Source organism: Orlajensenia leifsoniae (assembly GCF_004570845.1).
GTDB classification, from domain to species: Bacteria; Actinomycetota; Actinomycetes; order Actinomycetales; family Microbacteriaceae; genus Orlajensenia; species Orlajensenia leifsoniae.
Genome location: NZ_SPQZ01000004.1, coordinates 399357 through 456772 on the forward strand (window position 1 = coordinate 399357; position 57416 = coordinate 456772).

Genomic DNA, 57416 nt, shown 5'->3' on the forward strand with positions numbered 1-57416 from the left:
GAAGCTCGGACTCTAGCCCGACCGCCACGGTGGCGCGAGCCGTCGGAGGCCCGCCCACCCGTTAGTGTCGAGACCATGTCCGGTACCGAGCTCCCTGCGGCTCCCGATCGCTCGCTCGATCGCGCCGTCACGCTCAGCCAGCTGCTCTTCGGGGTGGTCATCCTGTTCGTCGTGGTGGTGCAGCAGGTCGCTTCGGACGACACCGACAGGCCGGGCGCGTTCTTCCTCGGGGTCTTCCTGGCGTTCCTCGGATGCGGCCTCGCCGTCGCCGTGCCATGGCACCTGTTCCCGCGGGGCTGGGCCGCGACGCTGCCCGCCCTTGACATCATCGCCATCGTCTGTCTGCGCTTCGCCGACCCGTCTCTCGGCGCCGGCCTGCTCTGGATCTTCCCCGTCATCTGGCTGAGCAGCTATTTCGGCATCATCGGCGCGATCGGCAGTGTGCTCTCGGTCTGCGCGATGATCATCACCGGGGCATTCCTCACCGGTGACCCCGTCGGCACCCTCACGGTTCCGTCCGTCGTCATCCTGCCGCTCGTCCTCGCAGCCGTTGCGGCATCGACCGTCACCGCCGCCCGCCGCTCCGCCGCTCGTCGGCAGCTGCTGCGCAGCCAGTCGCGGGTGCTCGAGTCGGCGATGATCCGCGCCCGGCGCCAGGAGAACCTGCTGGCCGACGTGCTCGACGCCGTGGAGTTCGGGGTGGCCCGTGTCGGCACCGACGGCGAGGTCGCCGTCATGAACGAGAGCCACGGTCGCATCATGGCGGCGGCCGGGGGCGACATCCTCGCTCCGGATGCCGCCGGCGGTGCGCCGCTCTTCGCCGCGAACGGGCTCACCCCCATCGACGCGCACGACGCCCCTCTGGCCCGCCTGCAGCGCGGCGAGGAGTTCGCCGGAATGATCGTGTGGGTCGGCACCCCCGGCCGTGGCATCGCACTCAGCATCACCGCCCGCCGGCTGCGCAGCGGGCCCGGAGCCATGAACGAGGGCCTCGTGGTCGTGACGCGCGACGTGACGACCGAGCTCGCCGCCGTGCGCGCGCGCGACGACCTGGTGGCATCCGTCTCCCACGAACTGCGCACGCCCCTGACCAGCATCGTCGGATACCTCGACCTCGCCCGCGACGAGGAGCTCTCGGAGGGAGCCGAGCGCTACCTGCAGGTGGCCGATCGCAATGCCGATCGCATGCTCGGTCTCATCACCGACATCCTGGCCGCATCGACGGCGGGCGACGGGCCCGTCGAGCTCACCATCGACCGTCGTTCCACCGACCTCGCCTCGGTCGTCGCCGCCTCGGTCGAGAGCCTCGCGCCGCGGGCGCGGGAGAACCTCGTGACGATCGATGCCTCGGGCATCCGGGAGCTGCACGCCGTCGTCGATGCCTTCAGGATCCGGCAGGTGGTCGACAACCTGGTCACCAACGCCATCAAGTACAACCGCGAGGGCGGCACGGTGACCGTCGAGGCTGGTCCGGATGAATCCGGCGCCGCCGTCATCACGGTGCGCGACACCGGAACCGGCATCGCGCCCGAGGAGGTGCCGCGGCTGTTCGAGCGGTTCTTCCGCAGCGAGTCCGTGCGCGGGTCGAGCGTGCACGGCAGCGGGCTCGGTCTCGGCATCAGTCGCGACATCGTGCGTCGGCACGGCGGGGAGCTCACCATCGAGAGCGCTCTCGGCGTGGGCACCGTCGCTACCGTGCGAATCCCCTGGGAGAAGACATGAACATCGAGTTCGACCTGCAATCAGTGGTCTTCGTCACGGCGTTGGTCGTGGTCGTCGCCGGAGTCACGTTCATCGCCGACACCCTCGTGCGCCGCGACGAGGTCGCGGGGCGCATCTGGGCCCTGGCCTACCTGAGCGGCATGCTCACCGTCGTGAGTTACCTGTTCTGGGCCGCCAACGGCGACGCCTGGTGGGCTGTCGCCGTGGGCAACGCCGGCTACGTCGCCACGGCGGGATGCATGTGGGTCGGCGCCCGCGCCTACAACAACCGGCCGGGCTTCGTCTGGGTCTTCGTGGTGCTGATCACAGTGGCGAGCGCCATCGCCGTCATCATCGAGGGGCCATCGGGTGGCGACTGGGCTGGCGCCGGGCTCATGTTCATCGCCATCGCCGCCTTCGCCGGGGGCGCCGGGGTGGAATCGCTGACCGGCAGCATGGGCGCGAACCCCAACGCCCGCGCGCTCGCCATCGTGCTCCTCCTGCAGAGCGCCTACTACTCCGTGCGCACGGTGCTGTTCTTCACCGGCGGCCCGGATACCCAGCTGTTCCAGACCGGCTTCGGAACCATCACCACGAGCTTCATCGTCGTCACCGTCACTATCGTCGGCGCCATCTCCATGTCGGTGCTGCGCGCCGACCGCGCGCGTCTCCGCGGCGTCCGTCGGCAGCGGCGCCCCGAGGAGATCAGCGGCCTCGCCATCGGCGGGCTGGAGGCGCTGGCCGACGGGTGGATGAAGCGCGGGTCCGGCTACGGTCGCGGCATCGCCGTGCTGGCGGTTCGATTCGACACGCTCAGCGCCGTCGCCACGGCGTTCGGCCGCCACGCCGCCGACGAGATGTGCACGGCCTGGACCGAATCCGTCCGCGCTCACTGTCCGCCGTTCTCAGCCGTGTTCGAAGACGTTCCCGGATCCCTGATCGTCGTCACGTCGATCGACCAGGGAACTGATGCGCGTACCATCGCCGATCGGATCGTCGACGGCCTGCTCGATCCCGGCATGGCCGATCTGGGTGGCATCCGCCCGACGGCAACCATCGGCGTGGCGCTGAGCGATCCCGCGAACCCGGCTGAAGGCGCACGCACCCTGATCGACCGGGCCGAATCGACGGTTCAGTACGCGATCGTCCTGGGGGAGTCCGTCGTGATCGCGCGGGACGAGCGGGCCGATACGTCCGCCGGCTGAGGGCGGCGCACGGCCGATCGATCAACCGAAGAGCGGATGCCGCGGGCCTGCCTTACCGGCGCCGATCAGGCCGTGAGCCTGTAGCCCACTCCGCGCACCGTCTCGATCCAGCGCGGAGCCGACGGGTCGTCGCCGAGCTTCTTGCGCAGGTTCGCCATGTGCACCTCGACGGCGCGCTTGTCGCCCTCGGTCACGAAATGGGTGACGGAGTCGTCGTGCAGGGCCGCGGCGAGGTCGGCCTTGCTCAGCACCCGTCTCCGGGCGTCGAGCAGGGCGCCCAAGAGGTCGAACTCGCTGCGGGTGAGCTCGAGGTCGACGTCGCCCTGCTGCACGCGGCGCTCTGCGCTGCTCAGCCGGAGGCCGCGATGCTCGATCCAGCCGGGCGCAGCATCGGCGACAGCGGCTGGAGCGGCGGGAGCAGCGTGAGCTGCATCCGGAGTGTGCATCGCCCCAGATGGCGCGGCGGCCGTCGCGGCGGTGTCGCTCGAGCCTGCGTGCGTCACGCGAGGGCGACGCAGCATCGCCTCGACGCGGGCTCGCAGCTCGCGCGGGCGGAACGGCTTGGTGACGTAGTCGTCTGCGCCGGCCTCGAGCCCCTGGAGGGTGTCGATCTCGTCGCTGCGGGCCGTGAGCATGACCAGGTAGGTGTCGCTGACCGCCCTGATGCGCCTGGCGGTCTCGAAGCCGTCGATACCCGGCAGGCCGATGTCGAGCGTCGTCACGACGGGTTCGTGGGCGCGCACGGCCTCGATGCCGTCGAGCCCGGTCGCGGCGGTGATGGTCTCGAAACCAGCCTGCGCGAACACGGACTCGAGGAGACTGCGGATGTCGGCGTCGTCCTCGATGATGACGGCCACGCGTCTCTCCGAACCCAAGCGCAGATCACCCCTCGATCGACCGATGCACGTCTCGAACCACGACGACGCATTCGTGCTGAATGCTAGCCGACGCCCGTGGAGGTCGTGTGCAGCCGGACGGCGAGAGGGTCAGGCGATGACGAACGGCAGCGCTGCGGCGGTCGTCATCACGGGCGCTCGCCCGACACCGATACGGCGACGGATGCCGCTGCCTCATCACGGGCCCGGCGACGTTGAGCCGCACTGAGCACCATCCCGGCGCTCAGCGCCACGGCGGCGATGGCGCCCCACCACAGCAGCGGGAAGCCGGGCGAAGCCGGGCCCTGCGGTGCGGGGGAGCTCTCGGAGCCGGCGAAGCCGAGGCCGGCGACGGCGGCGCTCGACGTCGCAGCGCTCCCCGCTGGCGTCGTGACCCGCACCCGCACGGTGTGCTCGCCGGAGGCGAGGGTCGTGCCGGTCAGGGAGTCGTCGAACGGGCGGCATCCGTCGCCGTTCGCATCGCACAGCTCGCCGGTCCAGACGGCGTCGGACGTGCTCTGCGCGTTGCTCGGAGCGATGGGGGCGACGGCGGCGATCGTGGCGACCGTCGCCGTCGTGAACGGCTCGAGGGCGGACTTCTCGACGCCGGGGGTGAGGCCGGTGAATTCGAAGCTCGCCTGCACCGTGCGCGGCGTCGCCGGCGTCGCGCGCGCCGCACTGGCTGCTCCGCCGACTCCGGCCACACCGGCGACCACGAGCATCACGGCGATGATCGGGAGGACGCTGATACGGCTCGGCACGGCGGTGCTCCGTTCGGGGTGCGGCGGCGGACAGGGTGGCGGCTGGAAGGCGGCGGACAGGTGGGCGATGGCGGCTCGGCTCGCGTAGGGGCGATGCGTGTCGTCTCCCACCACGGACGACGCTAGTGAGACAGCCTCAAGCCACCCTCAAGATCTCCTCAGGACTGTCGGCCACCCACGGGCACGGGACACCGACCCGCCTGATCACCGGCCTGCCGGCGTATCCTGACCCGTGGATTGGGGGAGTCGGCATGCGCAATCCGCACGGCCAGCCGCAGCGAACACCAGGCATGACCCAGCGCCGTTTCCTGCCCGCGCGGATCGCGGCCGTTCTCGCGGCGACGGCGATCGCACTGACGGGCTGCGGCGCCGCGGAGCCCGGCGGCGGACCCGCGGCATCCGTCGACATCGATCCCGATGCCCCCGTCGTCGCCTTCTACGGCGACTCCTACACGCGCGGCACGGGCGCGTCGTCGACCGAGAAGCGCTGGTCGAGCATCATCAGCGCCGATCGAGGCTGGACCGAGGTCAACCCGTCGACAGACGGCCTCGGATTCGTGAACAACCGCGAGTACCAGAGCGTCGACGAGCTCGACGCCGTGATCGACGCCGACCCCGACATCGTGATCGTGACGATGGGGCTGAACGACAACTTCTCGATGCCCGATCGGGCCGATGACATCGAGGCCGCCATCGAGAGCGACTTCACCAGGCTGTCGACGGACCTGCCCGACGCGCGCATCGTGGTGGTCGAGCCGTTCTGGTACACCGACGATCGACCGGACTCGGTGGAGCAGATCATCGACTGGGTCGAGGCCGGCGCCGAGCGCATCGGAGCCGACTACCTCCCCGACGCCTCGCACTGGATCGAGGGGCATCCCGAGTGGATGGCCTCGGACGGCCTGCATCCGAATGACGACGGCTACGCGGCCATCGCCGAGAGGATGGACTCCGCGCTCGCGTCGATCGGGCTCTGATCTGGCTCGTCGCGCGGGCTCGAGTCAGTCGTGGCCGCCCTCGAGGATCCCCGCCGCCACGTCCTGATGGGCGAGGCGGCGCATGGCCAGGATGACGGGCTCGTAGAGCGCGGTGCCGAGCACCGCGTACTCGATGGCGGCCGACCCCGCCGCGGCATCCGAAGCCGCGGCCGCGCTCGGCATCTGACCGAGGTCGAACTCGGCGATGGCGTGCAGGTGGCGGCCGTAGGCCTCGATGCGCTCGTCGCTGATCGGCAGTCCGGCATCCTCGGCCGCCTTCAGAGCGTGCTCGAGCTGGGCGACAGCGGCGTACTGGGGATCGAAGAGCTGGCCCAGACGCTCGATCACCGCGCGAGCGCGGGGGTAGTCGCCGTCGGGATCGACTCCCGCGTAGGGAGGAAGCGCTGCGACGGCTCGGCCCAGCGATTCGAAGAGGTCGCCGTCTGGAGCATCGATCAGTGCGAGCACCGCGCGCGCTCGCTGGACCGGCAGGCCCGCGGCACCGGTCAGAGCACGGATCACCCGGAGCCGATGCAGGTGCTGCTCGCTGTAGTCGGCCTGCGTCGCCGTCGTCGCTGTCCCGGGCGGCAGGAGTCCTTCGCGCAGGTAGTACTTGACGGTGGCGAGAGGGACGCCGGATTCCTCGACCAGTTGGGAGATGCGCATCCGACTCCTTGACATCAGATAGTGGAACTATCTACTCTTTGGATAGTTTAACTATCCAATCACGACGGATGCCACTCCGCCAGTGCCGAGAGGAACCCGATGCTCAGTCCATCCAGCCTCACCGTCTTCGGAATCCTGCTCCTCGCTCTCGTGACGGTGGAGTCCGGCGGCTACTTCCTGACGAAGGTCGTGCGCGGTCACGTTCCCGCGAACGCCCTGCAGACCAGCTTCTTCCGGGCGGGCCACGCTCACGCCGCCGTGCTCCTGGTACTGAGCATGGCGATTCTCGCGGTCATCGACCAGGCCTCGTTGACCGGCTTCTGGTTCTGGCTCGCCAGCACCGGCGTGCCCATCGCGGCGATCCTCATGCCTGCCGGGTTCTTCCTGTCCGTGCTCGGTCGCGACCCGGAGAAGCCCAGTCGCCTGATCTGGCTGCTCTGGCTGGGCGTGCTCTCGCTCACGGCCGGACTCATCACGGCCGGGGTCGGGCTGCTCGCCGCCGGACTCGCCGGCTGACAGCCCCCGCCGAGTCGCCCGGATTCGTCGCCATCGCATCCGTCTCAGCCCGCGGATGCGACGGATGCGGGCGACTCGACGAACGAGAAGCGGGGCGGATGCCGCAGCATCCGCCCCGCTCGTGAGTGACTCAGGCGATCAGTGGCCGCCCTTGCCGCCCTTCGAGTTCCACCAGTTCTTCGAGCCGTGCCCGTGCTTCACGGGCCACTCGACGGCCAGGGAGCCGTTGAGACGCAGAGCGTTCGAGATGGTGAAGAAGGTGTCGGTCTGGTCGGTCAGGCCCACCACGTTGGCCGCACCGGGACCGTAGGCCGCGATGCGCAGCTGCGATCCGGTGTGCTGCTGCGAGCCGCCGGCCGCCGCGGTGCCGTAGGAGATGCGGAGCGGCGAACCCTCGACGGTGGTGAGCGCGGAGCCGAGCCCGGGGGTCGCGCCGTCGACGATCTGGCTGGAGTGCGCGTGGTCGGCGGTGACGATCACCAGCGTGTTGCGGTCGGTCTTGGCGAAGGCCAGGGCGGCCTGCACGGCCTCGTCGAGGTCCTGGGTCTCACCGATCTGGCCGCAGGCGTCTGCAGCGTGGTCGCGCTTGTCGATCGAGGCTCCCTCGACCTGCAGGAAGAAGCCCTTCTTCGCCTTCTTGTCGTTGAGCAGCGAGATCGACTTCTTGGTCAGGTCGCTCAGCGTGAGTCCGGACCCGAGGTATGCGGGGTTCGGCGTGCAGGTCGTGGCAGGGCCACCCGAACCGCCGACGGTCGCGGTCGACGCGGCGAACCGGGTCGGGAAGTTGCCGTCGGCGAACAGGCCGAGCACGGGCGATTCCTGGCTGGCCTTCTTCACAGCCGCGAGCGACGCCGCGTCCTTCACGACCTGGTAGCCACGGTCTGCAGCCTGGGCGAACAGCGTCTGGCCGTTCCACTCGCCGGCCTTCGCGGTCTGGGTGAACGTGGCCGCGCCACCGCCGAGGGTGAGGTCGGGACGGGTGTCGAGCAGCTGCTCCGAGATGGAGCCGGCGCCCCCGGCCACCAGTGCGTCTGCGCCGCAGGTGGGGCTGTCGGGTCCGTAGCAGCTGCGGGCCGCCACGTGGGCGACCTGCACGGCCGGGGTCGCATCCTGGATCTCGGCGGTCGAGACGTTGCCGGTGCGCAGGCCCTGCGTCTTGGCGAGCTCGAGCAGGGTCTTCTGGGCCTTGTTGTGGATGTCGACGCTGATGGCGTTGTCGTAGGTCTTGGTGCCCGTGGCCCAGGCCGTGCCCGTCGCGGCCGAGTCGGGCGTGTAGTCGGGCTTGCCGGCCAGCGGGTCGCCGTCCTTGTAGAGCGAGTACGTCGTGTACTGGCCGGTGAGCGGCAGGGCATCGATGCCGGGGAGGCGTCCGCCGGCACCGTAGAGGTAGTCGCGGGCGATCGTGATCTCGCTGTCGCCCATCCCGTCCCCGATGAGCAGGATGACGTTACGCGCCTTGGTGCCGCTGGCGAGGGCGCCGGCGATGGTGAGGGTCTGGTCCAGGCCGTGGTTGCGGGCGGCGCCGCCGGTCTGGTCGGGAGTCGGCTGCGAGGTCGCCGTGGCGGCGAGGCTCCCGCCCACGACGAGGGCTGCGGCGAGGCCGAGGACGCCGACGGCGGCGCCGGCGCGGCCGATGGCTCGAGAGGTGGGGCGGAAGGGCATGGTGTCTCCTGATGATGGTCTGCGTGTCTGGCCTGCGAGGGGTGTCCGCCGGGGCGGGCATGATGCCTGCTTCAGGCGATACACAGGTCAGCAGTCGCATCCGACATCCGCGTGAACGCAGTGGGCCATTCTGGTGAACACCCTCGAATGGGGGACACGCCGTCTGTGCATGCGAGTGGCATCCGAGGTGGCATCGGGGGTAGGCAGAACGGATGCGGCCCCGCTAGCGTCGAAGGATGGCCATTCCGCAGCGCTACTCACTCGTCACGCTCGGCGTCGCCGACGTCATCGCCGCCACGGCGTTCTACCGCTCCCTCGGCTGGGAGCCGGCGCCGTCCTCAGTCGAGGGTGAGATCACCTTCTTCGCGACGCCCGGGGGAGTGATCGCACTCTGGTCGACGGCCGAGCTGGCGAAGGATGCCGGAACCTCGACGATGCACGCCAACGCGCCGGCGTTCCGCGCGGTCACCCTCGCCATCAACGTGGCCACCCGCGACGAGGTCGATGACGCCGTCGGCGAGTGGATGGCGCTCGGCGGCTCGGTGTCGAAGGTTCCCACCGAGACCGAGTGGGGCGGCTACAGCGGCTACGTCGCCGATCCCGACGGCAACCTCTGGGAGATCGCGCACAACCCGTTCTGGCCGCTCGACGAGCGAGGCCTGCCCGTGCTCGGCAGCGAGTAGCCCGCAGGCGAGAGTGCCCGCTCGCGCGCGGATAGACTGGTATTCGTGAATTCTCCGGCCCCCATCGACGTCGTCCTCATCGGCGGCGGCATCATGAGCGCGACGCTCGGTACCCTCATCAAGCAGCTCCAGCCCGACTGGACGATCCGCGCCTACGAGCGCCTGGGCGACGTGGCCCAGGAGAGCTCGAACCCGTGGAACAACGCGGGAACGGGCCACGCCGCCCTCTGCGAGCTGAACTACATGCCCGAGGGCAAGGACGGCGCCGTCGACCCCGCGAAGGCCATCAGCATCAACGAGCAGTTCCAGGTGAGCCGCCAGCTCTGGTCGCACCTCGTGTCGACGGGCGCGCTGCCCGAGCCGTCGTCGTTCATCAACACGACGCCGCACATGACCTTCGTGCACGGCAAGAAGAACATCGAGTACCTGCGCCGTCGTCACGACGCGCTCAAGGACCAGCCATTGTTCGAGGGCATGGAGTTCAGCGACGACCCCGCGAAGATCGCGGAGTGGACGCCCCTCATCACCCGCAGGCGCAACAAGCGCCAGCGCATCGCCGCCACCCGCATCGAGTCGGGAACGGATGTCGACTTCGGCTCGCTCACGCACTCGATGTTCGCCGACCTCACCAAGAACGGCGGCGAGCTCTACCTCAACCACCAGGTCACCGGGCTGAAGCGCACGAAGGACGGCACCTGGCGAGTCAAGGTGCTGAACGGCGTCGGCCGCACCCGCAGCGAGGTGCACGCCAGGTTCGTCTTCGTCGGCGCCGGCGGTGGCGCTCTCGCGTTGCTGCAGCACTCCGGCATCCCCGAGGTGCAGGGCTTCGGCGGCTTCCCGATCAGCGGGCAGTTCCTCAAGACCTCGAACCCGGCCGTCGTCGCCCAGCACAAGGCCAAGGTCTACGGCAAGGCCGGCGTCGGCGCCCCGCCCATGTCCGTGCCTCACCTCGACACCCGCGTGGTCGACGGTGAGACCTCGCTGCTGTTCGGGCCGTACGCAGGCTTCACGCCCAAGTTCCTGAAGACCTCGACGTGGTTCGACCTGCCGTTCAGCATCCGCTGGCACAACATCTGGCCGATGCTCGCGGTGGCCTTCCACAACTTCGACCTCATGAAGTACCTGATCGGCGAGCTCGCTGCCGACCGTCGCAAGAAGATGAACGCGCTGCGCGAGTTCATGCCCACGGCGAAGGACGAGGATTGGGAGCTCATCACGGCCGGCCAGCGCGTGCAGGTCATGAAGAAGGACGAGAAGGTCGGCGGCGTGCTGCAGTTCGGCACGGAGGTCATCACCGGGGCCGACGGGACCATCGCCGGACTCCTCGGCGCGTCGCCCGGAGCCTCGACCGCAGCGCCCATCATGCTCGACGTGCTGAAGCGCTGCTTCCCGACGGAGTTCCCGTCGTGGGAGCCCAAGCTGCGCGAGATGATCCCGAGCTTCGGCACCACGCTCAACGACAAGCCCGAGCTCGCAGCGGCGTCGCTGGCGTCGACGGCCGCCACGCTGGGGCTGCCGACGCCGCAGAAGGCGCTCGTCTAGCGGGTGCTCCAATGACCGTTCGCTGAGGCCCGGACGAAATCCGCGGCCGAAGCGCATTCGCTGCATCGGGTCTGGACACCTCCCAGCACCGCCTGCTATCGTCGACCCCGCTATGAAGTAGAACTGCCGATCCGTCCCGCGCCTGAGGCGCCGTTGACGTTCGGCATTCTTCCCGGCGGATGCAGCCGGTCCGGTCCTCGATTCGTCGAACCCGGGCATCGACATCCGCAGCACGGTTCCGGCGCACTGCGATGAACCGTCAGGGAGGGCTTCCGGCAGTCGGCGGCAGATGCCCGGCGGGATCCCCCTCGCCCGCCGCGTGCCGCTCAGCGAAGCGCATCCGTGCCCCGATCGAACGGCACGCGGCGGGCCACCCCGACAGGCGGTTCCCTCTTGCGATCTCCCCTCATCCACTCCGATCACCTCCGTCTCGACGGGGTCTCCCGCAGCTACGGCGAGCGTCGCGTGCTCAGCGACGTCGGCTTCAGCGTCGGGCGCGGGCAACGTGTCGGCCTCATCGGCGAGAACGGTGCCGGCAAGTCGACGCTGCTCCGCATCATCGCCGGAGTCGAAGCCCCCGACCATGGCGTCATCACGCGGCCACTGCGCACGGGAATCCTGTGGCAGGAGGTTCCGTTCCGTCCGAGCGACACCGTCGAGGACGTGTTCGAGGATGCCCTCGCCGAGGTCCGCGCGATCGAGCGCGAACTCGACGATGCGGCATCCGCCCTCGCCCACGACCCTGAGTCGCCGGCTGCGCCCGAGCGTTACGCCGCCGCCCTCGCCGCCGCCGAACGGGCCGACATCTGGGGAGCGGATGCCCGTCGTGACGTCCTGCGCGATGGCCTCGGCGTCTCCGCCCTTCAGCTCGACCGCCGCCTCGACGAGGTCTCCGGAGGCCAGCGCAGTCGCGTGGCCCTCGCCGCCCTCCTGCTGAGGCGGCCCGACGCCCTGCTCCTCGATGAGCCGACCAACCACCTCGACGACTCCGCCGCCGAGTTCCTCGAGCGACAGCTGCGCGACTGGGCCGGGCCGGTGCTGTTCGCCAGCCACGACCGCGCCTTCCTCGACGCCGTCGCCACAGGGCTGGTGGATCTCGACGCCGCGCGCGCCCCCCACGCCGACTCGCACGCATCAACGGCATCCGTCACAGTGTTCGGAGGCCGCTTCAGCGAGTACCTCGAGCACAAAGCGTCGGAACGCGACCGCTGGGAGCGTCAGTACGCCGACGAACAGGAGGAGCTCGGCCGCCTGCGGCACGCCGTGGCGGTCACGACGCGTTCTGTCGCTCATGGTCGTGGACCGCGCGACAACGACAAGTTCATCCACGGCTTCAAGGGCGCTCGCAACGACCAGGCCATCGCGCGGCGCGTGCACAACGCCGAGGGGCGGCTGAGTGTTCTCGAGCGCGAGCAGGTGCGCAAGCCTCCGGCGCCGCTCGCCTTCGCAGGCATCCCGCGCGGATCGCAGGCGCTCGGCGACGAGTCCGGGTTGCTCGTGCAGGCGGCCGGCCTCGCGGTTGCGGGCCGCCTCGCTCCGCTCGACCTGCGGGTCGAGCCGCAGACGCGACTGCTGGTGACCGGCGCGAACGGAGCCGGCAAGTCGACGCTGCTGGCGCTGCTCGCCGGCCGCATCGGTGCGGGCGACGGTGTGCTTCAGCGGCGCCGGGGCCTGCGCGTCGGCCTGCTCGAGCAGGACGTCAGGTTCCCGGATGCAGCCCTCCCCGCGCGCGCCGTCTACGAGTCGGTGCTGGGGGAGCGGCGCGCGGAGCAGGTGCCGCTCTCGGGCCTCGGCCTCATCGCGCCGCGCGACGAGAACCGACCCGTCGGCGCCCTCTCGGTCGGGCAGCAGCGTCGGCTCGCGCTGGCCCTCGTGATCGCGAAGCCGCCGCACCTGTTCCTGCTCGACGAGCCGACCAACCACCTGTCGTTGGGCCTCGCGACCGACCTCGAAGAGGCCCTGGGCACCTACCCCGGTGCCGTCGTGATCGCGAGCCACGATCGCTGGCTGCGGCTGCGCTGGACTGCCGCCGAGCTGCACCTGCATCCGGTGACGGATGCCGCCCTGGCTCCGGTCGCTGGCTGAGCGAGCGGAGCTCCTCCCCACCCGTCATTCCGACTCTCGGCATCCGACATTCCGACGTCTCGCCTTGCCATCCATTCGAAGACGTGTTCGAATGAATCCGTGCGGTGGAGCAATCAGGAGTTGGGTGTCGAGAATGTCGATGCCCTGCCCGGGCTGGCCAAGCTCAACAACCTCGTGCGCTCGGTGAAGACGCCCGAATTCGCCGGGATGACCTTCCACGAGGTGCTGGCGAAGTCGGCGCTGAACAAGCTTCCGGTGCAGAGTCAGGTTCCCATGGAGTGGACGATCAACCCGTATAGGGGCTGCAGCCATGCGTGTGCCTATTGCCTGCACCCCGACACGTTGGTTCTCATGGCCGATGGCCGTCAGCGCGCGCTTCGAGACATCGAGGTCGGCGACGCCATCGTCGGCACCGAGGCCCGAGGACGATACCGACGCTACGTGGAGACGCGCGTCGCTGCGAAGTGGGCAACGCGGAAGCCGGCATTCCGCGTGGTTCTCGCAGACGGCACTGAGATCATCGCCAGCGGTGATCACCGCTTCCTTACCGAGCGCGGGTGGAAGCATGTGACTGGGTCGATGGCCGGCCCCGGGCAGCGGTCCTATCTGACGCCGAACAACAAGCTCATGGGATTCGGTAGGGGTGCCGCCACCGAGACAACCGACATCGACAGCGCTGACTATCGCCATGGGTATCTCACGGGAATGATCCGGGGTGACGGCATGATGCTGCGCCGGGAGTATCCGAGACGCGTTGGCAATCCGTATGTCGCGAGCCGCTTCCGCCTGGCTCTGGCGGACGACGAAGCCCTCACCCGTACGCGCGGGTTCATGGCGACGGAGGGCGTGCCGACAATCATGAAGGAGTTCTCACCGGCGACGGACACGCGGCGCCGGATGAACGCCATCTTCACCAGCAAGAGCGTGCACTACGACCAGATCGGAGATCTCATCAGATGGCGGGCTGATCCGTCGGCCGAATGGCAGGCCGGGTATCTCGGTGGGATCTTCGATGCAGAAGGCAGTTGCTCCGGGGGCGTCCTGCGTATCAGCAATTCCGACGAGCGGATCCTGAGTGAAGTCGAGCGGGCCTGCTCGACGCACGGGCTGACCGTCGTGAGGGAAGGACCGAATGCGATCGGTGTATCGAACGTTCGAGTGACGGGCGGGCTTCCCGCCCGAGACCGGTTCTTCAGGACCGCACAGCCCGCCATTACACGCAAGCTCGCACTCGTCGGCGCGGCCGTGAAGTCCGGCGCGAAGCTCGAGGTGGTGTCGATCGAGCCGCTCGGTGAGACCATCGACATGCTGGACATCACTACGGGCACCGGCGACTTCGTCGCGAATGGCGTGATCAGCCACAATTGCTTCGCCCGCCCCACCCACACCTACCTCGACCTCGACGGCGGCGACGACTTCGATCGGCAGATCATCGTGAAGGTGAACGTGGCCGAGGTGCTGCGCAAGGAGCTCAGCCGCCCGAGCTGGAAGCGCGACGCCGTCGCCCTCGGCACGAACACCGACCCCTACCAGCGCGCCGAGGGGCGCTATGCCCTCATGCCGGGCATCATCGGGGCGCTCGCCGACACCGGAACCCCGTTCAGCATCCTGACCAAGGGAACGCTCCTGCGTCGCGATCTTCCCCTGCTGGCGGATGCCGCCCGGCGCGTGCCCGTCGACATCGCCATGTCGATCGCGGTCTACGACGACGAGCTGCAGCAGTCCGTCGAACCGGGGACACCGACCACCAAGGCGCGGCTGGCCACGGTCACCGCCGTGCGGGAGGCCGGGCTCGACTGCGGCGTCTTCATGATGCCGATCCTCCCGTTCCTCACCGACACCGTCGACCACCTCGACGAGGCGATGCGGCAGGCGAAGGAGGCCGGGGCCACGGGGGTCGTGCACTCGGCGCTGCACCTGAAGCCCGGCGTGAAGGAGTGGTACTTCCTGTGGCTCGGGCGGGAGTATCCGGCGCTCCTGCCCAGATATCGGGCGATGTACCGGGGAACGTACGCCCCGAAGGAGTACCGCACCTGGCTCGCCGAGAGGGTCGCGCCGCTGGTGCGCAAGCACGGGCTGAATCGCACCAGACTGTCGCCGAACACCGGGGGAGTGCTCTCGCGATCCGACCCGGAGCCGACGCTGTTCTGAGGGCTCCGAGCCGGCGAGAACCGGGGCCACGAGTGTCTCGAGCACCATTCGGAGCCTGAATCTGTCCCCCGAATGCTCGCGCACCGTCCCAGAGCGGGGTACATTTCCAGAGAATGCGGGGTACGACCGCTTCTCATGCGCTGGAATGAACCTCGAGGGGGTGCTCACTGTGACGCTCGGACTGCCGAACCACCTCATCGCACCGACGATGAGTCGCGTCATCGCGCGCGCCGCGCACTGGTTCGGCCTCGTCTGCCTCGCCGGCGCCCTGACGGCGATCGTCTCGCTCAGCCTTGCGCATCCGCATGACGGACTCTGGCCCACGATCGTCGCCCTCGTTCCGATGGCGATCCTGCTCATCACGCTCACGAGGCACCACACGGTTCTCGCCACCGTCGGATACCTGGTGGTCGGGTCTGCCAGCACATTCATCTACGCCGTCACGATCCTGAGCGACAACCTGCTCTTCCCCACGACCGACCTGTTCATCGTCGCCCTGCCGGTCATGGCTCTGGTGATGGTGGGCGGTGCAGGCGACACCCCCCTGATCGGACTGGTCTGGAGCACGCTCGGCCTCGTGCTCGGCGAGACCGCAGTGCTGTTGGCCGCCATGGCGACAGGCGTCGAGTTCCGCATCGATCCCTTCGCCCCCGCGACGTATCTGCTGATCGCCATCGTGCTACTCGCCACGACGTTCGACACGGGACGGGCGAAGTCGGCGCAGCAGTTCATCCACCAGGCATCCCGCCGTGACAGCGCGCTGACGGCCCGCCGAGAACTCGGCGCGCGCGCCACGGCACTGCTGCACGACACCGCGCTCAGCCATCTCATGGCCGTCGCGGCAGCCGAGCCCGGCCCCATCGATCCACGCCTGCGCTCGATGATCGCCAGCGACCTCGAGCGCATCATCGGGCAGGACTGGCTGCTCTCCCGCGACGCCATCAGCACGGGCTCCGCCGACTGGCTCGCCACCCCGCTCGCCCAGGCGATCTCGGCGGCCCGCGCCCAAGGACTCTCCATCGATGTCTCCGGAGACCGTTCCGTCGTCTTCAGGCTCGACGCGGAGAGGGCCGAGGCCCTCGGACTCGCGGTCACCCAGTGCCTCATCAACGTGCTGCGGCACTCCGAGGTGACGGATGCCGACCTCTCGGTCAGCGCCGACGAAGACGAGGTGGTGGTGGCCGTGACGGATGCCGGGATCGGCTTCGTGCCGTCGGAGACCGAGGCGCCCCGCCTCGGACTGCGCCACTCCGTGCTCGCGCGGGTCGAGGCCGTCGGCGGCTCGGTGCGGTTGTGGTCGACTCCGGGCTCGGGAACCAGCGTCGTGATCGCGCTCCCGGCCCAGACCGGATCCGGTCGGGCCGAGTCGGTGCCCGCGGCATCTCACTCCACCGCGGACCTGCCCGCCGCTGACGGAACAGCCTCATGAGCGCGGCGGTCACGACCGGCCGGAGTTGGGGCGGCATCCGTTCGCGCATCGAAGCGACGCGCACGGCGTCGTGGAGGAAGAGCCCGCAGGTCGTCGATCCGCTCGGAACGCTGAGCGCTCATCCGCTCTCCTGGATCGGGTCGATCATGGCCGTCAGCTATGCGGGCTTCCAGACCGCGCGCCAGTGGGAGGCCGTGCAGCAGCCGGCCGTCGGCATCGCCGCGGTGGTCGTGCTCGTCGTGGCCTGCGCCGTCTTCCTGGTGGCAGCCCACCCCACGTCGTCGCCGTTCGGGCCGCAGGCGGCGTTCGTCGTCGTGACGCTGGCGGTCGTCGCGGCGGCACTCGAGACGATCTCGCGATTTGGGGCCAACCGACTGCTGCAGGACGACTTCGGGCAGGTCACCGTGGCCATCCTGCTGGCCATGATGGCGCCGTACAGGCCGGCGCTCTCGCTCGTCATCGGCGCCGTCGCATCGTCGATCGCGCTCGCGCTGTTCCCCGTCGCCCAGGCGCCCTACTTCGCCGTGAACGCCCCGCTGGCCGAGTACATCGTGGTGCTCGTTGTGCCTCCGCTCGCCCTCGGGCTCGCGGCCGCGGCGTTCTCGAACGGTTTCGTGCGCGCCGTGCGCAACTGGCAGCGACTGGTGTCGCGAGCGGCTCTCGAGATCGAGGAGGAGGCGCGCATCGGTCTCGCGCGCTCCGTTCAGCAGCAGCAGGTGAGCGTGCTGGCGCGCGAGGTGCTGCCGTTCCTCACCCGCGGCATCAACGCCACGACCGTCGAGCTGGAAGACGTGGAGCGCGCCCGCGCCCTGGCCGACGCCCTGCGCGGCACCCTCGTCGCCGAGATCGGTCGCACTTGGCTGGACGACGTGGCCGACGGCATCGCGGTGCCCGGCGGCGGCTCTCCTGCCGTCGACGACCCCGACATGCTCGCGATCCGGATGAGCGGCGAGCAGCGCGTCGCCTGTGCGGCTCTGGTGGCGGCCATCAGCGCCGACGACGAGATCTCGGCGCGGTCGGTCACCGTGGTGCTGCGGCAGAGGGCGGGCACGCACCCCGGGCCGCGTGTCGCCGGCGGGCCGGCTGCGGCATCCGTCTCCGTGCAGATCTCCGCGACGACGGATGCCGCCCCCCGGCCGCTCAGCGCGCGCCGGGCCGAGGCGCTCCTCGTGCAGTATCTCGCCGTCGTGCGTGTCCTGTTCGAGGGGGTCGTCGTGCGCGTGGCACCGGGGGCCGTGACAGTAGGATTCGACTATGCCCAGCACTGAGAACGCCGTCGCGGCACGGCCCGTTCGAGTCGGGCTGCTCGACGACCACGAGGTCATCCTCGACTCCGTCGCCAGCTGGATCGGCAGCAACGCTCCCGACTTCACTCTGGCCGTGGCCGCCAACCGCTGGCTCGACTTCGTGCGCAGCGAGGACTTCCCGGTCGACGTCGTGCTCATGGACTTCCAGCTCGTCGAGCCCGTCTCCATCGAGGCCCGCATACGCACCTGCCGGGCCGCCGGAGCCAAGGTCATCGTCATCAGCGCCCTCGACAGCGCCGACGCCCGGGCGCGGGCGAGTTCGGCCGGGGCCCTCGCCTTCCTGTCCAAGGCACTCCCGATGGCCGAGGTCATGGCAGCCGTCCGATCAGCCCTGCGGATGCCGGAGCCGACGTCGGGCGTCGCCGATCGCGTGGCCAGCACCCCGGGCGTCACCCTGGTCAAGCCGCAGTTGAGCCCCGGCGAGCGCCAGGCCCTCCTGCTCTACGTCACCGGTCGAAGCACCATCGAGGTCGGCGAGGCGATGGACGTCAAGTACGAGACCGCCAAGACCTACCTCCGCCGCGTGCGCGAGAAGTACCAGAAGGTGGGCCGGCCGGCCAGCCGCAAGACCGACCTCATCCGTCGCGCGGCCGAAGACGGTTTCCTCGAGTAATGGCCAAGCTGTACTTCCGCTACGGAGCGATGAACTCCGGTAAGAGCACTGCCCTGCTGCAGGCGGCACACAACTACGAGGAGCGCGGTCACGGCGTGCTGCTCGCCAAGCCGTCGATCGACACGAAGGGCGACCTCGGCATCCTGTCGCGCCTGGGCGTGGTGCGCGAGGTCGACTTCATCCTCGCTCCGGACACAGACGCCTACGCCGAGTTCCAGCGCCACCGTGCCGCCCAGGTCGCGGTGACCGGCCGCGACGTGAGCTGCCTCCTCGTCGACGAGGCGCAGTTCCTCACCGCCGAGCAGGCCGACGACCTGCTGCGCATCGCGATCCTCGAGAACGTCCCGGTGCTGGCCTACGGCATCCGGACCGATTTCCTCACCGTGGCCTTCCCCGGCAGCCGACGTCTGCTCGAGATCGCGCACAGCCTCGAGGAGCTGAAGACGATCTGTCGGTGCGGTCGCAAGGCGGTCTTCAACGCCCGCCTCGTCGACGGCGCCTTCGTCTTCGACGGCGACCAGGTGGCGATCGACGGGGTTCACGTCGGCTACGAGTCGCTGTGCGGATCGTGCTATCTGCAGGAGTCCGGCGGGCGGCTCGCCAACCGTTAGTCGGCACGCCACCCCAATAGAAGGGCTAGGTTTGCCGGTGAGGGGCGAAATCCGCCCGAAACTTGGCGACCGACGGTCGAGCCCTTTCGAGCCGTGTGCCAAAATGTACGACGCAGTACTACGTCTGCGACAACCACAAACCGGGGGACAGCAGAACCTATGGAGATACGCGACTACGTCCGGATCCTGCACAAGAGCTGGATCCTCATCGTGGTCTTCGCGCTCCTCGGAATCGGGCTGGCCGCCGCGTATTCCATCCTCGTGGCCCCCAAGTACGAGGCGACGACGAAGCTCTACGTCTCGGTTCGCGCCGGTGAGGCCGCGGCCACCGGCGACCTCGTTCAGGGTACAAGCTTCGCTCGCCAGGCCGTCACCTCCTATGTCGACGTCGTCGCCAGCGCAGTAGTGCTCGACCGGGTCGTCAAGGAACTCGACCTGTCCGAGTCGAGCGCTCAGCTCGCGGCGCAGGTGACTGCATCGTCGCCCCTCAACACCGTTCTCATCGCCATCACCGTCACCGATGGTGATCCGGAGCAGGCGGCTCTCATCGCCAACTCCATCGGATCGAACTTCTCCGACGTCGTCGTCAACAACCTCGAGAAGCCGTCGGGCGAGGCTCCGAGCCTGGTGAAGATCGAGACGATCCAGCCCGCCACGGCGCCGTCCCGACCGTCGAGCCCGAACGTTCCGCTGAACCTCATCCTCGGCGCGCTCATCGGACTCGCCGCCGGCATCGGCCTGGCGATCCTGCGCAGCGTGCTCGACACCCGCATCCACTCGCTGCACGACATCGAGCAGATCACCGACAAGCCCCTCCTCGGCGGCATCGCCCTCGACCCCGACGCGAAGAAGCGTCCGCTCATCGTGCACGCCGATCCGCGCAACCCGCGCGCCGAGTCCTTCCGCAGCCTCCGCACGAACCTCCAGTTCGTGAACGTCGAGGGTGGCCCGCGCAGCTTCGTCATCTCCAGCGCCGGTCCCGGTGAAGGCAAGTCGACCACGACAGCCAACCTGGCCATCTCGCTGGCGGAGACCGGTGCTCGCGTCGCGCTGATCGACGGCGACCTCCGTCTCCCCAAGATCGCCGAGTACATGGGCATCGAGGGTGGAGTCGGCCTGACCGACCTCCTCATCGGGCGAGCAACCCTCGCCGACGTGCTGCAGAAGTGGGGTCGGGGCAAGCTCTTCGTGCTCCCGGCGGGGCGCATCCCGCCGAACCCGAGCGAGCTGCTTGGGTCGCGGCCCATGGTCGAGCTCCTCGAGACTCTCTCCGAGCAGTTCGACTACATCCTCATCGACGCGCCGCCCCTCCTGCTGGTGACCGACGCCGCCGTCGTCTCGAAGTTCACCGGCGGCACCATCCTCGTCGCCGCATCCGGAAGCACGAAGAAGCAGGAGCTCGCCGGTGCGGTACGTGCGCTGACGGCATCCGGCGGCCACCTCGCCGGTGTCGTCGTGACCATGCTTCCGACCAAGGGTCCCGACAGCTACGGCTACGGCGCCTACACCTACGGCGTCATCCACGAGGAGGACGACGCCTCGGAGTCGGCCGCACCGGCCAAGACCCGCAGTCGACGGAAGCGCTGACATGGCGATCTCCATCCTCACGGTCTGCTCGGGGAACATCTGCCGGTCGCCCCTCGCCGAGCAGCTCCTGCGTCAGGGGCTGAGCGGGGTCGCGGATGCGACGGTCACGAGCGCCGGCACCATCGCGATGGTGGGGTCGTCGATGGCACCCCCGTCGCAGGTCCTCTCCGCTCGCTACGGGGCCACGGATGCGGCTGCGCACGTCGCGCGTCAGTTGACCGCGGATCAGATCGTCGAAGCCGACCTCGTGCTGGCCATGTCGCGTGACCACCGGCGAGCGATCGTCGAGATGGTGCCGAGTGCCGTCAGGAAGACCTTCACCCTCCGGGAGTTCGCGCGCCTCGTCGCCGAAGTGACCGACGAGGACCTGGCTGACGGGTTCATCCCCGGCTCGAAGCCGTTCTCATCGGCGGTCGCGGTCGCCTCGTCGTTCCGGGGGATCGTGGCGCCCGCCGACTCTCCCGACGACGACGACGTCGTCGACCCCTACCGTCAGTCCAAGGCGGTCTACCAGACCTCGGCCGATCAGCTCGTTCCCGCAGTCCGCACCACAGTGTCGTTCATCGAGCGCGCCGCATCCGTCGGTTAGTCGGTCCTTCCATGGCGAGACGAATCCCCGGCAGAACCGATCGCTCCTCAGGAGAGCGCTTCCGCACCCTGTGGATCGTCGGCATCGCCGCCCTCGCGCTCGTCGTGCTGGTGCTGGTCTACGTCGCGCTCACGCAGAATCGCAATGCCCCTGACGGCGCCGCGGTGTCCACACCGGCGAGTTCGGCCCCGGTCGACCGTGCGACGCCGACGGTCGAACCGTCCGCCGAGCCGGTGGCGGTCGTCGGCCCGCCTTCGCGCACCCTCGCTGCCGTCGACGGCGAGCGCGCCTACCGAGCCGGCGTGGGCTCGTGCCCGGGCGACGAGCCCGTCGTCCAGTCGACGGACGACGGCGGATCATCCTGGTCCGACTTCACCGTGGCGGTCGAGCCTGCGGCGGCATCCGTCAGGTCGATCCTTCCCGGGAGCGGAGACTACGTCGCACTCGTGACGGCGGACGCCGCGAGCTGTGCCCCGCTGTTCGCCCGCTCCTACGTGGCCGGCGAGGAATGGGAGGCTGCCGACGAGGTCGACACGACCTGGCATCTCAGCCAGGATTCCGCGTCGGTCATCGCTCCCGGCGGCGGTGCATCGCAGCCGTGCGACCAGCCCGTGCAGGTCGCCGCGTCCAGCGAGACCGCGGCCGCCGTGCTCTGCGCCAGCTCGTCGATCATGACGACGACGGATGCCGGAGGCTCGTGGAGCGAGCCGCTGTCGGTCACCGGCGCCGCGGCCGTCGCGCCCGGCGGTGACGGCTACCTGGTCGTGATCTCCGGTCAGAACGACTGCAACGGTGCCCAGGTCGCCACCATCCCGGTGGACGCCGGCGCCGCGACGGATCCATCCACGTGCGTGGAGTCGGGCGCGGCTCCGCAGGACAACGCCGTGGCCCAGGGCGGCGACGCGATCTGGTTGTGGTCGGGCGATGCGTTCGCGCGCTCGACCGACGGGGGGCTGACATGGTGAGGCGCAGCCGCGTCCACGACATCGTGGAGGCGGGCTACAAGAGGCGGCCCATCCGGTTCGGCTCCCAGTACATACTCGACGCGCTGGCCTGGTTCCTCGCGATCGCCCTCGCCGAACTGTTCCGCTACGAGTTCAACGCGATGCAGATCGCCGTCGTGCCCCTGCTCCTTCTGTCGCTCGCTGCCGCTGCTCTCCAGTACGGCATCGGGTTCATGTTCCACCTCTATCAGGGCCGGTTCCCCTACGGCACCTTCGAGGAGGTGCGCGCGCTGAGCCTGGCCGCACTCGTCGTGGCGTTCCTTCTCGGCATCCCCGTGGCGATCTTCGGCAGCCTGCTCCACACGCCGCGCAGCACGATGTTCATCGCCCTCCCCATCGCGCTGCTGTTCATGTTCTCGGTGCGCTACCTCAAGCGTCTCTACGTAGAGCGTCATGCCCGCCCGGGCGAGGATGCGGAACGCACACTGATCTACGGCGCCGGTTACATCGGCACGTCGCTCATCCGTCGTATGACGACCGACCCGCATTCGACGTATCTTCCTGTCGGGATCATCGACGATGATCCCGCCAAGCGCAATCGTCACATCGCCGGCGTTCCGGTACGCGGATCGATCGACCAGATCGAGCGCATCGTGGGCGACACGAATGCGCGGGTGCTCGTGATCGCCGTAGCCCGTGCCGATTCCGACTTCCTGCGTCGCATCTCCGACATCGGCGCGCGCTACAACCTGGCGGTCAAGGTCATGCCGCTGCTCGAGGACATCCTCGCGGGCAAGTCACGCGTGTCCGATCTGCGCGACATCGCCATCGAGGACATCATCGGGCGGCATCCTGTCGACACGGAGATGGAGAGCATCGCCGGCTACCTCGCCGGCAAGCGCGTGCTGGTCACGGGCGCCGGCGGATCGATCGGCTCGGAGCTGTGCCGTCAGATCTCCAAGTTCAAGCCGTCCGAGCTCATCATGCTCGATCGAGACGAGACAGGCCTGCAGACCGCTCAACTCGGCACCAAGGGCCACGGCCTTCTCGACTCCGACGAGGTCGTGCTGGCCGACATCCGCGAGGCCGACGTCATCCACCGCATCTTCGAGGCGCGTCGCCCTGAAGTGGTGTTCCACGCGGCGGCCCTCAAGCACCTCCCGATGCTCGAGCAGTACCCAGACGAGGCGTGGAAGACGAACGTTCTCGGGACCCTCAACGTGCTGAACGCCGCGCGCGATGCCGGGGTGCTCACCTTCATCAACATCTCCACCGACAAGGCGGCGAACCCGACGAGCGTTCTCGGACACTCCAAGCGCGTGGCCGAGAAGCTCACCGCCTGGATGGCCGACGAGACCGGTCTGCGCTACCTCTCCGTGCGCTTCGGCAACGTGATCGGCAGCCGTGGCTCGATGCTCCCGACCTTCGCGTCGATGATCGAGGCCGGCGGCCCGCTCACAGTCACGCACCCCGACGTCACGCGCTACTTCATGACCATTCCCGAGGCCTGCCAGCTCGTGGTGCAGGCCGGCGGCATCGGCAAGCCCGGCGAGGTTCTCATCCTCGACATGGGCGAGCCCGTGCGCATCCTCGACATCGCCGAGCGCATGATCGATATGTCGGGCAAGGACATCACCATCGTCTTCACTGGTCTGCGCGAGGGGGAGAAGCTGCACGAGATCCTGGTCGGAACCGGCGAGACCGACGCCCGGCCGCTGCATCCGAAGATCTCCCATGCCAAGGTCGGGGGAATTTCACCCGAGCGTCTGGACAAGACAGGCTGGGAGGAGCGGATGCGCTCGCAGCCGCGCAACAACGACACGTCGCACATGCCTCGGATCTCGACCGGGGGACACGCATCATGACGGCCGAGCGCATCTACATGTCCTCTCCCGACATGAGCGATCTCGAGGAGCAGTACCTCGTCTCAGCGCTCCGGTCCGGATGGGTGGCACCCCTCGGGCCCGATGTCGATGCCTTCGAACGCGAGCTCGCCGAGCGGGTGGGCGTAGTTCACGCCGTCGCGCTGAGCTCGGGTACCGCTGCCCTGCACCTCGGCCTGTTGGGCCTCGGTGTCAAACGCGACGACATCGTGCTCACCTCGACCATGACGTTCGCGGCCACGGCGAATGCCATTGTCTACACGGGGGCGAAGCCGTACTTCATCGACTGCCTGCCCGAGACGGGCAACATGGATCCGGCCCTCCTCGAAGAAGCTCTCCAGAAGCTGACAGCCGCGGGCGAGAAGGTCGCGGCCATCGTTCCCGTCGACCTCCTCGGCAAGGCCGTCGACTACACGGCCATCGAGTCGATCGCAGCACGATACGGCGTTCCTGTGCTGGCGGATGCCGCAGAGTCGCTCGGAGCGACTCACCAGGGTCGTGCCGCCGGAAGCTTCGGGCGCGCATCGATCGTGTCGTTCAACGGCAACAAGATCATGACCACGTCGGGCGGCGGCATGCTGCTGACCGATGACGGCGAGTTCGCCCAGCACGCGCGCTATCTCGCCACCCAGGCTCGGCAGCCCGTCGCGCACTACGAGCACGTCGACATCGGCTACAACTACCGCTTGAGCAACCTCCTGGCTGCCCTCGGCCGTGCCCAGCTCTCTCGTCTTGATGAGATGATTGGCCGCCGGCGGGCTATGCGCGACGTCTATAAGCAGGTCTTCGAAAATGTAGCCGGCGTCGAGGTTTTCGGCGCTGCCGGCGATGAGGCAGACAACGTCTGGCTTACGTCGATACTTTTCGACGAGACCGCTCAGGGAAGCCCGGATGCCTTGCGTGCTCACTTCGCCGCTGACGGTATTGAGAGCCGCCCACTCTGGAAGCCTATGCACCTGCAGCCGGTCTTCGCGGGGAGTCGCGGGTTGATCAATGGATCGTCCGAGCGGCTCTTCCGGCGGGGTTTGACCCTTCCGAGCGGGTCCGCGCTGACCGCGGGCGAGAAGGCACGCGTCATCGACTCTTTGGACAGATTTGTTGGAGGGCACCCTTCAAATGTCTGAAACAGGTGGCGAGGTCGCGATCGGATCGGATTTCGCGTCCGAGAATCCAGCTTCTAGACCTACGGCCGTGCCGTGGGAGACTCAGCCGGGCGGCCCGACGCTTTATCTTGAGACTGGGCGACAGGTCCTTGGTCTGATAGCGGATCGGGAAGGTTCATCAGGGATTCGCACTGTTCTCCTGCCGGCCCATTTCTGCGAAAGTATGGCGCAGCCGTTTGCCGAGCGCGGATGGAGAATCCTCCTTCTCCCATTGAAGCCGGATCTCAGATTCGATCTGGCCGCCTGCCGTGAGGTGCTTGCAGCGCTGAACGGGCCGGCCCTCGCCGTGATCATGAGCTTCTTCGGCAGCCAGCCCGATGTCGCACATCGCCGATTGGCCAAAGAACTCCGCGAGCAGTCCGTCGTCGTCGTGGAGGACGAGACCCATCGGGTATTTCGCCCAGGCGGTGCTGTCGACGCCGACTACTACTTCGGGAGTATGCGCAAATTGCTGCCCGTCGCGGATGGTGCGTACTTGCGAGGTCTTGAGGGCACCATTCGTGACTCAATCGCACGAGGGATAGGCGCGGGTGCACGATGGTCACCGATGGACGAGAAGCTCGGCGATTTAGAAGCCGACAGGCCGTCCACTGCAGGCCTGTTCCGGTCCGCGAACGCGGAACTGGAGTCTTCAATTGAGCCTCGGACTGCATCCGTGCGGACTCTTAACACCATTCAACGGATGGACTTCGAGTGGATGGTCGCCCGACGCATTGAGAACCAGGCCGAGTTGTTGACGGGATTGAGGTCCTGGGGCGATCTTCAGGTGGTGAGCGAGGCCTCCCCTAGCGTTCCGTCTCACTTGGTTGTGAGCGTCCCTAATCCCGGGGAACTTCAGCGAAGACTCTCCGATCATCGAATATACTGCCCCATTCACTGGCCGCGACCCTCCTTCATCGACGATGCCGAGCCGTGGAGGGAAGATCTCATCTCTTTGCCGGTGGACCACCGCTACGGCCCGGCGGACATGAGGCGATTGTCGGATGCCATCCGAGTGGCCATCGCATGACCGCTATCGCGATGAGGCATGCGGCGATCGCGCCGCCAAGCGTGTACTTCACGACGGCCTACGGCCAGGCGGATGCCACCGGTTCGGCGAGCGCGGATTGGATCAGCCTGAGCTCTGCGGACGGCCGTTGGCAAATCCCTCTCGTAGTGACGAAGGCAGCCGAGGGCGTGAAATTCGCTAGCACTCCCAATGGCTACGCAGGCATATGGGCAGATCCGGACTTGAGTCGCTCTGAGATCGACGCGTCTTGGCAGGCATCCCTCGCCGCGCTCGGTTCCGCGGGAATCGTAACCGTCTTTCTCAGATTCGCGCCCTTCGCTCCGGACGCGCGTTTCGATGGACTGCCTGGTCTCGACGCGCAGAGGATATCGGCCACCTGTTTGGTGCACGTGGACGCCAGCGACGCGATGTGGGGCCGAATGGCCGGGCGAGCGCGTACGGCAATCAGGAAGGCTTCCAACACGGGAATGCGGGTCGCGGTTGCTCCTATGGAGGGGGCTCAGTCCGATTCCATGCGGCGATTCCGCCGACTATATGACTCAACGATGAACCGGATTGGTGCGGCCGAAAGATACCGCTTCGATGACTCGTACTTCTCGAGGCTCGCAGAGCTTGGGTCCCGTCTCCACGTCGCCTCCGTGGTCGACTCGCGCGGGGAGACGGTGGCTGCGGCACTCGTCTTGCTCGATCCGACAGTCGCCCATTATCACCTTGCAGGTTCCGATCCTGAGGCAGCCCGATCTGGCGCCAACAACCTTCTGGTCTGGGGAATCATGGAACACGCACAACGAGTGGGGAGGACGGCTGTGCATCTAGGCGGAGGGCGCTCCGATCGCGACTCGTTGCATAAGTTCAAGTCGAGCTTCGGGAGCGAAGACATGGATTTCAGGATCGGCCGCCTTGTCGTCGACGAAGACCGATACCTGAGTCTCATCGACAAACGGGCGAAGGAACTGAGTACGTCTCCATCCGCGCTCCTGGCCCAGGGCTTTTTCCCAGCGTTTGCGATTCAACCATCGTGAGAGGCGACCGATATGTTGCGGTGAGGGTGCCGATCGAACGGCTTTCGGCTGTGATACTGCTCATTTTGGCGCTGCCCCTTCTCGCTGCGACGTCGATCATCGTAAAGAGCTCCATGGGTAGTCCCGTCCTCTTCACGCAAGCTCGTGTCGGGCGTAATGGTCGCCATTTCCGTCTATTCAAGTTCCGGACGATGGTCCACGGCGCTGAGCAGGCCGGTGGTGGCTACATGCCGCCTGAACTCGACCTCATTCCGCCGCTGGGTAAGTTCCTGCGTCGGACAAGCATTGACGAGATCCCACAACTGTTGAACATCATCCGCGGGGAGATGTCATTCGTAGGGCCACGGCCCGCTCTGCCGTCGCAATACGCCCGGTACACGGAATTTCAAAAGCACCGCGTGGATGTCCCTCCAGGAGTGACGGGACTGGCCCAGGTGAGGTATAGGAACGATGCGCCGTGGAGCGCAAGGATCGTTGCCGACGTCGAGTACGTGGAGAACATCAGCCCGATTTTGGACCTGAAGATATTGTTCGCGACGATAGCGACTGTTTTCGGCGGCCGAGGAATCCGGCACGATCAGACCGTAGCGGACGTGGACGACCTCGGTCATGCTCAACCGGAGGAGAGAAATGACGAACAGTAAGATGCGGCTGCGTCCTGTCGAGCGCGAGGATCTGGAATTTCTCCGAGACCTCGCAAACGACCCGGTTGTGCGTGCGAAAGTCGTGGGATGGGACTGGCCGCTGTCGCTCTCGGGGCAAGAAAAATGGTTCGATCGAGCTGGCACGGACTCATCGGTGCATCGCTTTATCGCCGAGGACGAGAACGGCCCAGCGGGTATGGCGGGTCTATGGGAAGTCGACTGGCACAACCGCACCGCACTCGTCGCCGTCAAGTTGGGTGGAAGACCTGATGTCAGGGGACGAGGTCTGGGAATCGCCGTCGTCGACGCGATCATGGACTTCGCATTCAACGACGTGGGATTGAACCGACTGCACAGCACGATTCTGGACGACAACGACGCCTCGCTGGCGCTCTTTGTTCGCAAGGCCGGTTGGTCGGTTGAGGGTCGGTTGCGCTCGCACGTGTGGCGTTCCGGCGGCTATCACGACCTCATTCAGGTCGGAATACTGCGCTCCGAATACGAAGCGCGCCGTCGAACCTCATGAAAATACGACGAGGAGTTCGGGGAAGGTTTTCGCAATCCCGGCCGGTCCCGCCCTCCAACGAAGGCATTCGGATCTTGATCGTGACGCAGTACTATCCGCCAGAGAACGCCTTGGTCCCCTACGACATCGCCGTAGGCCTCTCGGCGCTCGGCCACTCGGTATCAGTCATCACGGGCTTCCCCAACTACCCGCACGGCAGGATCTTCGAGGGTTATCGCCGTCGCTTCCGCCACGAGGAGTGGGCCGATGGAATCAGAGTGCGGCGTGTCCCACACGTGGTTAGTCATTCGAGGAACCCGATCGGCCGAATCGCCAGCTACGTGTCATTCGGATTGTCGACGCTGGCCGGTAGCTCTCAGGCCTATCGTGCCGACGTCGTCTATGTCTACGCCACGCAGATGACGGCCGCGATCGCACCGATGTACTGGTGGTCACGGCGAGGGATTCCTTACGTCCTTCACATTCAGGACTTGTGGCCCGAGTCCATCACCGGCTCATCGATGATTCCTGGCGGTTCGTTCGTCTCCCGAGCTGTCGAGGCGGTGCTTGGACCTTGGCTGACGCGCGCATACCGTCGAGCCGCCGCTGTGGTTGCGATCTCACCGACCATGAAGGACATCCTCGTGGCTCGAGGAACTGCCCAGAGGTCAGCGCATACGGTGCTCAATTGGGCACTTGATGCGCCGGAGTCGGAGGAGGGTCCGCGCCGGATAGCCGGCACGACAGAGACGCTCAACATCTTGTACGCAGGCACAGTCGGAGGTATGCAGGGGCTGGATACCGTAATTGAGGCTGCAGCCCTCCTTGAAGAGCGGTCGAACATCCGCATCGATGTCGTAGGCGACGGGCCCGCGCTCTCGAGCCTTCGCTTGTTGGTCGAGAAGTTGGGTGTCGAAACCATCCGATTCCACGGCAGAATTCCCAAGTCCCAGGTCCGCCCTTTCTACGAACGCGCCGACTTCCAGTTGGTCACGTTGAGGGATGTCGACATTGCCCGCGGCACCATTCCGTCGAAATTCCAGTCGAGCATGGCGTGGGGGATCCCCATCCTCACAAATATTGCGGGCGACGTCGCCACCCTGGTCGGCGCGAATGGGCTCGGTTTGGTGGCCGAACCCGGCTCCGCCAGGGATCTGGCGATGATTTTTGAGCAGGCTGGGAAATTGAGTGCTACGCAACGTCGGAGGATGAGCGCCAATTGTACGCGCGTGTATGAGCAGACGATGCAGAAAACTTACGGTGTGGGTGAAATCGCAAGAATCCTTGTAGACGCATCCGTCCGAAACTAAGAAAAAAGGAAGATAAAGCTGTGAACCACGCTGAATCAGATCACTACTCCGGCAAAAAGGTGCTGGTCACCGGCGGCACCGGTTCCTTCGGCCACACGGTTGCGCAGAAGCTGCTCACCGAGGGCGTAGGCGAGGTGCGGATATTGAGCCGCGACGAGGCCAAACAGGACCTCATGCGACACGAGATCTCTGATGATCGTGTGCGCTTCTACGTGGGCGACGTGCGTGACTACCTCAGCGTGGAACGGGCGTCAAAGGATGTCGACTATGTGTTCCACGCAGCTGCCCTCAAGCAGGTCCCCTCGTGCGAGTTTTTCCCCATGGAAGCAGTGCGGACGAATGTCATCGGTAGCGAGAATGTCGTCCGCGCATCGGAAGCGAATGGTGTGAGGTCGCTGGTTTGCCTCAGCACCGATAAGGCTGTCTACCCCGTCAACGCCATGGGCATGTCGAAGGCGATGATGGAAAAGGTCGCCCAGTCTCACGGGCTGAACAACCCAAATGCGACGACCACGGTTTCGTGCGTGCGTTATGGCAACGTCATGTATTCACGTGGCAGCGTCATCCCACTGTTCATTCGGCAGCTAAAGGAGGGGAAGCGGCTGACGATAACCAACCCCGACATGACGCGGTTCATGATGTCGCTCGACGACTCCGTCGGGCTCGTCGAATTTGCGTTCACAAACGCCAAGCAGGGTGACCTGTTCATCCGGAAGGCGCCGTCGTGCACGGTGCGGGACCTCGCAGTCGCGGTTTCGAATCTCTTTGGTGTCACCCCAGACATCGACGTGATCGGTACCCGTCACGCCGAGAAACTTTCCGAGGCGTTGGCGAGCAGGGAAGAACTCGCTCGGGCCGCCGACATGGGCGACTATTTCCGCATCGCTGCGGACGCCCGTGATCTCAACTACAGCCTCTACGTGGATGAAGGCGACGTTCGGCAGACGCAATTTGCCGACTACGACTCGCACACTGTCGACCGGATGGACGTGTCTGCAGTCGAGCGCCTGCTCTTGAGCATCCCCGAGGTTCGGCGCGAGCTTCAGGGCGCTGGGCGGCCGATTGAGGCGATCGGATGACCGCGGCGCGAACAGTGGTCACCGGCGCCAGCGGATTCCTCGGCTGGCACACCCGCGGTGCGCTGGCATCGTCCAACGTGGAGTCAGTCTCCCTCTCCCTCGGCGAAGAATTCGATGTAAACACGGCTGTAGGACTCCTCAACGGTTGTGAGCGGCTCGTCCATCTCGCTGGGGTGAATCGGGGTGCCGACGCAGAAGTGCTCGAGGGCAACGTTCAGTTCGCTCGCCAAGTCTTGACGGCTCTGGAGCGAGCAGATAACCGGCCCGCCATCGTGACGTTCGCCAACTCGGTGCAGTCGGGCAATGGATCTGTGTACGGCGACGCCAAGCAGAGTGCGGCCGCGATCCTCCGTAAGGGCTGCGCGGCGCTCGGTATCGCGTTCGAGGACGTCGAGTTGCCGAACATCTTCGGCGAACACGGTCGCCCTTTCTACAACTCGGTGTTCGCCACGTTCGCAACCCTGGTCGCACGCGGCGAAACGCCGGTAGTCGATGTAGATCGCGAACTAACGATGCTTCACGCGCAGGACGTCGTTGACGTACTGATCGGATCCGCGACCGTTGCCGCCCTCGAGGAGCGGAGCCGGACGATTTCGGTGAGCGCCCTGGCTGCGATGCTCGAAGAGATGGGATCGACCTACGCGCGGGGGGAGATCCCGGACATTTCCACGCCGTTCCTCCGCGACGTCTTCAACTCATACCGGTCGTACTCCGTCCCCGGCAGCATTCCGATTCGCCTTCATCGAAACGCGGATGCGCGCGGCTCGTTCTTCGAGATCCTCAAGTCGCACGGCGGCACTGGTCAGACATCCTTCTCCACCACAGTTTCGGGGGTGACGCGGGGCCAGCATTTCCACCGACGTAAGGTGGAACGGTTCGTGGTGCTCTCCGGCAACGCGGTCATCTCCCTGCGGCGCTTGTTCAGTGACGAAATCATCTCCATTGAGATCGATGGAAATGACCCGGTGGCGGTCGACATGCCCACCATGTGGAGCCATAACATCACGAACACGGGATCCGGCGACCTTTACACCGCCTTCTGGACCAACGACCTCTTCGACCCACTCAATCCAGACACCTTCGCGGAGGCAGTATGACCGGCTCAGGCAAGCTCAAAGTGATGACGGTCGTCGGAACGCGGCCGGAAATCATCCGCCTCTCCGAGACCATCAAGCGTCTCGACGAATACACCGATCACGTGCTCGTGCACACCGGCCAGAACTATGACTATGAGCTCAACGAGGTATTCTTCGAGGACTTAGGGCTGCGGCGGCCCGATATCTTCCTCGGTGCGGACACGAGTTCCCTGGGCGCCGTACTCGGCTCGGTGCTAACTGGGGTTGAAGCAGCAATCAAGAGTGAGCGCCCGGATGCCTTCCTGGTGCTCGGTGACACGAACAGTTGCATCTCGGCCGTGATCGCCAAGCGGATGAAGGTTCCCGTGTTCCATATGGAGGCAGGGAACCGGTGCTTCGACGAGAACGTACCCGAGGAGACAAACCGCCGACTCGTCGATCACGTCGCTGACTACAACCTCGTCTACACGGAGCACGCTCGACGAAACCTGCTTGCGGAAGGAATCCATCCCTCGCGGATACAGCTGACTGGTTCACCGATGAGGGAGGTGCTCGCCGCTAGTGCAGACGCTATCAATGACAGCGACGTCCTCCATAGCCTCGGCTTGGAGCCGCAGGGCTATTTCTTGGTGTCTCTACACCGCGAAGAGAACGTCGATGACCCGACGCGGCTAACCTCCGTGCTTGAGGCGCTGAACACGTTGTCGAGCGACTACGAACTTCCCGTCCTAATCTCCACTCATCCGCGCACTCGACAACGACTCGACGGGCAGCCAGCCGAACTCACGCGCGGTTTGCAATTCCATCCGCCGTTCGGGTTCAACGACTACAACCAACTTCAGTTGAAGGCGAAGCTGGTCTTATCGGACAGTGGCACAATTAGCGAGGAATCGAGCCTTCTGGGCTTCCCTGCCGTCACTCTGCGCGACGATATCGAACGTCCCGAGTCACTTGATACGGGCGTCATTGTCACAACGGGTGTCGACACGGCAGGGATCCTCGACGCTGCTCGAGTGATGCTGTCGCTGTATGAGCGCGACGGCAATGCCTCCACGCCGGTTGAGTACCTGATCGACGACACCTCCCGACGCGTTGTTACGTACATGCTGTCGAAGGTTCGAAACCACTATCAGCGTTCGCGAATTCGAAGTCGGGCATTGTCGTGAAGACGTGGCTGGCGCGCGTTTCAGTCGGCACGGTGCGAACATCGCGAAGGTGGGTGCTCTGGGGTAAAAGTCACGGCCACATTGAGTGGGGCGAGAAGTTCGTCGTCGGGCCTCGGGCGAGAGTTGCGCGTGGCGTCGATATCGCCGTCGGTGATCGCGTGAATATCGGAGCTGACGTCGTCGTTCAGACCCACTTAGAAATCGGCGACGATGTCATGGTGTCGTCATCGGTTGCGTTCATCGGGAACGATCACGATTTCTCCGACCCCGCGTTGTCTATACAGCAGCAGCCGCTTCTTGAGCGCAGTCGCATCCTGCTCGGTGGGGACAATCTCATCGGATTCGGTACGACAATCCTCGGAAACGTCACAATAGGGCGGGGAGTTATCGTCGGTGCCGGGTCCCTTGTAACGAGCGATTTGCCCGCCGATACGGTCTGCGTCGGTCGACCGGCGAAGCCAGTTCGGGCGAGAAGATGACCGTCGAACGCATTCGCGTGTTGATTGTGTATCCGTTTGCCCCGCACTATCGACGAGGGATCTTCGATGCCCTGCAAGCCGACGAACGGTTGGATGTGGAGTTCGCGTCGGATCCGATAGGGCGAGGTGGGATTGCAGTCATCCCGAGCGCCGAGTTCGGCATCCACCATGCCGCTCCAGTGCGGTCGATTGGGTCGCTGAAATGGCAGTCGCGGGTCCTCGGTCTCGTCGGCCGCCGGCGGTACGATGCCGTGGTATTCCTCGGCGACGCCTCATACGTCACAACCTGGCTATCTGCCTGCGTTGCTCGCGCACGATCTCAGGCGGTGTTGTTCTGGACAATCGGGTGGCATCGTCCGGAACGCGGATTGAAGCGCGCATTGCGCCTCATCTTCTATCGATTTGCCAACGTTCTTCTTCTCTACGGCGAGATGGCTCGTTCCATTGGCATCAACATGGGGTATCCCCCCCCGACGGATGGTCGTCATTGGGAATAGCCTTGAGGCTCTCGACGAGCGAGGCTCCGAGTCACTGTCAATCTGTCCGGAATTGGAGGGCAGTCGCCCCATCGTCGGCGCGATCATCAGGTTGACCGATGTGAAAAAATTGCATCTACTCGTAGAAGCTGCCCACTTGCTTCAGCAAACAGGTTCGCCGGTAACGATCGTCCTCGTGGGTGAGGGCCCCGAGCGCGAACCGCTTGCCGCCCTAGCGCGCAAACTTGGCGTCGATCTAAGGATTCTGCCGTCGATGTATGACGCGGTCGATATCGCGCGGATCTATTCGGCAATGAAAGTCTGTGTCGTACCTGCAGCAATCGGGCTTACTGCGATACAGAGCTTGCAACACGGCACGCCTGTGATTAGCGACGACGATGCCTACGGGCAAATGCCAGAGTGGGAGAGCATTCGGCCGGGGGTAACCGGCGACCATTATCGGAAGGGCGACGTCGCCGATCTCGCTTCAGCGATCGCGCGGTGGGTCGACAATACCAACCTCGCCGCTGACGAAATCTCCGAGAATTGTCTACACGAAGTGGCATTGAATTGGTCGGTGAGTCGACAGCTCGAGCTGATTGTTTCGGCCGTTCAAGCAACGATTGCATGCGATGTCTGAAGCCAGAATGAACCCAACCCCAGTCGTCGCTGAGCCGGGCCCTGCGAGTAGCGGTGTCAGCGGGCGAATCGGGACGGTAGATGCTGTCCTGTCGATACTTCTCGTCACCATCGGGCTCGGAAATCTCGTTCTTCCAGTCGAACTGCAATCTGTCGGTGGCATCGATTATTTGCTCGGCTCTCTAATGCTCGTCGCGGTCTTGCTACTCTTCCGACTTCGGCTGATTCTGAAACAGATCCGCCACCCTGCCCTAATGCTGCTGTTTGCGGCGACACTCGTACCAGGTCTGGTAGCCACCGAGCCGAATGCATATGGCACTCAGAAGATGCTCGGGTTCGGCATCGCATTCGTTTTACTTATCGCTCCCGCCGCGTTCGCGGACTACCAGAAGTGTGTACGTTTCATGGTTGCGTGCGTGAGCGTTCTCAGCGTTGGCTTCTCCTTACTCGTGTTATTCGGGAGCGTAGCGTCGAGCTCAGGCAGGCTGTCAGTGTTGGGGATGAACCCCATCGGCATCGCAAGGGTGACCGCCCTTTTCGCCATCGTTGGCGTTGTCCTTCTCGTCGTCGGGGCGCGTCCGGTTCATCGCATCCTCATCGTGCTCGGTATCGTTGCATCGTTGGTCGCAACCATCACGACTGGTAGCCGCGGGCCGCTGCTCGGCGTCGTAATCGCGGCCGTATTGTCCCTAATGGCTGTCGCTTCGAGGCGGCGGCTTCGGCCGTTTGCTTTGGTTGTGCTGGCAGTCGCCTTGGGCCTTGGATACTACTGGCTCCAAGCCTCAGCAAATATCGGATTCCAACGCGTCCTCGTCGGCGATGACTCCGGTCGAGGGCCGCTTTATCAGCTCGCAACCGAATTAGCTTGGCAGAGACCCGGAGGAATAGGCTGGGGAAATTTCGCGTTCTACGCGCCGTCTTGGGTGGAACCTGGAAGTGTCACGCTTTACCCGCACAACATCGAATTGGAATTCTGGTTGGAAGGCGGCATCGTCGCCCTCATCGGACTATTGATGCTCGTCGGTACGGCATCGGTGTGCAGTTTCCGCTCCTACCGTGAGGGGGGGACTGCACTCCAACTCATCGTCTTCGCCCTAATTGTGTTCACGGTTGCGAACGCTCAATTTTCGAGTGACATCGTTGGGAATCGTTTTCTGTGGCTCGCGCTTGGTCTCGCGTTTGCCGGCCATGTTCGGTTGAAGGAGAGGCCAAAACGGTGGTGACCCTATCCGCGGATACTCTACTCATCGTTGAGTCTGGGACGAGCGGGCATCTCCTTGTTTACGTGCGGATCCTTTGCGATCAAGCATTGGCGAGTGGGCGCAAGGCGGTCGTCCTTCTGTCAGAAGGTGCCGACCGCTCACCGGAGTACGCCCAGAATCTATTGCCACTCCTCGGTGAGGGCGTGCGCGTGGAGTTCAGGTCCCGTTTAACCCTTCGTGTGGTGTCTGAAAGGGCCAAGGCTCACAGGGCGAGCCTTATCGTCATCCCGCACGGAGATATTCTCGGGCCACGGATGGGATTGCGCCTCGGTTGGAGGGCGAGTCCGCCAATAAGGCTTCTGGTAATGCGCGATCCACGATGGGAAGTTCCTGCGCCGCTACGGCGGAGAATCAAGAATCTTGCAAAACTGAAACTCCTCGAGCGCGCGAGCCGGAAGCGGAATGTCACCGTGGTGTGGTTACGCGAACCCGCCTTTGCTTCGTCCGGAACAGAGCTTTTCGCCGTCGACCCCTTCATAGCCGACGCGACTTTCGCCGAGCTGGTTGCGGATTCTCAGCGGCTCAAGAAGAAGCTGGATCTCAGGCCCGACAGGTTGTGGCTCTGCATCACGGGGGCGATCACCGACAGAAAGAACGTCCCCCTCGTCCTGGAAGCGCTCAGAATCTTGGCCGAGCGAGTGGGGCGGGACCAATTCGGACTGTTGCTGTTTGGGCCGGTGCGCACGACGGCCTCCGATAAAGCCGGTTGGATTGCCTACGCTGACACGCACAACCTGTTGATTCGGATCGAAGACTCGTTGATTTCAAACCGTGAGATGAACGCCGTAATGCTTGCGAGCGACATCAGTGTCATGGCGTACTCGACCCATTCACCGAACTCGACGCTGGGGAAGGCGTTCGCTCTCGGAGTTCGTATCGCTGTCGCTGGGCCACCGTCTGTGGTCGGGTTCGCCGCGAAAGTAGGCAACGGGGCTACTTCAACTCTCGACGCGAGGGGGCTGGCCGAGGCGATACTTGCGACCGTTAAGTTCACCCCCGAAGTTCGCTTTGACGCAGTCTCCGAAGCAAAGTTTGCGCGTTCAGTCTTAGGAATTGAATGAGTGAGCGAAGAGCGTTTGCCGCGGGGGCGACCACAAATCTTGCAGCGAACCTACTTGGTGCGCTGCTAAGCGCGCTGTCGATTGTGGTCACCATCCGTTCGCTCGAAGTGGTGGATTGGGGCACGTCGGCAGCGCTTCTCGGAGTCGGTCAATTTCTGGGAAGTTTGATGAGCTTCGGGACACCGACCATGCGTATCAGAGACTACAGTCGGCTTTCCCCTCCCGAAGCTGCCGTGCGCGGAGGTGGCGAGGGCTATTCGCGACTGATAGTCGGGGTCGGAGTCGTCGCAATCGGCAGCGGGCTGGCGGTCCCTCTTCCATTGGTCGGAGTGGTGGTGATCCTGGCTGGCGGGGTGTTCGTGAGCCTCGGGGCTACGAACGTCCTGATAGCGCAACGAAGATATGTCGCCGCCGGCATACTGCTGACGATGGAAAAAACGCTTAGCCTCACGATCGTCTCCCTGCTTGCTTTGAATGGTGGGATCGTAAGTGCGACGCTTCCGCTCAGTGTTGCCATCGCCGGCATCTCGGCAGGTGTTCTCTCGCAGGCCATGCTCGGCGCTCGGGGCAGAGCACTCAGAGACGGTGCGAAGCTTTCCAATATCGCTAGTCAATGGAGAGGCTCCTCGTACTTCGGACTCGCGAGTGTGTCGCCGTCCGTCCTGCTTATGGATGTGGCAGTCGTGGGGTCCGTTGCGGGTGGCATCGTTGCGGGGCAGTATGCCGTGGGTTCCCGCCTAGTGGCTCCCCTCAGTGTCGCCGCCACCACCATTACAGCCGTCGTTCTCCCTCATCTCTCGACACGCAAACCAGCTCGATTCCATTTCAGAATGGGCGCGAAGTCGTCGGTGGTGCTTGGCGCGCTGGCGGCTCTTTTCCTTGCCGGGGTATGGGTGGCACCGCTGCTCCTTGAGGCAGTTCTGGGGTCGGAGTATCGAGATGCCGCCGGGGCAGTGCGGTTCTTCATACTTAATGCCGGTATCGTTTTACTGACGCGAACCGGAGTCTCTGTCCTGCAGGCCTGGGGCTTCGAACGTTCCGCCGGCCTATTGGTTGCAGGTCAGGTCGCCCTATGCATGGTGGGCCTAGTTCCGGGTGCGATAGTCGCGGGGCCAACGGGAGCGGCTGCGTCCGTTTTCTTCACGAATGCATTTCTGGCGATCGCACTTTGGATCGCGATCAGGGCAGCGATTCGGGACGAGGATGGGCGCCATCCGGCTGTCTGACCACCTGATGTGGGGCCCAGCGCCGGTTGCGAGCAACCCATTTGTGATCCGACGTACAGGCACTATGGCCTTTACCGACGTTGAGGCGAGCGGCTTGAGAATGTCAGGCTCTTTCACGACGACAGGGATTTCTTAAACGTTACGGGGCTTGGGGCGAGGCGACGGGCGTCGAGGTGCCTGATTGGATCGCCAAATCCAGTCGAGCCGTGTGGGTCCGGAGCGCTGGCTTACGGGGTCGGGCCACAATTGAAACCCTTCGAAGTAATGGGGGTCGGTGTCACCATCGGGGTCACAGCCGCGGCAAGTTCTCTTTCTTCAGTGCCGGGCGTCGTGAAGGAGAAATGCACAGAAGTTGCGCCGCCCGGGGCGATGACAACGGGTACCTTGCCAACGGGATACTGAGTGTCGTGGAGCGCCGGAACGTCCTGATCTACTCCGTCGACGGTCAATCCGGTGATCGTCGATCCGGGGGGCGCGTAGAGCATAAGGATGACCCGTTGCTCGCCGGGCTGGAGCTTCTCCCTCTCCCATTGGCCCGTGATCGACACCGACAGATCTTCGGCATCGGTAGGCACGGTACTCGATAGATCGATTTGGACGCCATAGCTCGGTAATCCATCGCCGCAGATACCGGCCTCGAGCGTCACGGCTTGGCGTAGGTAGTAGTTCAATTTCGATCCGACCGCGTCTTGAAGGTAGATGCCGACTCTTTCGGTGTCGACATCGCTCTTCGGCAGAGGCCCGTTAACCTTCATTTCAGCGAACGCCCTCTGCTCGTCCTCATGAGCGCTCCACAGCATCACGCGGCGCTCGGACAATCCCTGCCCTAGTCCGGCGATAGTCGCGTTGGGCTCCAGCGAGCCGCCCATGAGCTGAGAAAATGTCGCCTGCACGACTTCACCGTAGATCGCATCCTGCGCGAGATTGTCCTCGCCAACTGCGCCGCTGTCGAACCGCGTGTACACAGTGTTGAGCAGGAAAGGCACCAGCGACTTGCTGTCGATCACGTCGCCGGTCGAGATGGTCATGGGAGCGGATGCCCGGAGGATGTAGCTCAGCGCGACCGGGTCGATCGATATGACGCCGTCGAGAGGTGTTCCGCGGAATTGGGTGAAGTTCGCCTGGATGATCTCGGCCGCTGATGCGAAGTCAGGGCGGAGCGTCGCGTTGGCGATGAAGGTTCCGTAGATGCCATCGGGGTAGACCGCCTCGGCACCAGCGGGGATGGGAACGATCGAGCCGTCGGTCTTCGGGAAACTATCGAAGCCAGCCGGCACGATGGAGTCGATCGCGATGCGACCGGCGTCGACCTTGAGAACGGCGAACGAGAGGGCAGTGCCACCGAGCGCGCGCGACTCAGCGTTGTTCTGGAAGACGACGGCGTAGGTGCGAGGTCCGTCGGCACCGAGCAACTGGGGGACCAGCGGGATGACGGTACCCATCGTCTCGATCGGCGTCGCCAGCTCGGAGAGTTGCGTCCGGAGGGACTTCGCAACGGCGGTGATCTGCGGGATGGTGCCCGACGTGTCGAGTTGCTTCATCTCTTTCTGTGCACGCGCCATTGACGTCGCAGCGCGCTCGACCTCGGGCGTTGCCTTCACGAAAGGCTGTGGGTCGAGCGCGGAATCCTTGGGAACGATCGACGCGGGGTTGATCGTGCCGAGCACGCCGACGAGAGGGCTGGCGACATCCGTCATCACGAGATTCGTGACGCTCGCCAGCTGGCGCACCGCGTGCAGGTTCGCTCCGGCTACAGGAACCAGCTCCATGGCGCGCCAGACGGGATCGCTCGTGAGCGAGGCGGCTGATGCGGTCGAGTCCGAGATCTCGCTCACGGTTCGCTGGGCCTTCTCGACATCGAATGCCAGAGCCTGCGTCTTCAGGGTCGAGATCTTCGCCTGGGCGGACTCCAGCTCGGTCTTGGCCATCCAGCCTCGGATGCCGACCCAGGCCACGGCGGCGATGAGGAGAACCCCGAGCCCGGCGAGCGCCCAGATCCAGACGCGGCGCGTACGTCGCTTGCCTCGTCGTGAGGCGCGACGAGTGTCCGGAAGGTCAGGCATCCGAGCATTCAACCATGAGCCATCTGGGATCTTCCCGAACGACGACCCCGTGAGGGTGTTCCGGCCACGAAATGCCCCGGAATTCCCCCGCGGACTGGGGTGTTCCCGTCCAGCCACTGTTCACCATCGCTCGGTAGCATTCAGGAGTCCCGCGCTTTCGGGTAGTGCGGGCAGGCCGGGAGAATCATGAGCTCCGCACACGTGACCGCTTCGCAGCGATCCACAGGGGACACCTTCGACGCCGTCGTGCTCGAAGCGCCGATCTCGGGTCTGAATGGGCTCGCCGGCCGTGCCGCGTCCGCCGGCATCCTGCTCCTGGTCGCACCGCTTCTCATCGTGGTAGCGCTCGTCGCCCGGCTCTTCGGCGCGATCTCCGGCGAGAACCGCCGCTGACCTTCTCCGCCGGGCGCGTGCTCAGCGAGGAGAAGCTGACGCGGGCACGTGGCCCTGAGCCCGGCGCGGCGTCGATGTCCGGCGGGCGATGAGCGTGCCGATCAGCAGCACGAGGAGGCTGCCGATGAGCGCCCCCACGGTGTTCGCGATCACGTCGCGCACACTGGGGTAGCGGTCGGGCAGCGCGACGAGTTGGATGAGCTCGATCCCCGTCGAGAGGACCACGGCCGCCAGAGTCGAGAGCCACCACAGGCGCCGACCGAGCAGAACGGTCAGGATGATTCCGAACGGGAGGAACATCACCACGTTCGACGTGAACTCGATGATGTCGTAGGTGACCCACGGAAGGCCGTGCTCGTGGAACCAGATGATCGAGGCGTACACCTCGTGGTTGGCCGGCTTGTCGACGGGCTCCGGCCAGAGGACGACGAGCGCGAGCACGATCAGGTAGACCGCCAACAGCACGCCGGCCAGAAGTCTCCGCCGAGACGGGCTCATGCCACCACGTACTCGGGGTAGCCGTAGACGATGTTGGCGTCCCAGGGCTGACCGTACCGGCGCACGAAGGTCTGGTCATGCGGCAGGAAGTCCGGCACATCGCCCTCCACCGTCGCGATGGCACCCGCACTCGTCCGCTCGACGTACCCGGCGTGGAAGATGCTCTCGACGGGCCCATCGCTGTAGAAGATCACGGCGCCGTCGCGCGGCTCGGTTCCGACCTGGCCGAGAGCGCTGAAGTGCTCGTACAGCTCACGCGCGTCGCGCGTCTGCGGCACGGCGTTCTCGCGCAGCAGCCACGACACGTACAACGTGCTCCACGTCGTCGTCGCTGCGGCATCCGCGCTCCACGGGCTCGCCGCGAGTCTCATGCCGGCACTGCCGAGCGCCTCCGTCCGCACCTCGTCGAGCGTGCGAGTCGGAATCGGGGCGCTCGTGGGCGTGGGGCTGGACGCCCCACCCGCTCCGGGGACGGCGGGTGCGGCATCCCGCGGCAGCAACGCAACCGCCGTAGCTCCGGCTGCCACCGTACCGAGGGCGGCCACGATCACCGTTCGACGACGGATGCCGCCGCTCATGGCTTCGCTCCGTTGCGGTACGAGCGCGGGTCGGCCTCGGCCACCGTGCGGGCGATCCTGTGGCCGGTCTGGTACATCGACACCACCGGGAACCTGTTCGCGACGCGGTAGATCTGCATGTCGGTTCGGAAGGCCTCGGAGTCAGGGCGGGCGAGCACGCGGGGCACGCGGTGCGCGCCGTTGACGAAGGGAACGGGCTGCACTGTCGTGGCAGCCCCCTGGTTGACGTAGGTCTCGATCCATCCCTTCGAGATGGAACGCGAGACGTGGATGCGCAGCACCACGTCGGTCCAGCGGCCCCGCCGATAGGGAAGGGACAGGTAGGGCCACGGGTCGCCGGCGTTCAGCTCGTTGCCCCGGATGACGAACTCGTCGAGCGGGTCGCTGGCCAGGCGCCTGTCGGCGTGCAGCACCAGCGGAGATCCCTGCACGTAGGGCGGGCCGTAGAACTGGAACAGCGCTATGTAGCCCGTGGCGTCGGGGCCCTTCGGATTCGCCGGATCGTTCTTGGGATAGACCGTGGGGAAGTCCGCCGGGGGCATGAAGGCGAAGCCCACGCAGAACTCGTCGCCCTCGACGATGTTGCGCCGGCTCGACGACTGGAAGCGCACCGTGGTCTTGGTCGGCTGTTCGGCGTCGTAGCGGGCGCTCTCGGGAACCGAGATCTTGGCGACCTTGCGCGCCGACCCCAGGATCGGGTCGTTGACGAGCTGCACGTACTTCGCTCCGACGACGGCACCGTGGCCGGCTTTCCACTGCTCGAGGGTGCCGTCGTACTTCGCGGCCCAGGCCAACTCGGACCGCCATCCGCCCGTCGGCAGGGAGTCCTTCTGGAATCGGTTCGCCGTGGCGACCCCGATGAATGGCGAGGTGATGGTGACGCCGTCGACCACAGCGCGGGCGCGGATCCAGAAGACCCCGTCCGACGGCGTCGGCGTGACGTTGTCGACGAGCTTCCTGGTGGTGTTCCAGGCGATGTAGTACTTGCCGCCGCCTACGCCCTTCGCCTCGCGGGTGCCGAACTCCGGAACGCCGACGATGATGGTCACCTTGGAGACCTTCGTGCCTCCGGTGATCTTGGCGACGACATTGACCGTGCCGGAGACCCTCGACTCCGTGGCAGGCGAGATGATCGCGATGGTGGCCATCGGTTCTCCTCCCTCGCGCGGATGCTGCAACTCAGTTCACATCGCGAGGGGTGGACTTCAGGGAAGCGAGTGTCGGTAGCCAGAGCCGCATCATCGGTCCAGCATCATTGCCCGTTCCCTCGCGCCGAACGTGGCCATCTCGACGAGGGCCATGTCACGGTTCTCACAAGTTATAGGGGGCATCCGCAAAGCGCAAGGACGCCTCGCCGCCCCGAGAAACGGTTGCGTGTCGATCCTGTTAACAACATGAGGCATCCGTGTTTTCGGCCTCACCGCGTTGTTAGAGTCATGCCGAATCGGCCGCCCGCACGTGCGGGTCGGGCCGTCGGTGAGCCAGGAGGCAGCATGCCCGGAACGCGCCCAACGTCGATCGATGCCCCACTTCCGACGCTTCTCAACCGACGCACGGTGCTGGGCGGTGCCGCAGGTGGACTCCTGCTCGGCGCGCTCTCGACGGGAGGCGTCGCGCAGGCCGCGACCTCGCCCATCCCCAAGCTGCCCTATGAGGTGAGCCGCAGTGCCGTGCGGGTGACGAAGCTCGGCAAGAAGCAGTACGAGGCCATCGACGTGGTGCTCGGCACCGACAGGGTGCGCATCTTCGTGCCGTACGCATCGCTTCCCGGGACGAAGAAGGCCATCGGTGTGCTGTGGTTCTTCCACGCCAACGGATCGGACTACACGTCCATCGACGGCGCGTACAAGTACGGCGCCGAGATGGCCGTCGACCAGGGTGCCGTGTGCGTCTGCGCCAACTACGGCGGCAGTCTCTGGACGACGCAGCCGGCCATCCAGGCTCAGGTGAACGTGTCGAAGTACGTGAGCACGGTCTGGAAGGTCGGGCTGAGCTTCATGCGGGGCAACTCCGGTGGCGGTTCCCTCATGTGCTACTCCTACGGCAAGAAGCTCGTGCCGGCGGCGCGCGGCATGTACATGGCCAACGCGACGTACGACATGGAGGACCTCTTCGACCGCGACCCCGTGCGCATCGCTCCGGTGTACGGCAACAACCGCGCGCTGGCCATCGCCACCAACCCTGCGCGCTTCGACCAGTCGGCGTGGAAGGGCACGCGCGTCAAGACCGTGGTGTCGTTGCTCGACCCGCTCGTCACGCCGTCGAAGCACGGACTCGCCCTGGCCGACAAGGCCAGGCCCGTCGCGACCGAGGTGATCGTTCAGTACCACGATCAGGGTCACGTGGTTCCCGGATGGACGCAGACGGACATGATCAAGACGTTCCAGTCCTGGATGTAGAAGGTGGAGGGAACGTCGCGTTGATGGCGCTTCGGCGCGCTCGCTTCGCTCCCGTGCCTCTGCGGGCGGGGCGTCGGTGGGAAATCGAATGTGCAGCGTCCCGTAATCCGCCCTTAACACCACGTCTGTACCCTGAATGAGGGGTATCTGCCCCGTCTCTCGGGGGAGGACAGATCATGGCAGGTGTACGGGAACTGGTTCGAAAGCCGGTGCGCATGGTGCGCAGACGGTTCGCGATGGGAGCGGAGTTCGCCCGCGACTACCGCGCCTACAGGACGACGGCGGCGCCGACGGATGACGCCGCCAGCACGGAGCTGTCGGGCATCCATCTCGAGACCCAGGTGACGAAGGACTATCACCGCGTCGAGAAGGGCCTGAGCCTGCGCTCGCCGAAGCACCCGTTCGGTGACGCGGTCGATCGGCGACTCGCGATGCTGGTTCCGGCGGGAGCGGCCATCGATGAGGGCTACCAGGCCTTCGCCGTCGATGCGCGCGAAGCGCTGGCCGGCTGGAACACCGCCGGCTCACTGAGCGACATCGTGAGCCCGATGGCGGCGCCGAGCGATGCCATCGATCCCGAGCTGCTGGAGCAGTTCTTCGCCTCGCGCCACAGCGTGCGTGACTTCGACGAGCATCGCCCCGTCGACCCTCGCCTCATCGACGAGGCCGTGCGCCTCGCCGGGAGCACGCCATCGGTCTGCAATCGCCAGGCCGCCCGGGTGCACGTCTTCGAGGGCGCTGAGGACAGCGCCCGCATCCTCGCCCACCAGAACGGCAATGCGGGCTTCCGACACCACGTGCGCACCGTGATGATCGTCACGGTGGAGCGCGGTCTGTTCGCCGGTGCCGGGGAGCGCAACCAGCGCTGGGTCGACGGCGGGCTGTTCGCCATGACCCTGGTCTGGGCGCTGCACGGCCTGGGGCTCTCGAGCTGCATGCTCAACTGGTCGATGACCAACGCCCGCACCGACGCGCTGAGGCAGGAGGCCGGCATCCCGGCATCCGAAGACGTCATCTGCCTCATCGCGGTCGGTCATGCGCCGGCAGACGGCTACAGGGTGGCGCGTTCGCCGAAGCGTCCGTTGTCGCAGGTGCTCACCCGGCACTGAGTGCAGGAACGCCCCGCCCTGCCGTGAGGCTGGGGCGGGGCGTTCGTGCTGCGCTTCGGCTGCGGACTGCGTCCGGGCCTCAGCGGGCGGGGGCCGCGGACTGCGTCCGGGACCCCCGCGAGAGGAGCGTCAGGGGCGGCCGAGGCCCTTGTAGGTCCAGCCGTCGGCGCGCCAGGCTGCCGCGTCGAGGCAGTTGCGTCCGTCGATCACGATCTTCGCTCCGACGAGGGCGCTGGCGTACGCCGGCTCCATCTGGCGGTACTCGTTCCACTCCGTGACGATCACGACGAGGTCGGCTCCGGTGAGCGCCTCGGCGGTGTCGGTCACGTAGTCGAGCTGCGGGTGCAGTCGACGCGAGTTCTCGATGGCCTCGGGGTCGGTGGCGATCACGTCGGCGCCGAGACCCTTGAGGCGCACGGCCACGTCGAGGGCCGGCGAGTCGCGGATGTCGTCGGAGAACGGCTTGAAGGCGAGTCCGAGCACGGCGACACGCTTGCCGTTCACCTCGCCGTCGAGGGCGTCGACAGCGAGGTCGACGACCCGCTGACGGCGGCGCAGGTTGATGGCGTCGACCTCCTTGAGGAAGGCGACGGACTCACCACGGCCCAGCTCCTCGGCACGTGCGGTGAAGGCGCGGATGTCCTTGGGGAGGCATCCGCCGCCGAAGCCGGCTCCGGCTCCGAGGAAGCGCCGGCCGATGCGGGCGTCGTAGCCGATGGCGTCGGCCAGCTGCGTCACGTCGGCGCCTGTGACCTCCGCGATCTCGGCCATCGCGTTGATGAACGAGATCTTGGTGGCGAGGAACGCGTTGGCCGACACCTTGACGAGCTCGGCCGTGGCGTAGTCGGTGGTCACCAGGGGAGTGTCAGCCGCGATCGCCGTCGCGTAGCACTCGCTCAGGAGCGACTCGGCCCGCACGGCGGCCTCGGGCTCGGGCGGGAGGCCGTAGACGAGACGGTCGGGCGTGATCGTGTCCTGCACGGCGAATCCCTCGCGCAGGAACTCGGGGTTCCACGCCAGGATCGCGTCGGTTCCGGATGCCGCGAGCTTCTCGGCGAGACGGGCTGCCGTGCCGACAGGCACGGTCGACTTGCCGGCGACCAGGTCGCCCGCGGAGAGGTGCGGGATGAGCGCATCGATGGCCGCGTCGACGTAGGTGAGGTCGGCGGCGTAGGAGCCCTTCTTCTGAGGGGTTCCCACGGCGACGAAGTGCACCACGGCACCGGCGGCATCCGCGATGTCGGTGCTGAATCGCAGCCGACCCGAGTTCACGCCCGAGATCAGGATCTCGGGAAGTCCGGGCTCGAAGAACGGGGCACGCCCCTCAGCCAGTGCGGCGATCTTCGTTTCGTCGACATCGATTCCGATGACGTCGTGCCCGAGTTCGGCCATGCTGGCCGCGTGCACTGCTCCGAGGTAACCGCATCCGATGACTGAGATCTTCACGCTTGGCCTTTCGTTGATTTCACTTGCGAGCCACGGCGCACGCGTCTGGTCTTCCAAGTTGTACCAAACGCCCATCCGTGAGTGTTGCTCACACGTTACGACCGGGTGTACATCTCGCGACACCCAGCGTACCGGCGAAAATCCGGCGGTACTGTCGGCAGGAGGTTCAGTGTCGTTCCACCCCTTTCAGATCGTGCAGAGACGACAAGGCGCCCATGACTTCCAGCACTTCCAGCAGCACCCTCCCGCTGTCACCCGTGCCATCCCGGCCGCTCGTGGTGCAGCACACCCTCGCTCCGCCGGACGGCCGCACCAAGTACGTCGACATCATCGTCGACGGCGCATCGCCCGACGTCAGCATCCGGTACTTCACCTGGAAGGGTGCGCTCTCGGCCGACTACGACGTGCTCCACGTGCACTGGCCCGAGCTCATGATCCGGGGGAAGAAGTCGTGGAAGCGTTTCGCCCGGCGCCGCGCGCTGCAGGTGCTCGTCTTCAGGCTGAAGCGCAAGCGCATCCCCATCGTGCGCACCCTGCACAACGTCACCCCGCACGAGGAGGGTTCGGCGGCCGAGAACCGATCGCTCGACCTCATCGACAGGTCCACCTCGCTCTACCTGCGGCTGAACCCCACGACCGAGCTCCCCACGGACGCTGAGGCCGTCACCATCCTGCACGGTCACTACATCGAGAAGTTCGCCCAGCACTCGCTGCCGCCGCGCGAACCCGGCCGCATCCTGTACTTCGGCATCATCCGCCCGTACAAGGGCGTCGACCTGCTGCTCGACGCCTTCCGGGAGCTGCCGGGCGACGACCTCACCCTGCGGGTGGTCGGCAGCCCGAGCGTGGGCCAGCGCGAACTGGTGGAGGAGCGCGTCGCCCGCGACCCGCGCACCTCGGCGCTGCTCGCCTACGTCGACGACGACGTGCTGGTCTCCGAGATCGGCCAGGCCGAACTCGTCGTGCTGCCCTACCGCGAGATGCACAACTCGGGCGCCATCCTGGTGGCACTCTCGCTGTCGCGCCCGGCCCTCGTGCCGCGGTCACCGGCGAACACGGCGCTCCGCGAGGAGGTCGGGCCCGGCTGGGTCATCGAGTACGACGGTGAGCTCACCCCCGAGGTGATCGCCGAGGCGCTCCAGACCGTGCGCACCGTGGCCGCCGATGATGCCCCCGACCTGTCACGTCGTGACTGGAAGGTCCTCGGCGAGGAGCACGCAGCTGCCTACCGCCGCGCCATCGAGATCGCGCGGGCCGTCCGATGACGCGTACCGAGCGCCGACCGGCCGACGGCGTCGAGCAGTCGCTCGCCACCTCGGCCTCGCGCGGCGCCGTCGTGATGATCGGCGGGCAGGCCGTGCGCGTGATCGTGCAGCTCGCCGGAGTGGTCATCCTCGCTCGCCTGCTCGGACCGACGGACTTCGGCCTCGTGGCCATGGTGACGGCCGTGATCGGCATCGGCGAGGTGTTCCGCGACTTCGGCCTCTCATCGGCAGCTGTGCAGGCCAAGACGCTCTCGCCGCACCAGAAGGACAACCTGTTCTGGATCAACACGGGCATCGGCGCCGTGCTGACCGTCGTGACGTTCCTGCTCGCCAGCCCCATCGCCTCGCTCTACGGCGACGACAGGCTGCGCCTGCTCACCGAGGTGCTCTCCATCACCTTCCTGCTGAACGGCCTCTCCACCCAGTTCCGCGCCGACCTCGGGCGTCACCTCGGATTCGGTCGTCTCGTGGTGGCGGATGCCGTCGGCCAGGCCATCGCGCTCGTCGCCGCCATCGTCGTCGGCGTGATGGGCGGCGGCTACTGGGCGCTCGCCGTGCAGCAGGTCGGGCAGGCGGCCCTCGTGCTCATCGTGCTGGTGATCGTGACCGACTGGTATCCACGCGGCATCCATCGCCATGCCGGAATGAAGCCGTTGCTGTCCTACGGCGTCACGGTCTTCCTGGCGCAGATGCTCAACTACGTCAGCCGCAACGTCGACTCCGTCATCATCGGCGCCCGGTTCGGACCGGCATCCCTCGGCCTCTACAACCGCTCGTTCCAGCTGGTGATGCTGCCGCTGCTGCAACTGCAGGCCCCGGCCACCCGCGTCGCGCTGCCCGTGCTGTCGCGCCTGCAGGACCAGCGCGACAGGTTCAACGCCTTCATCAGCTTCGGCCAGACCACGCTGTTGGCCATCGTCGGCCTCATGTTCGCGTTCCTCGGAGCCCAGGCGACGGCCGTCGTCTCGATCATGCTGGGCGAGCAGTGGCTGGAGGCCGTTCCGGTCTTCCAGATCCTGCTCATCGCCGGCTGGTTCCAGGCCGCCGCCTACGTGAGCTATTGGGTGTTCCTCTCCAAGGGCCTCACGAAGGAGAACCTCTGGTCGGCCCTCGTCACGCGTCCTCTCACGATCGGGCTCATCCTGCTCGGGTCGCTGTGGGGCGTCTACGGAGTCGCGGCCGGCTTCGCCCTCGGCCTCGGCATCACCTGGCCGATCGCCCTCTTCTGGATCAGCAAGGTCTCCGACGTCGACGCCAAGCGCCTGTTCCTCAACGGCCTGCGCATGATCATCGTCTTCGGCATCGCCACGGGCGCCTCCTACGCGTCGACCCTCGCCGTGCCGGCCGACCAGCCGCTGCTCCACCTCGCCATCGGATCCGTCGCCCTGCTCGGCATGCTCGCGCTGGAGGCGGCCATCTGGCCGCGCTTCCGCGCCGACGTGCTGCAGGTCATCGGCGCCCGTCGCTACCTCAGCCGTGCTCGGACTGCTCCGGCCAGCCAGGCTTCAGACCCCGACGCTCCATCGGCATCGGCATCCGCCACCTCGACCGACACCCCAGAACCGACGACCCGAACGGAGAAGGAATGAGACGCCGCATCCAATCCAGACTCCTCCGCACGTGGAGAGACCTGCGCTACAGTTCCGGGCTGCCGCCCCGACAGGATCGCGCGACGGCCCGCCGGGCGTCCGCAGCACTCCCGGCATCCGCAGCGCGGAACGTGCACCTGCTCATCGCCGCCCCCGGGCGGGGCAACATCGGCGACCAGGCGCTGTTCGAGGCCTTCCTCGAGAACGCGCCCGGCCCGATCATCGCCATCGTGCGCGAGACCGACGACTTCGTCGTCCCCGATGCCGTGAGCTCGAAGGTGGAGGTGTTCCCCCTCCCGAGCCTCGTCTACGGAGAGGGGCCGGCGCACGAGCAGGCCATCCGCACCTTCGTCGAACTGCTGCGGAGGGCACGCAGCCTCTCCATCATCGGCGCGGACATCATGGACGGCCGCTACAGCCTCCGCGGCTCGGTGCGCCGCGCCATGCTGGCCGAGATCGGCGCGATCGAGGGCGTCCCCACCCGCATCGTCGGCTTCAGCTGGAACGGGTCGCCCAGCTTCGGTGCCCGCCGAGCCCTGGTCAGGGCCAGTCGTGCGGGTGTCGTGCCGCTGCTCCGCGATCCCCGCTCGGCCGAGCGGGCGATCGAGCACGGGATCAGCAGCGTCGAGCTCGTCGCCGACATCGTGTTCGCCGCGACGACGACGGATGCGAGCGTCGCGACCCCGGCCGTGCCGTTCGCCATCGTCAACGTCAGCGGCCTGATCGCGCGCACGACCGACCAGACCGCCCAGTACCGGCGCATCATCGACCACCTGCGCTCGGCCGGGCTCCACGTGGTGATCCTGCCGCACGTGATCAAGGACCTCAGCGACGACCTCGTCGCCTGCCGCGCCGTGGCCGAGGTGGTCGCGGGCCCCGACGTCACCTTCGTCGAGGAGCTGTTGCCGCCGGCCCAGATCCGGGCTCTCGCCGCCCAGGCGACGGTCACGGTGACGGGCCGGATGCACCTGTCGATCATGTCGCTGATGGGCGGCACCCCAGCCGTGACGATGGCCACGCAGGGCAAGGTCGAGGGACTGATGGAGCTCATCGGAGCCCCCGAGCTGTGCGTGTCTCCGGCCGGCGACTTCGCCGGGCCCGTCATCGCATCGCTCGCCCACGTGATGCCCCCGTCGTCGGCGACCCGAGCGGCGATCACGGCCGGGCTGCCCCGGGTGATCGAGCTGGCCAGGGCGAACACCGCCGGCCTCGACGAGCCCGTCCTGAGCGCGGCTGGGACGTCGAGCTGATGGGCGGCCTCAAGCAGCTCATCGCCACGACCATCGCGCCGAGCTCCCTCTGGTCGCCGCGGGTGCGGGTGCGCCTGCTGCGCTTCTGCGGCGTCACCGTCGGTACCGGCACCCGCATCCGTCCCGGCATCCGTTTCATCGAGAGGGTCGACCTGCTGAGCATCGGGGACGGATGCTTCATCAACGTCGAACTCCTCGTCGGATCGAACTCGCCCGTCGTGCTCGGCGACAGGGTGTCGCTCGGCCCGCGGGTCCAGCTCGTTCCGACGACCCACGAGATCGGTCCGGCCTCCGCCCGGGCCGGAGCCTCGGTCAGCGCCCCCATCACGATCGGCGATGGAACCTGGATCGGCGCCGGCACCATCGTGCTCGGCGGCGTCACCATCGGGTCGGGGTGCATCGTCGCCGCGGGATCCGTGGTCACGGCCGACTGCGAGCCCGATTCGCTCTACGGCGGCACCCCTGCGCGCCGCATCCGCGCCCTCGACGTCGCCCCAGAAGCCAGCAGCACCCAAGGAGTCAGATGAGCCAGCCCGACGCACCACTGCGCATCCTGTTCGTCGTTCCCTCGCTGCACGGCGGCGGGGCCGAGTTCGTGGCGCGCACCTGGATGGGCTGGCTGGTCGAACGCGGCCACTCCGTCGCCGTCGTGACGACCTCGGCCAAGGCCACCGACACCTACCTGCCCGAGGGGGTCGTGCACTACCAGATCGCCACCGCCGGGGGTCACGTGGGCAAGTCGCGAGCCCTCATCGCCATCTTCGGCGGCTTCAAGCCGGATGTCGCCGTGAGCCTGCAGGCGCACGCCAACCTCGTGCTGCTGACGGCCGCCGCTCTCAGCCCCAAGTCGCGTCGTCCACCGGTGATCATCAGCGAGCGCAACCTGGTCTCGCTGGGTCTGGCCGACTCCGACCTGCCGCACAAAGTGAAGATCGGCTTCGCCCGACGTATGTACGGCCGGGCCGACCACGTGATCGCGATCTCGCATCCCGTCGCCGGCGAACTGGTCAGCGGCTTCGGCGTCTCGGGGGAGCGCTGCACGGTGGTCGCGAACCCCGCCACGGCGAAGGTGGCCGGCATGGACCGCGTCGTGCGCGTGCCGGGAACGGTCGGTGGCCTGCAGCTCGTGCTGGCCGCCCGCCTCGTCGCCCAGAAGCGACCGGAGTTGGCGATCCACGCCGCGGCCGAGCTCAATCGCCGCGGCATCCCGACGGAGGTGATCTCCTTCGGCGGTGGTCCGCTGCTCGACTCGGTGACCGCGGAGGCCGAGCGGCTCGGGGTCTCCTTCGACGACAAGGGCTGGGTCGAGGACTGGTTCTCGCACTTCAAGCCGAACTCCGTCGTGCTGCTGCCGTCGCTGCGTGAAGGCTTCGGCAACGTGCTCGTGGAGGCCGCGGCCGCCGGAGTACCGTCCGTCGCCGTCTCGGGCGCCCTCGGCGTCGCCGACGCCATCGTGCCCGGCATCACCGGCGAACTCGCGCTCGGCCCGACGGCGGAGCAACTCGCCGACGCCGTCGAGCGTGCGAGCGCCATCGACGTCACCGGCATCGACGCCTGGCTCGACCGTTTCTCCGTGGGATCCAGCGGAAGGGATCTCGAGACCGTGCTGCAGATGGTCGCAGCGGACGGCCCGCGATGACGAGCGTCGACGTCAGCGTCGTCATCCCCGCCTACAACGCCGCCGAGTTCCTGGGCGACGCCGTAGAGCGACTGCTGCGCCAGACCATCGCCGTCGAGATCGTGGTGGTCGACGACGGCTCGCGCGACTCGACGGCCCGGGTGGGCGCTGCGCTCGCCGAGAGGCATCCGTCGGTCGTCTTCGTTCCCCTCGCCGAGAACGGGGGAGTGGCAGCGGCCCGTGAGGCCGGGGTCGCGGCGTCGTCGGGGCGGTTCATCTGGTTCGTGGATGCCGACGACGAGTGGACGACGGATGCAGCCGAGACGCTGCTGGCCGCCGCAGACGGGTTCGCGGCCGATGTGGTGTGCGCCGGCGCCGAGTACCTCTCGGTCGACGGATCGCGGCGCCCGGTTCCCTCCCTGCCGCCGGGCACCGTCGACGGCGCGACGGCCTTCAGGGCCATGCTGCTCGGTCGGGTGAGCGGGCACCTCTGGAACAAGCTGTTCGCCCGCAGACTCTTCCCGGCCATCACCTTCACCCGCTCGCGGGTGCACTCCGACCAGGCCATGGTCGCCCAACTCCTGGTGGCGGCCGAGACCGTGGCCGGCATCCGCGACACCGTCTACACCTACCGGTTGCGCAGCGGGTCGATCATCAGGTCGAACACCCAGCGGGCGCAGTCACTCGAGCAGGTCGGCGCCGTCGTGCGCGACTGCGCTCGCCGCGTCGGTGCAGGCGACGGCCGCGAACTCGAGTACTACACGGCGCGATTCTCGCTGCTGTCCCGCATGAAGGACGCCACCAGCGGTGCCTACACCGAGCAGGAGTCGCGCGCCCTGGTGCGCACGGCCCGCGGCGAGATGACGCCGGCGGTCGTGCTCTCGCTCGCCCGCGCCCGCGAACCGCAGCGCTTCGCCCTGCTGGTCGCCGCCCGCACGAGCATGCCGCTCTACCGCCGCATCATGAGCAGTCGCGGCGCCCGCGAGTGACCTGGGAGCGATCAGGCGACGGATGCCGCGAGGCGGAGGTGCCGCGAGGGCAGGCGACCCCCGTTCGCGTCACACAACTGTAATCTCCAGCGCCGAGCGTTAACCTCGGCGACTCCTGCAGGTGACGAGCTCTCACTAACGTTTTCAGTGCAGGACCGATCGCGAGAACGGAGCTGCGACCCGACGGTGGGCGTGCACCCACCCGAGTCAAGTCGGGTGCACGGCCGACCGAGAGATTGGACAGCCGTGACCGCCACCGCATTTCGCTGGACCGTCTCCGAGCCGCGCCCGCGTGCCTGGATGAACTTCGCCAAGGGCGTCGCCATCGCGATGGTCGTGCTCTACCACGTCACCCTCTACCTGCAGCATGCCGGCATCATGGGGCTGCCGAACCGCATGAAGCTCATCCTCGAGCTGTTCCCCATGCCGGTGTTCTTCCTCATCGCCGGGCTCTTCGGTGCACGAGCCGTCACGTGGACCTTCGGCAACCTGTGGAGACGGCGCCTGCTGCCCGTGCTCTACCTCTATATCGTCTGGTCGATCGTGCGCTTCGCGTTCTACCTGATCATCCCGGGCCTCAGCGGCGAGCTCGGCGAGCTGCCGGCGAGCAACCCGATCAGCCTGGCGCTCATCCTCGTGTGGCCGAGCAGCAGCTACTGGTTCATCTACGCCCTCGCCGTCTTCGCGTTCGCCGCGTGGGCGCTGCGGAAGCTCCCGCCGGTCGTGCACGTCATCCTCGCCGCCCTGCTCTCGAGCGCCGTGACCGCCGGCCTCATCAACAGCGGCAACATCGGCTGGAACCGCGTCGGCGCCCTCTACGTGTTCTACGCCTTCGGAGCGCTGTACGCACCGCGGGTGTTCGCCGCCGTCGCGAAGGTGTCGGTGCAGCGCACCCTGCTCGCCGCCGCGGCTCTCGTGGCCTCTGCAGCCATCCTGTTCCTCCTGCCCGCACGCTGGGTGCCGTTCCTCGTGCTGCTCGGCCAGGCGTCGGCCGTCGCCCTCGGCGTGTTGCTCTCCGCCTATCTCGCGAGGCTCCGGATGCTGTCCTTCGTGTCGACGATGGGCGCGGAGAGTCTGCAGATCTACCTGCTGCACCTGTTCGTGATCGTGCCGATCGCCGGCCTGCTGGGACTGCTGCTCGGCGGGGTCAATCGCGGCGTCGGCATCGCGATCCAGTTCGGGCTCGTCGTGGTGGCCATCGTCGTCTCGCTGCTGCTCTCGAAGCTCACCACGCGCGTGCGCTGGCTCTACGTTCCGCCCGTCATCAGACGCCGGCGCGCCTCGGCTCCGGCCGGAGCACCGGCATCCGTCAGCACCACGGATGCCCCCACGATTCCCGACGGTCCCCTCACGGCCGTGACTTCGCCTCCGAACACACGCGACAAGGAGATATCGACATGACGACCGACTTCGACACCACGCCGACCACCGCGAGCACCCCCGAGACCGGAGGGAAGCTGCTGCTCGCAGCCTCCACCGGCGGTCACCTCGCGCAGCTGGTGCGTCTCGCTCCGGGGCTGGGTGCCACGGACGACTCGCTGTGGGTCACCTTCCGCACGCCGCAGAGCGAGTCGCTCCTGAAGGGGCGCAACGTTCTCTATGTGCCCTACATCCGGCCGCGCGACGCGGCGAACGTCGTGCGCGCCTACCAGTCGATCCGAGCCGCCATCAAGAACACGCATTTCGACGGCGCTGTGAGCACCGGCTCAGCGCTCGCCCTGGCCGCCCTACCGGCCGCGAAGCTCGGCGGATTGCCGACGCTCTACATCGAAAGCGTCTCGCGTGTCGACGGTCCCTCGCTCTCCGGACGCATCCTCGATAAATTCCGCCTGGCGGAGCTCCGCACCCAGCACCCGCACTGGTCGTCGGGCCGCTGGGGCGTGCACCCGAGCGTGCTCTCCACCTTCCACAACGTGCAGAAGCCCAAGCCCGCCGACGGCCGGCTCAAGCTGTTCGTGACTCTCGGAACCATCGAGGGCTACGGCTTCGACTCGCTCGTCGACCGCATCGTCGATCTCGGCATCGCCGGTGACGACACCACCTGGCAGTTGGGCTACACCGAGGCGAAGCGCGAACTGCCCGGCACCGCCCACGCCCAGGTGAGCGCGGAGGACTTCGAGCGCTACGCCCGCGAGGCCGACGTCGTCATCACCCATGCCGGAGTCGGCACCGTGCTCGGTCTTCTCGAGATGGGCATCTCGCCCATCGCCGTGGTGCGCCGCAAAGACCGGGGAGAGCACGTCGACAACCACCAGGAGCAGATCGCCAGGCTCATGTCCGAGCTCGGCATCGGCACCTCCACCGAGGTCGAGGACCTCACCTCCGACATGATCCACGCGGCGGCCATGACCGGCATCCGCGGCGATCTGGCGGCCGCGTGAGCGACCGGGCCGCCGCGGCGGCTCCGAATCCGGGCGCTGACGCCGTCGACATCTTCGTGCCGGGCGTCGGCCAGTACGACAACATCGGCGACATCATCCTGCGCCGCCAGCTCATCGCCTGGCTCAAGCCCCTCGGGCGACTGCACGTCTACGTCGGCGCATCGCCCGAGGGCTACGCCGAGTCCCTGGGTGTCGGCACCGACGACGTCGTCTACCGCTCCTTCTCCTCCTGGTACCGCGCCGGTCTGTCGCGGGCCTGGGGCGGGACGGCGCACTACGTGTTCAAGCCCGGCGAGATCCAGCTGACCATCATCGGCATGAAGGAGCACGTGGTCGTCCTGCCGCTGCTCGCCCTGCTGCGCCTGCGCGGGGGCTCGGTGGTCCGCGTGGGCTCAGGGTCGCGCGACTTCGCGCCGCTGCCGCGCCTGCTCATGCGTCCGTCCATCGCCCTGTCGCAGCTCACGGCCTGGCGCGACGGGACGACGGCGGCCTATCTCGGCGGCGAGGTCATGCCCGATCTCGCCTTCGGTGAAGGGGCAGGGCCGTCGACGGATGCCGCAGCCGAGAGCCGCGACACCATCGTGGTGTCGATGCGCAGCGACCGCCCCGAACCGGGCGCAGCCTGGGTCCTCGGCATCCGTCGCTTCGCAGCGGAACAGGGTCTGCGGATCGAGGTGGTCACCCAGGTGCTGCGCGACCGCCAGCGCTCCCGCGACCTGGCCGCCGCCCTCGGCGCCGACCTCGCCGACTGGGACGGCTCCGACCACGCCGGCCAGGAGGACACCCTGCGTGCCGTCTACGACAGGACGGCCCTCGCCGTCAGCGACAGGCTGCACGTGCTCATCGCGGCCTCGACCGAGGGTGCAGCCCCGATCGCCCTGCTCGTCGACGAGTCCGGCAAGATCGACAGGCACTTCGAGGCCGCCGGCGTCTCAGGCGTCGGCGTCCCGTCGAGCGGGCTGACCGAAGACGAGATCGTCGCGGCCATGGCGACGGCTCTGCAACGTGGGCCCGCCGTGCGCGCCTCCCTCGCGAACGCCCGAGACGAGCTCGAGCTCATGCGCGGACGGGTCGAGGTCCTCATCGCGGGGGTTCCGGCGCGCACGGAGCTGGTCGACGCATGAGCGTGGCCGTCGACGTCGCCCCCACGAAACTCCGCCGCATCGAGGTGCTTCACGTCGGTCGACGCGGCGAGGTCGCCGGCGGCATGACCCAGGTCGTGAACGGATACCTCTCTTATCCGTTCGACGACTGCGACCTGCGGGTCATCGTGTCGCGCGACGGCTCCACGGGTCCTCGGGCGATGGCGATCTTCCTCGGAGCCGCCTGGCGGCTCGCCACCCTGCGCGGCCGAGACGAGCGGGTCGTCGTGGTGCATCTCTCGCAGGGCGGATCGTTCGTGCGGGAGGGACTCCTGCTGCGCCTCGCCCACGCGCGAGGATTCGGCACCGTCGCTCACCTGCACGGCAGCAGCTTCCCCGACTACGCCGCGCGCGAGCCGGCGAGGGTCGCGACGGTGCTGCGCGCCGCCGACAGCGTCTTCGTGCTGAGCGCCGAGACCAGGGCGGCCGTCCTCGCGGTCCTGCCGACGGCACCGACGGAGCTCATCCCGAACGCCGTTCCGGAGGGGACGCCGCGGGCCAAGGGCAAGAGCATCGTGTTCGGGGGCAGCGTGTCGCTCCGCAAGGGAGTCGACGTCCTCGTCGACGCCTGGCGCAGGATCGCCGACCACGACGGGTGGACCCTGCACATCGTGGGACCCGTCGCAGACCCCGAGGTCGTGCCATCCGAGCTGCCCGACGCCGTCTTCCACGGCGGGCTCCCGCACGCCGAGCTCATGGAGCTGCTCGAGTCGGCCGAGATCGCCGTCCTCCCGTCGCGCGACGAGGCCATGCCGATGTTCATCCTCGAGGCCCTCGCCCGGCAGGACTGCG

The 57416-nt window shown here is 66.7% G+C and carries 54 protein-coding genes (2 of these 54 cut by a window edge); 45 read left to right on the plus strand and 9 right to left on the minus strand.

What is annotated here, in order from left to right:
* The 3 genes in view from E4M00_RS12785 to E4M00_RS12795 are tightly spaced (at most 59 nt apart) and all read left to right on the plus strand, a layout consistent with a single transcriptional unit that may run on beyond the window.
* Window positions 1-16, plus strand: partial view of an SGNH/GDSL hydrolase family protein gene (locus E4M00_RS12785; RefSeq protein WP_240037087.1) — the end only. It extends 746 nt beyond the left edge of the window; 16 of the gene's 762 nt are visible here — the last part of the coding sequence; the start codon falls outside the window, past its left edge; its stop codon occupies window positions 14-16.
* 59 nt (window positions 17-75) lie between these two features.
* Window positions 76-1722 (plus strand): sensor histidine kinase, encoded by a 1647-nt coding sequence (locus E4M00_RS12790; RefSeq protein ID WP_135120888.1) that lies wholly within the window; start codon window positions 76-78, stop codon window positions 1720-1722.
* Window positions 1719-2906 carry a nucleotidyl cyclase domain-containing protein gene (locus E4M00_RS12795; protein ID WP_135120889.1) on the plus strand — a complete coding sequence of 396 codons (1188 nt, stop codon included), beginning with the start codon at window positions 1719-1721 and terminating at the stop codon, window positions 2904-2906. Before E4M00_RS12790 ends, E4M00_RS12795 begins: the two co-directional genes overlap by 4 nt.
* Before the next feature lie 65 nt (window positions 2907-2971).
* On the opposite strand, the gene E4M00_RS12800 is transcribed toward E4M00_RS12795, so the two are convergent.
* Entirely contained in the window at window positions 2972-3763 is a 792-nt protein-coding gene (locus E4M00_RS12800; protein ID WP_240037089.1) for a response regulator transcription factor, read from the minus strand.
* Between the two features lie 167 nt (window positions 3764-3930).
* A complete protein-coding gene (locus E4M00_RS12805; protein ID WP_135120891.1) occupies window positions 3931-4653 on the minus strand; it encodes a hypothetical protein in 723 nt (240 codons plus the stop codon).
* Window positions 4654-4832: 179 nt separating this feature from the next.
* Here E4M00_RS12805 and E4M00_RS12810 point away from each other — a divergent pair, with 179 nt between their 5' ends.
* Entirely contained in the window at window positions 4833-5519 is a 687-nt protein-coding gene (locus E4M00_RS12810; RefSeq protein ID WP_135120892.1) for an SGNH/GDSL hydrolase family protein, read from the plus strand.
* Window positions 5520-5543: 24 nt separating this feature from the next.
* Here the strand turns inward: E4M00_RS12810 and E4M00_RS12815 are convergent, their stop codons facing one another.
* A complete protein-coding gene (locus tag E4M00_RS12815) occupies window positions 5544-6185 on the minus strand; it encodes a MerR family transcriptional regulator (protein WP_135120893.1) in 642 nt (213 codons plus the stop codon).
* Window positions 6186-6284: 99 nt separating this feature from the next.
* On the opposite strand from E4M00_RS12815, the gene E4M00_RS12820 reads away from it, so the two are divergent.
* Window positions 6285-6701, plus strand: coding sequence for a hypothetical protein (locus tag E4M00_RS12820; RefSeq protein WP_135120894.1), 417 nt, complete (start codon window positions 6285-6287; stop codon window positions 6699-6701).
* Window positions 6702-6839: 138 nt separating this feature from the next.
* On the opposite strand, the gene phoA is transcribed toward E4M00_RS12820, so the two are convergent.
* Entirely contained in the window at window positions 6840-8363 is a 1524-nt protein-coding gene (gene phoA, locus E4M00_RS12825) for an alkaline phosphatase (RefSeq protein ID WP_135120895.1), read from the minus strand.
* A gap of 236 nt (window positions 8364-8599) precedes the next feature.
* On the opposite strand from phoA, the gene E4M00_RS12830 reads away from it, so the two are divergent.
* The 27 genes from E4M00_RS12830 (at window position 8600) to E4M00_RS12965 (ending at window position 37904) form a co-directional block, all read left to right on the plus strand.
* The gene (locus E4M00_RS12830) at window positions 8600-9046 is read left to right on the plus strand and encodes a VOC family protein (protein WP_135120896.1); all 447 of its coding nucleotides are present in this window, start codon (window positions 8600-8602) and stop codon (window positions 9044-9046) included.
* 45 nt (window positions 9047-9091) lie between these two features.
* The gene (locus E4M00_RS12835; RefSeq protein WP_275668199.1) at window positions 9092-10588 is read left to right on the plus strand and encodes a malate:quinone oxidoreductase; all 1497 of its coding nucleotides are present in this window, start codon (window positions 9092-9094) and stop codon (window positions 10586-10588) included.
* 393 nt (window positions 10589-10981) lie between these two features.
* Entirely contained in the window at window positions 10982-12673 is a 1692-nt protein-coding gene (locus E4M00_RS12840) for an ABC-F family ATP-binding cassette domain-containing protein (RefSeq protein ID WP_240037091.1), read from the plus strand.
* 99 nt (window positions 12674-12772) lie between these two features.
* Complete coding sequence (locus E4M00_RS17965; protein WP_193555586.1) at window positions 12773-14824, plus strand: intein-containing Rv2578c family radical SAM protein; 2052 nt, start codon at window positions 12773-12775, stop codon at window positions 14822-14824.
* Window positions 14825-14969: 145 nt separating this feature from the next.
* Entirely contained in the window at window positions 14970-16253 is a 1284-nt protein-coding gene (locus E4M00_RS12855; protein WP_135120897.1) for a sensor histidine kinase, read from the plus strand.
* Window positions 16250-17521: a hypothetical protein gene (locus tag E4M00_RS12860; RefSeq protein ID WP_135120898.1), complete on the plus strand. Its 1272-nt coding sequence runs from the start codon at window positions 16250-16252 to the stop codon at window positions 17519-17521. The genes E4M00_RS12855 and E4M00_RS12860 overlap by 4 nt, the downstream gene beginning before the upstream one ends.
* Entirely contained in the window at window positions 17508-18173 is a 666-nt protein-coding gene (locus E4M00_RS12865) for a response regulator transcription factor (protein WP_135120899.1), read from the plus strand. The genes E4M00_RS12860 and E4M00_RS12865 overlap by 14 nt, the downstream gene beginning before the upstream one ends.
* Window positions 18173-18784 (plus strand): thymidine kinase, encoded by a 612-nt coding sequence (locus E4M00_RS12870; protein ID WP_056168336.1) that lies wholly within the window; start codon window positions 18173-18175, stop codon window positions 18782-18784. The genes E4M00_RS12865 and E4M00_RS12870 overlap by 1 nt, the downstream gene beginning before the upstream one ends.
* A 159-nt stretch (window positions 18785-18943) precedes the next feature.
* Window positions 18944-20371 carry a tyrosine-protein kinase domain-containing protein gene (locus E4M00_RS12875; RefSeq protein ID WP_135120900.1) on the plus strand — a complete coding sequence of 476 codons (1428 nt, stop codon included), beginning with the start codon at window positions 18944-18946 and terminating at the stop codon, window positions 20369-20371.
* A gap of 1 nt (window position 20372) precedes the next feature.
* Window positions 20373-20960 (plus strand): arsenate reductase/protein-tyrosine-phosphatase family protein, encoded by a 588-nt coding sequence (locus E4M00_RS12880; RefSeq protein WP_240037093.1) that lies wholly within the window; start codon window positions 20373-20375, stop codon window positions 20958-20960.
* Window positions 20961-20971: 11 nt separating this feature from the next.
* Window positions 20972-21925: a hypothetical protein gene (locus tag E4M00_RS12885; protein WP_135120901.1), complete on the plus strand. Its 954-nt coding sequence runs from the start codon at window positions 20972-20974 to the stop codon at window positions 21923-21925.
* A complete protein-coding gene (locus tag E4M00_RS12890; protein WP_135120902.1) occupies window positions 21919-23769 on the plus strand; it encodes a polysaccharide biosynthesis protein in 1851 nt (616 codons plus the stop codon). The genes E4M00_RS12885 and E4M00_RS12890 overlap by 7 nt, the downstream gene beginning before the upstream one ends.
* A 32-nt stretch (window positions 23770-23801) precedes the next feature.
* Window positions 23802-24911: a DegT/DnrJ/EryC1/StrS family aminotransferase gene (locus E4M00_RS12895; protein WP_240037095.1), complete on the plus strand. Its 1110-nt coding sequence runs from the start codon at window positions 23802-23804 to the stop codon at window positions 24909-24911.
* Between the two features lie 67 nt (window positions 24912-24978).
* Window positions 24979-25959 (plus strand): aspartate aminotransferase family protein, encoded by a 981-nt coding sequence (locus E4M00_RS12900; protein ID WP_135120904.1) that lies wholly within the window; start codon window positions 24979-24981, stop codon window positions 25957-25959.
* Window positions 25956-26981: a GNAT family N-acetyltransferase gene (locus tag E4M00_RS12905; protein ID WP_135120905.1), complete on the plus strand. Its 1026-nt coding sequence runs from the start codon at window positions 25956-25958 to the stop codon at window positions 26979-26981. Before E4M00_RS12900 ends, E4M00_RS12905 begins: the two co-directional genes overlap by 4 nt.
* Window positions 26978-27625, plus strand: coding sequence for a sugar transferase (locus tag E4M00_RS12910; RefSeq protein WP_167756890.1), 648 nt, complete (start codon window positions 26978-26980; stop codon window positions 27623-27625). Before E4M00_RS12905 ends, E4M00_RS12910 begins: the two co-directional genes overlap by 4 nt.
* The gene (locus E4M00_RS12915; RefSeq protein WP_167756891.1) at window positions 27612-28151 is read left to right on the plus strand and encodes a GNAT family N-acetyltransferase; all 540 of its coding nucleotides are present in this window, start codon (window positions 27612-27614) and stop codon (window positions 28149-28151) included. The genes E4M00_RS12910 and E4M00_RS12915 overlap by 14 nt, the downstream gene beginning before the upstream one ends.
* A gap of 80 nt (window positions 28152-28231) precedes the next feature.
* A complete protein-coding gene (locus E4M00_RS12920) occupies window positions 28232-29440 on the plus strand; it encodes a glycosyltransferase family 4 protein (RefSeq protein ID WP_167756892.1) in 1209 nt (402 codons plus the stop codon).
* A 20-nt stretch (window positions 29441-29460) separates the two neighbouring features.
* Complete coding sequence (locus E4M00_RS12925) at window positions 29461-30519, plus strand: SDR family NAD(P)-dependent oxidoreductase (protein WP_135120909.1); 1059 nt, start codon at window positions 29461-29463, stop codon at window positions 30517-30519.
* Window positions 30516-31616, plus strand: a complete 1101-nt coding sequence (locus tag E4M00_RS12930) for a polysaccharide biosynthesis C-terminal domain-containing protein (protein WP_135120910.1) — start codon at window positions 30516-30518, stop codon at window positions 31614-31616. Before E4M00_RS12925 ends, E4M00_RS12930 begins: the two co-directional genes overlap by 4 nt.
* Window positions 31613-32761 (plus strand): non-hydrolyzing UDP-N-acetylglucosamine 2-epimerase, encoded by a 1149-nt coding sequence (gene wecB / locus E4M00_RS12935; RefSeq protein WP_135120911.1) that lies wholly within the window; start codon window positions 31613-31615, stop codon window positions 32759-32761. Before E4M00_RS12930 ends, wecB begins: the two co-directional genes overlap by 4 nt.
* On the plus strand, window positions 32758-33240 hold the full coding sequence (locus E4M00_RS12940; RefSeq protein WP_135120912.1) for an acyltransferase: 483 nt from the start codon (window positions 32758-32760) through the stop codon (window positions 33238-33240). The genes wecB and E4M00_RS12940 overlap by 4 nt, the downstream gene beginning before the upstream one ends.
* A complete protein-coding gene (locus E4M00_RS12945; RefSeq protein WP_135120913.1) occupies window positions 33237-33737 on the plus strand; it encodes a hypothetical protein in 501 nt (166 codons plus the stop codon). Before E4M00_RS12940 ends, E4M00_RS12945 begins: the two co-directional genes overlap by 4 nt.
* Window positions 33718-34356 carry a glycosyltransferase family 4 protein gene (locus tag E4M00_RS12950; RefSeq protein ID WP_135120914.1) on the plus strand — a complete coding sequence of 213 codons (639 nt, stop codon included), beginning with the start codon at window positions 33718-33720 and terminating at the stop codon, window positions 34354-34356. The genes E4M00_RS12945 and E4M00_RS12950 overlap by 20 nt, the downstream gene beginning before the upstream one ends.
* Window positions 34349-35578: an O-antigen ligase family protein gene (locus tag E4M00_RS12955; protein ID WP_135120915.1), complete on the plus strand. Its 1230-nt coding sequence runs from the start codon at window positions 34349-34351 to the stop codon at window positions 35576-35578. Before E4M00_RS12950 ends, E4M00_RS12955 begins: the two co-directional genes overlap by 8 nt.
* Window positions 35572-36678: a glycosyltransferase family protein gene (locus E4M00_RS12960; RefSeq protein ID WP_135120916.1), complete on the plus strand. Its 1107-nt coding sequence runs from the start codon at window positions 35572-35574 to the stop codon at window positions 36676-36678. Before E4M00_RS12955 ends, E4M00_RS12960 begins: the two co-directional genes overlap by 7 nt.
* A complete protein-coding gene (locus E4M00_RS12965) occupies window positions 36675-37904 on the plus strand; it encodes a lipopolysaccharide biosynthesis protein (protein WP_135120917.1) in 1230 nt (409 codons plus the stop codon). The genes E4M00_RS12960 and E4M00_RS12965 overlap by 4 nt, the downstream gene beginning before the upstream one ends.
* Window positions 37905-38131: 227 nt before the next feature.
* On the opposite strand, the gene E4M00_RS12970 is transcribed toward E4M00_RS12965, so the two are convergent.
* Window positions 38132-39832 carry a DUF4012 domain-containing protein gene (locus tag E4M00_RS12970; RefSeq protein WP_204773007.1) on the minus strand — a complete coding sequence of 567 codons (1701 nt, stop codon included), beginning with the start codon at window positions 39830-39832 and terminating at the stop codon, window positions 38132-38134.
* Between the two features lie 321 nt (window positions 39833-40153).
* Here E4M00_RS12970 and E4M00_RS12975 point away from each other — a divergent pair, with 321 nt between their 5' ends.
* A complete protein-coding gene (locus E4M00_RS12975) occupies window positions 40154-40360 on the plus strand; it encodes a hypothetical protein (protein WP_135120919.1) in 207 nt (68 codons plus the stop codon).
* A gap of 21 nt (window positions 40361-40381) precedes the next feature.
* Here E4M00_RS12975 and E4M00_RS12980 read toward each other — a convergent pair whose 3' ends face one another.
* Genes E4M00_RS12980 through E4M00_RS12990 form a run of 3 tightly spaced genes read right to left on the minus strand, consistent with a single transcriptional unit; the run spans window position 40382 to window position 42584 of the window.
* A complete protein-coding gene (locus E4M00_RS12980; RefSeq protein WP_135120920.1) occupies window positions 40382-40858 on the minus strand; it encodes a VanZ family protein in 477 nt (158 codons plus the stop codon).
* On the minus strand, window positions 40855-41436 hold the full coding sequence (locus E4M00_RS12985) for a hypothetical protein (RefSeq protein ID WP_135120921.1): 582 nt from the start codon (window positions 41434-41436) through the stop codon (window positions 40855-40857). Before E4M00_RS12985 ends, E4M00_RS12980 begins: the two co-directional genes overlap by 4 nt.
* Complete coding sequence (locus tag E4M00_RS12990; protein WP_135120922.1) at window positions 41433-42584, minus strand: polysaccharide lyase family protein; 1152 nt, start codon at window positions 42582-42584, stop codon at window positions 41433-41435. Before E4M00_RS12990 ends, E4M00_RS12985 begins: the two co-directional genes overlap by 4 nt.
* 345 nt (window positions 42585-42929) lie before the next feature.
* Here E4M00_RS12990 and E4M00_RS12995 point away from each other — a divergent pair, with 345 nt between their 5' ends.
* Together E4M00_RS12995 and E4M00_RS17985 are read left to right on the plus strand one after the other, a co-directional pair.
* On the plus strand, window positions 42930-43835 hold the full coding sequence (locus tag E4M00_RS12995) for a hypothetical protein (protein ID WP_135120923.1): 906 nt from the start codon (window positions 42930-42932) through the stop codon (window positions 43833-43835).
* A gap of 176 nt (window positions 43836-44011) precedes the next feature.
* The gene (locus E4M00_RS17985) at window positions 44012-44944 is read left to right on the plus strand and encodes a nitroreductase family protein (RefSeq protein WP_204773008.1); all 933 of its coding nucleotides are present in this window, start codon (window positions 44012-44014) and stop codon (window positions 44942-44944) included.
* Between the two features lie 129 nt (window positions 44945-45073).
* On the opposite strand, the gene E4M00_RS13005 is transcribed toward E4M00_RS17985, so the two are convergent.
* Window positions 45074-46390: a UDP-glucose dehydrogenase family protein gene (locus E4M00_RS13005; protein WP_135120924.1), complete on the minus strand. Its 1317-nt coding sequence runs from the start codon at window positions 46388-46390 to the stop codon at window positions 45074-45076.
* Window positions 46391-46605: 215 nt separating this feature from the next.
* On the opposite strand from E4M00_RS13005, the gene E4M00_RS13010 reads away from it, so the two are divergent.
* From E4M00_RS13010 to E4M00_RS13055, 10 genes are all read left to right on the plus strand, one after another.
* Complete coding sequence (locus E4M00_RS13010; RefSeq protein WP_135120925.1) at window positions 46606-47655, plus strand: glycosyltransferase; 1050 nt, start codon at window positions 46606-46608, stop codon at window positions 47653-47655.
* Window positions 47652-49244 (plus strand): lipopolysaccharide biosynthesis protein, encoded by a 1593-nt coding sequence (locus tag E4M00_RS13015; protein WP_135120926.1) that lies wholly within the window; start codon window positions 47652-47654, stop codon window positions 49242-49244. The genes E4M00_RS13010 and E4M00_RS13015 overlap by 4 nt, the downstream gene beginning before the upstream one ends.
* Window positions 49241-50494 carry a polysaccharide pyruvyl transferase family protein gene (locus E4M00_RS13020; protein WP_135120927.1) on the plus strand — a complete coding sequence of 418 codons (1254 nt, stop codon included), beginning with the start codon at window positions 49241-49243 and terminating at the stop codon, window positions 50492-50494. The genes E4M00_RS13015 and E4M00_RS13020 overlap by 4 nt, the downstream gene beginning before the upstream one ends.
* Window positions 50494-51021: an acyltransferase gene (locus E4M00_RS13025; protein ID WP_135120928.1), complete on the plus strand. Its 528-nt coding sequence runs from the start codon at window positions 50494-50496 to the stop codon at window positions 51019-51021. The genes E4M00_RS13020 and E4M00_RS13025 overlap by 1 nt, the downstream gene beginning before the upstream one ends.
* Window positions 51018-52133, plus strand: coding sequence for a glycosyltransferase (locus E4M00_RS13030; protein ID WP_135120929.1), 1116 nt, complete (start codon window positions 51018-51020; stop codon window positions 52131-52133). Before E4M00_RS13025 ends, E4M00_RS13030 begins: the two co-directional genes overlap by 4 nt.
* Window positions 52130-53101 carry a glycosyltransferase family 2 protein gene (locus E4M00_RS13035; RefSeq protein WP_135120930.1) on the plus strand — a complete coding sequence of 324 codons (972 nt, stop codon included), beginning with the start codon at window positions 52130-52132 and terminating at the stop codon, window positions 53099-53101. Before E4M00_RS13030 ends, E4M00_RS13035 begins: the two co-directional genes overlap by 4 nt.
* 246 nt (window positions 53102-53347) lie before the next feature.
* Window positions 53348-54502 carry an acyltransferase family protein gene (locus E4M00_RS13040; RefSeq protein WP_135120931.1) on the plus strand — a complete coding sequence of 385 codons (1155 nt, stop codon included), beginning with the start codon at window positions 53348-53350 and terminating at the stop codon, window positions 54500-54502.
* Window positions 54499-55482 (plus strand): glycosyltransferase, encoded by a 984-nt coding sequence (locus tag E4M00_RS13045; protein ID WP_135120932.1) that lies wholly within the window; start codon window positions 54499-54501, stop codon window positions 55480-55482. The genes E4M00_RS13040 and E4M00_RS13045 overlap by 4 nt, the downstream gene beginning before the upstream one ends.
* A complete protein-coding gene (locus E4M00_RS13050; RefSeq protein WP_135120933.1) occupies window positions 55479-56606 on the plus strand; it encodes a polysaccharide pyruvyl transferase family protein in 1128 nt (375 codons plus the stop codon). The genes E4M00_RS13045 and E4M00_RS13050 overlap by 4 nt, the downstream gene beginning before the upstream one ends.
* Window positions 56603-57416, plus strand: the 5' portion of a protein-coding gene (locus E4M00_RS13055) for a glycosyltransferase family 4 protein (RefSeq protein WP_135120934.1). 239 nt of this gene lie beyond the right edge of the window; the window shows 814 of its 1053 coding nt (coding positions 1-814); its start codon is at window positions 56603-56605; the stop codon falls past the right edge of the window. The genes E4M00_RS13050 and E4M00_RS13055 overlap by 4 nt, the downstream gene beginning before the upstream one ends.

Coding starts and splice junctions, on each gene's coding strand:
- E4M00_RS12790 (WP_135120888.1), top strand. CDS start 76: ATGTCCGGTACCGAGCTCCCTGCGGCTCCCGATCGCTCGCTCGATCGC.
- E4M00_RS12795 (WP_135120889.1), top strand. CDS start 1,719: ATGAACATCGAGTTCGACCTGCAATCAGTGGTCTTCGTCACGGCGTTG.
- E4M00_RS12810 (WP_135120892.1), top strand. CDS start 4,833: ATGACCCAGCGCCGTTTCCTGCCCGCGCGGATCGCGGCCGTTCTCGCG.
- E4M00_RS12815 (WP_135120893.1), bottom strand. CDS start 6,185: ATGCGCATCTCCCAACTGGTCGAGGAATCCGGCGTCCCTCTCGCCACC.
- E4M00_RS12820 (WP_135120894.1), top strand. CDS start 6,285: ATGCTCAGTCCATCCAGCCTCACCGTCTTCGGAATCCTGCTCCTCGCT.
- phoA (WP_135120895.1), bottom strand. CDS start 8,363: ATGCCCTTCCGCCCCACCTCTCGAGCCATCGGCCGCGCCGGCGCCGCC.
- E4M00_RS12830 (WP_135120896.1), top strand. CDS start 8,600: ATGGCCATTCCGCAGCGCTACTCACTCGTCACGCTCGGCGTCGCCGAC.
- E4M00_RS12855 (WP_135120897.1), top strand. CDS start 14,970: ATGAACCTCGAGGGGGTGCTCACTGTGACGCTCGGACTGCCGAACCAC.
- E4M00_RS12860 (WP_135120898.1), top strand. CDS start 16,250: ATGAGCGCGGCGGTCACGACCGGCCGGAGTTGGGGCGGCATCCGTTCG.
- E4M00_RS12865 (WP_135120899.1), top strand. CDS start 17,508: ATGCCCAGCACTGAGAACGCCGTCGCGGCACGGCCCGTTCGAGTCGGG.
- E4M00_RS12870 (WP_056168336.1), top strand. CDS start 18,173: ATGGCCAAGCTGTACTTCCGCTACGGAGCGATGAACTCCGGTAAGAGC.
- E4M00_RS12875 (WP_135120900.1), top strand. CDS start 18,944: ATGGAGATACGCGACTACGTCCGGATCCTGCACAAGAGCTGGATCCTC.
- E4M00_RS12880 (WP_240037093.1), top strand. CDS start 20,373: ATGGCGATCTCCATCCTCACGGTCTGCTCGGGGAACATCTGCCGGTCG.
- E4M00_RS12885 (WP_135120901.1), top strand. CDS start 20,972: ATGGCGAGACGAATCCCCGGCAGAACCGATCGCTCCTCAGGAGAGCGC.
- E4M00_RS12890 (WP_135120902.1), top strand. CDS start 21,919: ATGGTGAGGCGCAGCCGCGTCCACGACATCGTGGAGGCGGGCTACAAG.
- E4M00_RS12895 (WP_240037095.1), top strand. CDS start 23,802: ATGAGCGATCTCGAGGAGCAGTACCTCGTCTCAGCGCTCCGGTCCGGA.
- E4M00_RS12905 (WP_135120905.1), top strand. CDS start 25,956: ATGACCGCTATCGCGATGAGGCATGCGGCGATCGCGCCGCCAAGCGTG.
- E4M00_RS12915 (WP_167756891.1), top strand. CDS start 27,612: ATGACGAACAGTAAGATGCGGCTGCGTCCTGTCGAGCGCGAGGATCTG.
- E4M00_RS12930 (WP_135120910.1), top strand. CDS start 30,516: ATGACCGCGGCGCGAACAGTGGTCACCGGCGCCAGCGGATTCCTCGGC.
- wecB (WP_135120911.1), top strand. CDS start 31,613: ATGACCGGCTCAGGCAAGCTCAAAGTGATGACGGTCGTCGGAACGCGG.
- E4M00_RS12945 (WP_135120913.1), top strand. CDS start 33,237: ATGACCGTCGAACGCATTCGCGTGTTGATTGTGTATCCGTTTGCCCCG.
- E4M00_RS12950 (WP_135120914.1), top strand. CDS start 33,718: ATGGTCGTCATTGGGAATAGCCTTGAGGCTCTCGACGAGCGAGGCTCC.
- E4M00_RS12955 (WP_135120915.1), top strand. CDS start 34,349: ATGTCTGAAGCCAGAATGAACCCAACCCCAGTCGTCGCTGAGCCGGGC.
- E4M00_RS12965 (WP_135120917.1), top strand. CDS start 36,675: ATGAGTGAGCGAAGAGCGTTTGCCGCGGGGGCGACCACAAATCTTGCA.
- E4M00_RS12970 (WP_204773007.1), bottom strand. CDS start 39,832: ATGGCCAAGACCGAGCTGGAGTCCGCCCAGGCGAAGATCTCGACCCTG.
- E4M00_RS12975 (WP_135120919.1), top strand. CDS start 40,154: ATGAGCTCCGCACACGTGACCGCTTCGCAGCGATCCACAGGGGACACC.
- E4M00_RS12980 (WP_135120920.1), bottom strand. CDS start 40,858: ATGAGCCCGTCTCGGCGGAGACTTCTGGCCGGCGTGCTGTTGGCGGTC.
- E4M00_RS12985 (WP_135120921.1), bottom strand. CDS start 41,436: ATGAGCGGCGGCATCCGTCGTCGAACGGTGATCGTGGCCGCCCTCGGT.
- E4M00_RS12990 (WP_135120922.1), bottom strand. CDS start 42,584: ATGGCCACCATCGCGATCATCTCGCCTGCCACGGAGTCGAGGGTCTCC.
- E4M00_RS12995 (WP_135120923.1), top strand. CDS start 42,930: ATGCCCGGAACGCGCCCAACGTCGATCGATGCCCCACTTCCGACGCTT.
- E4M00_RS17985 (WP_204773008.1), top strand. CDS start 44,012: ATGGCAGGTGTACGGGAACTGGTTCGAAAGCCGGTGCGCATGGTGCGC.
- E4M00_RS13010 (WP_135120925.1), top strand. CDS start 46,606: ATGACTTCCAGCACTTCCAGCAGCACCCTCCCGCTGTCACCCGTGCCA.
- E4M00_RS13015 (WP_135120926.1), top strand. CDS start 47,652: ATGACGCGTACCGAGCGCCGACCGGCCGACGGCGTCGAGCAGTCGCTC.
- E4M00_RS13020 (WP_135120927.1), top strand. CDS start 49,241: ATGAGACGCCGCATCCAATCCAGACTCCTCCGCACGTGGAGAGACCTG.
- E4M00_RS13025 (WP_135120928.1), top strand. CDS start 50,494: ATGGGCGGCCTCAAGCAGCTCATCGCCACGACCATCGCGCCGAGCTCC.
- E4M00_RS13030 (WP_135120929.1), top strand. CDS start 51,018: ATGAGCCAGCCCGACGCACCACTGCGCATCCTGTTCGTCGTTCCCTCG.
- E4M00_RS13035 (WP_135120930.1), top strand. CDS start 52,130: ATGACGAGCGTCGACGTCAGCGTCGTCATCCCCGCCTACAACGCCGCC.
- E4M00_RS13045 (WP_135120932.1), top strand. CDS start 54,499: ATGACGACCGACTTCGACACCACGCCGACCACCGCGAGCACCCCCGAG.